This window comes from Burkholderia cepacia, assembly GCF_001718835.1.
Taxonomy (GTDB): domain Bacteria; phylum Pseudomonadota; class Gammaproteobacteria; order Burkholderiales; family Burkholderiaceae; genus Burkholderia; species Burkholderia cepacia_F.
On record NZ_CP013443.1, the window covers coordinates 2,159,477 to 2,215,724 of the forward strand.

51 protein-coding genes, 1 tRNA gene and 3 pseudogenes (2 of these 55 cut by a window edge) are annotated in these 56,248 nt (G+C 66.6%); 25 read left to right on the forward strand and 30 right to left on the reverse strand.

Annotated features, from left to right (window positions below):
* From lon to tig, 4 genes are all read right to left on the reverse strand, one after another.
* Positions 1-909 carry the start of an endopeptidase La gene (lon, locus tag WT26_RS13275; RefSeq protein ID WP_059532571.1) on the reverse strand. It extends 1,515 nt beyond the left edge of the window, so 909 of the gene's 2,424 nt are visible here — the first part of the coding sequence; it begins with the start codon at positions 907-909; its stop codon lies off the left edge, out of view.
* A gap of 196 nt (positions 910-1,105) precedes the next feature.
* Positions 1,106-2,377: an ATP-dependent Clp protease ATP-binding subunit ClpX gene (clpX, locus tag WT26_RS13280; RefSeq protein WP_006489345.1), complete on the reverse strand. Its 1,272-nt coding sequence runs from the start codon at positions 2,375-2,377 to the stop codon at positions 1,106-1,108.
* Between the two features lie 166 nt (positions 2,378-2,543).
* Positions 2,544-3,197, reverse strand: coding sequence for an ATP-dependent Clp endopeptidase proteolytic subunit ClpP (gene clpP / locus WT26_RS13285; protein WP_059532569.1), 654 nt, complete (start codon positions 3,195-3,197; stop codon positions 2,544-2,546).
* 140 nt (positions 3,198-3,337) lie between these two features.
* Positions 3,338-4,684 (reverse strand): trigger factor, encoded by a 1,347-nt coding sequence (tig, locus tag WT26_RS13290; protein WP_027787157.1) that lies wholly within the window; start codon positions 4,682-4,684, stop codon positions 3,338-3,340.
* A 364-nt stretch (positions 4,685-5,048) separates the two neighbouring features.
* On the opposite strand from tig, the pseudogene WT26_RS13295 reads away from it, so the two are divergent.
* Positions 5,049-6,194, forward strand: a pseudogene (locus WT26_RS13295) (glycerate kinase).
* 62 nt (positions 6,195-6,256) lie between these two features.
* Complete coding sequence (locus WT26_RS13300) at positions 6,257-6,706, forward strand: MarR family winged helix-turn-helix transcriptional regulator (RefSeq protein WP_069273081.1); 450 nt, start codon at positions 6,257-6,259, stop codon at positions 6,704-6,706.
* Between the two features lie 21 nt (positions 6,707-6,727).
* Here the strand turns inward: WT26_RS13300 and WT26_RS13305 are convergent, their stop codons facing one another.
* A complete protein-coding gene (locus WT26_RS13305; protein WP_069273758.1) occupies positions 6,728-7,735 on the reverse strand; it encodes a 2-dehydropantoate 2-reductase in 1,008 nt (335 codons plus the stop codon).
* A 41-nt stretch (positions 7,736-7,776) separates the two neighbouring features.
* Here WT26_RS13305 and WT26_RS37305 point away from each other — a divergent pair, with 41 nt between their 5' ends.
* Together WT26_RS37305 and WT26_RS13310 are read left to right on the forward strand one after the other, a co-directional pair.
* Complete coding sequence (locus tag WT26_RS37305) at positions 7,777-7,941, forward strand: hypothetical protein (protein WP_155123107.1); 165 nt, start codon at positions 7,777-7,779, stop codon at positions 7,939-7,941.
* Between the two features lie 36 nt (positions 7,942-7,977).
* On the forward strand, positions 7,978-8,193 hold the full coding sequence (locus WT26_RS13310; RefSeq protein ID WP_029227107.1) for a hypothetical protein: 216 nt from the start codon (positions 7,978-7,980) through the stop codon (positions 8,191-8,193).
* A gap of 31 nt (positions 8,194-8,224) precedes the next feature.
* Here the strand turns inward: WT26_RS13310 and WT26_RS13315 are convergent, their stop codons facing one another.
* The 8 genes from WT26_RS13315 to WT26_RS13350 form a co-directional block, all read right to left on the reverse strand.
* Positions 8,225-9,268, reverse strand: coding sequence for a DUF4438 domain-containing protein (locus WT26_RS13315; protein WP_060138923.1), 1,044 nt, complete (start codon positions 9,266-9,268; stop codon positions 8,225-8,227).
* Between the two features lie 71 nt (positions 9,269-9,339).
* Positions 9,340-10,188, reverse strand: coding sequence for a hypothetical protein (locus WT26_RS13320; RefSeq protein ID WP_069270252.1), 849 nt, complete (start codon positions 10,186-10,188; stop codon positions 9,340-9,342).
* Positions 10,189-10,210: 22 nt separating this feature from the next.
* A complete protein-coding gene (locus WT26_RS13325) occupies positions 10,211-11,299 on the reverse strand; it encodes a hypothetical protein (RefSeq protein ID WP_042584236.1) in 1,089 nt (362 codons plus the stop codon).
* Positions 11,300-11,464: 165 nt separating this feature from the next.
* Positions 11,465-13,405, reverse strand: a complete 1,941-nt coding sequence (locus WT26_RS13330; RefSeq protein ID WP_069270253.1) for a hypothetical protein — start codon at positions 13,403-13,405, stop codon at positions 11,465-11,467.
* 59 nt (positions 13,406-13,464) lie between these two features.
* A complete protein-coding gene (locus tag WT26_RS13335) occupies positions 13,465-14,739 on the reverse strand; it encodes a hypothetical protein (protein ID WP_059527710.1) in 1,275 nt (424 codons plus the stop codon).
* A 31-nt stretch (positions 14,740-14,770) separates the two neighbouring features.
* Complete coding sequence (locus WT26_RS13340; RefSeq protein WP_069270254.1) at positions 14,771-15,847, reverse strand: hypothetical protein; 1,077 nt, start codon at positions 15,845-15,847, stop codon at positions 14,771-14,773.
* Positions 15,848-15,872: 25 nt separating this feature from the next.
* Positions 15,873-17,072 (reverse strand): hypothetical protein, encoded by a 1,200-nt coding sequence (locus WT26_RS13345; protein ID WP_155123108.1) that lies wholly within the window; start codon positions 17,070-17,072, stop codon positions 15,873-15,875.
* 12 nt (positions 17,073-17,084) lie between these two features.
* A complete protein-coding gene (locus tag WT26_RS13350) occupies positions 17,085-17,273 on the reverse strand; it encodes a hypothetical protein (RefSeq protein ID WP_059820998.1) in 189 nt (62 codons plus the stop codon).
* Between the two features lie 292 nt (positions 17,274-17,565).
* Here WT26_RS13350 and WT26_RS13355 point away from each other — a divergent pair, with 292 nt between their 5' ends.
* The 3 genes from WT26_RS13355 to WT26_RS13365 all read left to right on the forward strand — a co-directional run bounded on the left by WT26_RS13355 (position 17,566) and on the right by WT26_RS13365 (position 20,647).
* Positions 17,566-18,105, forward strand: coding sequence for a helix-turn-helix transcriptional regulator (locus WT26_RS13355; protein ID WP_230461565.1), 540 nt, complete (start codon positions 17,566-17,568; stop codon positions 18,103-18,105).
* A 794-nt stretch (positions 18,106-18,899) separates the two neighbouring features.
* Positions 18,900-19,205, forward strand: a complete 306-nt coding sequence (locus tag WT26_RS13360; RefSeq protein WP_069270256.1) for an NIPSNAP family protein — start codon at positions 18,900-18,902, stop codon at positions 19,203-19,205.
* 239 nt (positions 19,206-19,444) lie between these two features.
* Entirely contained in the window at positions 19,445-20,647 is a 1,203-nt protein-coding gene (locus WT26_RS13365) for an IS4 family transposase (protein ID WP_069270257.1), read from the forward strand.
* Positions 20,648-20,898: 251 nt separating this feature from the next.
* Here the strand turns inward: WT26_RS13365 and WT26_RS39055 are convergent.
* From WT26_RS39055 to WT26_RS13390, 7 genes and pseudogenes are all read right to left on the reverse strand, one after another.
* Positions 20,899-21,287: pseudogene (locus tag WT26_RS39055) on the reverse strand (DUF7079 family protein).
* Between the two features lie 254 nt (positions 21,288-21,541).
* A pseudogene (locus tag WT26_RS35665) lies at positions 21,542-21,832 on the reverse strand (IS3 family transposase); the annotation flags it as partial.
* 1,005 nt (positions 21,833-22,837) lie between these two features.
* Positions 22,838-23,095, reverse strand: a complete 258-nt coding sequence (locus WT26_RS13370) for a hypothetical protein (protein ID WP_059648058.1) — start codon at positions 23,093-23,095, stop codon at positions 22,838-22,840.
* Positions 23,096-23,230: 135 nt separating this feature from the next.
* Positions 23,231-23,662, reverse strand: a complete 432-nt coding sequence (locus WT26_RS13375; protein ID WP_069273083.1) for a helix-turn-helix domain-containing protein — start codon at positions 23,660-23,662, stop codon at positions 23,231-23,233.
* Positions 23,650-23,931, reverse strand: a complete 282-nt coding sequence (locus tag WT26_RS13380; RefSeq protein WP_059648060.1) for a type II toxin-antitoxin system HigB family toxin — start codon at positions 23,929-23,931, stop codon at positions 23,650-23,652. The genes WT26_RS13375 and WT26_RS13380 overlap by 13 nt, the downstream gene beginning before the upstream one ends.
* A gap of 41 nt (positions 23,932-23,972) precedes the next feature.
* Positions 23,973-25,175, reverse strand: a complete 1,203-nt coding sequence (locus WT26_RS13385) for a tyrosine-type recombinase/integrase (RefSeq protein ID WP_069270258.1) — start codon at positions 25,173-25,175, stop codon at positions 23,973-23,975.
* A 173-nt stretch (positions 25,176-25,348) separates the two neighbouring features.
* Positions 25,349-25,435 (reverse strand) — tRNA-Leu (locus WT26_RS13390).
* Positions 25,436-25,661: 226 nt separating this feature from the next.
* Between WT26_RS13390 and hpnD the strand changes: the two genes are divergently transcribed.
* Complete coding sequence (hpnD, locus tag WT26_RS13395) at positions 25,662-26,495, forward strand: presqualene diphosphate synthase HpnD (protein ID WP_069273759.1); 834 nt, start codon at positions 25,662-25,664, stop codon at positions 26,493-26,495.
* 7 nt (positions 26,496-26,502) lie between these two features.
* Here the strand turns inward: hpnD and WT26_RS13400 are convergent, their stop codons facing one another.
* The 3 genes from WT26_RS13400 to WT26_RS13410 form a co-directional block, all read right to left on the reverse strand.
* Positions 26,503-27,717: a DUF1501 domain-containing protein gene (locus WT26_RS13400; RefSeq protein WP_069273084.1), complete on the reverse strand. Its 1,215-nt coding sequence runs from the start codon at positions 27,715-27,717 to the stop codon at positions 26,503-26,505.
* A gap of 52 nt (positions 27,718-27,769) precedes the next feature.
* Positions 27,770-29,272: a DUF1800 domain-containing protein gene (locus WT26_RS13405; protein WP_069273085.1), complete on the reverse strand. Its 1,503-nt coding sequence runs from the start codon at positions 29,270-29,272 to the stop codon at positions 27,770-27,772.
* 144 nt (positions 29,273-29,416) lie between these two features.
* Positions 29,417-29,695 (reverse strand): hypothetical protein, encoded by a 279-nt coding sequence (locus WT26_RS13410; RefSeq protein ID WP_069273086.1) that lies wholly within the window; start codon positions 29,693-29,695, stop codon positions 29,417-29,419.
* Between the two features lie 258 nt (positions 29,696-29,953).
* Here WT26_RS13410 and ompR point away from each other — a divergent pair, with 258 nt between their 5' ends.
* The 4 genes from ompR (at position 29,954) to WT26_RS13430 (ending at position 33,432) form a co-directional block, all read left to right on the forward strand.
* Positions 29,954-30,688, forward strand: coding sequence for a two-component system response regulator OmpR (ompR, locus tag WT26_RS13415; protein ID WP_006478565.1), 735 nt, complete (start codon positions 29,954-29,956; stop codon positions 30,686-30,688).
* Between the two features lie 40 nt (positions 30,689-30,728).
* Positions 30,729-32,090 carry an ATP-binding protein gene (locus WT26_RS13420; RefSeq protein ID WP_027787146.1) on the forward strand — a complete coding sequence of 454 codons (1,362 nt, stop codon included), beginning with the start codon at positions 30,729-30,731 and terminating at the stop codon, positions 32,088-32,090.
* A gap of 189 nt (positions 32,091-32,279) precedes the next feature.
* On the forward strand, positions 32,280-32,828 hold the full coding sequence (locus WT26_RS13425) for a peroxiredoxin (protein WP_006478563.1): 549 nt from the start codon (positions 32,280-32,282) through the stop codon (positions 32,826-32,828).
* 76 nt (positions 32,829-32,904) lie between these two features.
* Positions 32,905-33,432, forward strand: a complete 528-nt coding sequence (locus WT26_RS13430) for a carboxymuconolactone decarboxylase family protein (RefSeq protein ID WP_059662782.1) — start codon at positions 32,905-32,907, stop codon at positions 33,430-33,432.
* A 145-nt stretch (positions 33,433-33,577) separates the two neighbouring features.
* On the opposite strand, the gene ispF is transcribed toward WT26_RS13430, so the two are convergent.
* Positions 33,578-34,063 carry a 2-C-methyl-D-erythritol 2,4-cyclodiphosphate synthase gene (gene ispF, locus WT26_RS13435; RefSeq protein WP_059532467.1) on the reverse strand — a complete coding sequence of 162 codons (486 nt, stop codon included), beginning with the start codon at positions 34,061-34,063 and terminating at the stop codon, positions 33,578-33,580.
* A gap of 27 nt (positions 34,064-34,090) precedes the next feature.
* On the reverse strand, positions 34,091-34,801 hold the full coding sequence (gene ispD, locus WT26_RS13440; protein WP_059532464.1) for a 2-C-methyl-D-erythritol 4-phosphate cytidylyltransferase: 711 nt from the start codon (positions 34,799-34,801) through the stop codon (positions 34,091-34,093).
* Positions 34,802-34,909: 108 nt separating this feature from the next.
* On the opposite strand from ispD, the gene mfd reads away from it, so the two are divergent.
* The 4 genes from mfd to WT26_RS13460 all read left to right on the forward strand — a co-directional run bounded on the left by mfd (position 34,910) and on the right by WT26_RS13460 (position 41,722).
* A complete protein-coding gene (gene mfd, locus WT26_RS13445) occupies positions 34,910-38,386 on the forward strand; it encodes a transcription-repair coupling factor (RefSeq protein WP_069273087.1) in 3,477 nt (1,158 codons plus the stop codon).
* A gap of 123 nt (positions 38,387-38,509) precedes the next feature.
* A complete protein-coding gene (gene argE, locus WT26_RS13450) occupies positions 38,510-39,739 on the forward strand; it encodes an acetylornithine deacetylase (RefSeq protein WP_069273088.1) in 1,230 nt (409 codons plus the stop codon).
* Positions 39,740-39,799: 60 nt separating this feature from the next.
* Positions 39,800-40,819: a threonine/serine dehydratase gene (locus WT26_RS13455; protein ID WP_069273089.1), complete on the forward strand. Its 1,020-nt coding sequence runs from the start codon at positions 39,800-39,802 to the stop codon at positions 40,817-40,819.
* A 468-nt stretch (positions 40,820-41,287) separates the two neighbouring features.
* Positions 41,288-41,722, forward strand: a complete 435-nt coding sequence (locus WT26_RS13460; protein ID WP_069273090.1) for a DUF3574 domain-containing protein — start codon at positions 41,288-41,290, stop codon at positions 41,720-41,722.
* Positions 41,723-41,784: 62 nt separating this feature from the next.
* Here WT26_RS13460 and WT26_RS13465 read toward each other — a convergent pair whose 3' ends face one another.
* Positions 41,785-44,307, reverse strand: coding sequence for a penicillin-binding protein 1A (locus WT26_RS13465; protein ID WP_069273760.1), 2,523 nt, complete (start codon positions 44,305-44,307; stop codon positions 41,785-41,787).
* A gap of 449 nt (positions 44,308-44,756) precedes the next feature.
* Between WT26_RS13465 and WT26_RS13470 the strand changes: the two genes are divergently transcribed.
* The 4 genes from WT26_RS13470 to WT26_RS13485 all read left to right on the forward strand — a co-directional run bounded on the left by WT26_RS13470 (position 44,757) and on the right by WT26_RS13485 (position 48,174).
* A complete protein-coding gene (locus WT26_RS13470) occupies positions 44,757-45,437 on the forward strand; it encodes a PspA/IM30 family protein (RefSeq protein ID WP_021160377.1) in 681 nt (226 codons plus the stop codon).
* Between the two features lie 77 nt (positions 45,438-45,514).
* Positions 45,515-46,732 carry a tetratricopeptide repeat protein gene (locus tag WT26_RS13475; protein WP_069273091.1) on the forward strand — a complete coding sequence of 406 codons (1,218 nt, stop codon included), beginning with the start codon at positions 45,515-45,517 and terminating at the stop codon, positions 46,730-46,732.
* 226 nt (positions 46,733-46,958) lie between these two features.
* On the forward strand, positions 46,959-47,390 hold the full coding sequence (mscL, locus tag WT26_RS13480; RefSeq protein ID WP_006487991.1) for a large conductance mechanosensitive channel protein MscL: 432 nt from the start codon (positions 46,959-46,961) through the stop codon (positions 47,388-47,390).
* Between the two features lie 337 nt (positions 47,391-47,727).
* Positions 47,728-48,174: a hypothetical protein gene (locus WT26_RS13485; RefSeq protein WP_027784713.1), complete on the forward strand. Its 447-nt coding sequence runs from the start codon at positions 47,728-47,730 to the stop codon at positions 48,172-48,174.
* Positions 48,175-48,233: 59 nt separating this feature from the next.
* On the opposite strand, the gene WT26_RS13490 is transcribed toward WT26_RS13485, so the two are convergent.
* Entirely contained in the window at positions 48,234-49,124 is an 891-nt protein-coding gene (locus WT26_RS13490) for an NAD(P)-dependent oxidoreductase (RefSeq protein WP_069273092.1), read from the reverse strand.
* A 135-nt stretch (positions 49,125-49,259) separates the two neighbouring features.
* Between WT26_RS13490 and WT26_RS13495 the strand changes: the two genes are divergently transcribed.
* Both WT26_RS13495 and WT26_RS13500 read left to right on the forward strand, forming a co-directional pair.
* Positions 49,260-49,469 (forward strand): dodecin, encoded by a 210-nt coding sequence (locus WT26_RS13495; protein ID WP_006493215.1) that lies wholly within the window; start codon positions 49,260-49,262, stop codon positions 49,467-49,469.
* A 206-nt stretch (positions 49,470-49,675) separates the two neighbouring features.
* Positions 49,676-50,605, forward strand: a complete 930-nt coding sequence (locus WT26_RS13500) for a LysR substrate-binding domain-containing protein (protein ID WP_006762467.1) — start codon at positions 49,676-49,678, stop codon at positions 50,603-50,605.
* 71 nt (positions 50,606-50,676) lie between these two features.
* Here the strand turns inward: WT26_RS13500 and WT26_RS13505 are convergent, their stop codons facing one another.
* The gene (locus tag WT26_RS13505) at positions 50,677-52,089 is read right to left on the reverse strand and encodes an 8-oxoguanine deaminase (RefSeq protein WP_069273093.1); all 1,413 of its coding nucleotides are present in this window, start codon (positions 52,087-52,089) and stop codon (positions 50,677-50,679) included.
* Positions 52,090-52,620: 531 nt separating this feature from the next.
* Between WT26_RS13505 and uraH the strand changes: the two genes are divergently transcribed.
* Together uraH and WT26_RS13515 are read left to right on the forward strand one after the other, a co-directional pair.
* Positions 52,621-52,974 carry a hydroxyisourate hydrolase gene (uraH, locus tag WT26_RS13510; RefSeq protein WP_011657188.1) on the forward strand — a complete coding sequence of 118 codons (354 nt, stop codon included), beginning with the start codon at positions 52,621-52,623 and terminating at the stop codon, positions 52,972-52,974.
* A 52-nt stretch (positions 52,975-53,026) separates the two neighbouring features.
* Entirely contained in the window at positions 53,027-54,220 is a 1,194-nt protein-coding gene (locus WT26_RS13515) for a urate hydroxylase PuuD (protein WP_021160368.1), read from the forward strand.
* A 99-nt stretch (positions 54,221-54,319) separates the two neighbouring features.
* Here the strand turns inward: WT26_RS13515 and WT26_RS13520 are convergent, their stop codons facing one another.
* Together WT26_RS13520 and WT26_RS13525 are read right to left on the reverse strand one after the other, a co-directional pair.
* Positions 54,320-54,730 (reverse strand): ACT domain-containing protein, encoded by a 411-nt coding sequence (locus tag WT26_RS13520; RefSeq protein WP_059904497.1) that lies wholly within the window; start codon positions 54,728-54,730, stop codon positions 54,320-54,322.
* A 75-nt stretch (positions 54,731-54,805) separates the two neighbouring features.
* Complete coding sequence (locus WT26_RS13525; protein WP_069273094.1) at positions 54,806-55,723, reverse strand: LysR substrate-binding domain-containing protein; 918 nt, start codon at positions 55,721-55,723, stop codon at positions 54,806-54,808.
* 133 nt (positions 55,724-55,856) lie between these two features.
* Between WT26_RS13525 and WT26_RS13530 the strand changes: the two genes are divergently transcribed.
* Positions 55,857-56,248: the 5' portion of an aminotransferase class IV family protein gene (locus tag WT26_RS13530; RefSeq protein WP_069273095.1), read on the forward strand. It continues 424 nt past the right edge of the window; the window shows 392 of its 816 coding nt (coding positions 1-392); the start codon lies at positions 55,857-55,859; its stop codon lies off the right edge, out of view.

Sequence of the window (56,248 nt, forward strand, 5' to 3'; positions counted from 1 at the left end):
CAAGCCGATCAGCGTGTCGATGTAGTTGCGCACGACGGTGGCTTCCGCCGACATCGGCGACATCAGCTTCAGCTTCTTCAGCTCGGCGTCGGCCTTCTTCTTCGCTTCCTTCGGCATGCGCGCGGCGTTGATGCGCTTCTCGAGTTCCTCGAGATCCGCACCCTCTTCGCCTTCGCCCAGTTCCTTCTGGATCGCCTTGACCTGCTCGTTCAGGTAGTACTCGCGCTGGCTCTTTTCCATCTGGCGCTTCACGCGCCCGCGGATGCGCTTTTCGACCTGCAGGATGTCGATCTCGGCTTCGAGCTGCGCGAGCAGGTGCTCGAGGCGCTCGATGACCGGGAACATCTCGAGGATGTGCTGCTTCTGGTCGAGCTTCAGCGGCAGGCGCTCGGCGATCATGTCGGCGAGGCGGCCCGCTTCGTCGATGCCCGACAGCGACGTGAGGATCTCCGGCGGGATCTTCTTGTTCAGCTTCACGTACTGGTCGAACTGCGACACGATCGCGCGGCGCAGCGCTTCCGTTTCGGCGCTGTCGGCGTGATCGGGCTCGAGCGGCATCACTTCGCAGGAGAACTGCGTTTCCTGCTCTTCGATCGACAACGCCTTCGCGCGCTGCAGGCCCTCGACGAGCACCTTCACGGTGCCGTCCGGCAGCTTCAGCATCTGCAGGATGTTGGCGATACAACCGACCTCGTACATGTCCTTTTCGGTCGGTTCGTCCTTGGCCGCGGTTTTCTGGGCGACGAGCATGATGTGCTTGCCGCCTTCCATCGCTGCTTCGAGGGCCTTGATCGATTTCGGCCGGCCCACGAAGAGCGGAATGACCATGTGCGGGAAAACGACGACATCCCGCAGCGGCAGCAGCGGGAGCGTGATGCGTTCCGGCGGGAGAAGTTGGGTGCCTGACATTTCATTTCCCCATGAGTGGAATCAATTGTTCGGTAATTGAGGCCGCCACAACGAATTGCAACCTTCAAGTGCGGGAAATATTCGGTAAGAAAGTAACCACCGCGAGTCGAGTCAGAGTTACCCACAAGATAAACGAAAAAAAGCCGCCCACGGACTCATGAACGGCCTTTTTCGCAGAACATCGTCGGCAAGCCGGTCAGTTCGAACCCGCCACCTTCGGCGTGTCCTCGTAGATCAGCAAGGGCTTGCCGTCGCCATCGATCACGTTCTCGTCGATGATGACCTTGCTGACCCCTTTCATCGTCGGCAGCTCGTACATCACGTCGAGCAGCGCCTGTTCGATGATCGAACGCAAACCGCGCGCGCCGGTCTTGCGGCGGATCGCCTTGCGGGCCACCGCCTGCAGCGCGCCCGGCCGGATCTCCAGCTCGACGCGCTCCATCGCGAACAGCTTGTGATACTGCTTGACGAGCGCATTCTTCGGCTCGACCAGGATCTTCATCAGCGCCGCTTCATCGAGCTTGCCGAGCGTCGCGACCACCGGCAGGCGGCCGATCAATTCGGGGATCAGACCGAATTTGATCAGGTCTTCCGGCTCCGTTTCACGCAGCACTTCGCCCGCGTCACGCTCCTGCTTGCTCTTGACCGTCGCACCGAAGCCGATGCCGGTTTTCTCGGTACGGTCGGTGATCACCTTCTCGAGGCCGTCGAATGCCCCGCCGCAGATGAACAGGATGTTGGTCGTGTCGACCTGGATGAAATCCTGGTTCGGGTGCTTGCGGCCACCCTGCGGCGGCACCGACGCCATCGTGCCCTCGACGAGCTTCAGCAGTGCCTGCTGGACGCCCTCGCCCGACACGTCGCGCGTGATCGACGGGTTGTCCGACTTGCGGCTGATCTTGTCGATTTCGTCGATGTAGACGATCCCGCGCTGGGCCTTGTCGACCTCGTAGTTGCAGTTCTGCAACAGCTTCTGGATGATGTTCTCGACGTCCTCGCCGACGTAGCCGGCTTCGGTCAGCGTCGTCGCGTCGGCGATCACGAACGGCACGTTGAGCAACCGCGCCAGCGTCTGCGCGAGCAGCGTCTTGCCGGAGCCCGTCGGGCCGATCAGCAGGATGTTGCTCTTCGACAGCTCGACGTCGTCCTTCTTGTCGAGATGCTTCAGGCGCTTGTAGTGGTTGTACACGGCCACCGCGAGGATCTTCTTTGCGCGCTCCTGGCCGATCACGTACTGATCGAGGATGTCGCGAATTTCCTGCGGGCTCGGCAGATCCGACCGGGACAGGCTGGCCTCGACGCCGGCGGCAGCCGCCTCGTCGCGAATGATTTCGTTGCAGAGGTCGATACATTCATCGCAGATGAACACCGACGGGCCCGCGATGAGTTTTTTCACCTCATGCTGGCTTTTTCCGCAAAACGAGCAATACAACAGCTTCTCGCTGTTCGAACCTTTTTTGTCCGCCATGAATGTAGAGCCTCCGGACAGGTAAATGACATGATACGCCGAATGCTCCGGGCACCGCGCCTAGGGCGCGACCGGAGCCGGCCGGATGCGCTTGCCGCAGATGCTCTGGGCGTTCGCGAAGTCGCAGGAGCGCCGCCCGGAATCGGGGCGGCACCCCACTTTAAGCTTACGGGCGCTTCAGCAGCACCTGGTCGATCAGCCCGTACGCCTTCGCATCGTCGCTCGACATGAAGTTATCACGGTCGGTGTCGCGCGCGATGCGCTCGACGTCCTGGCCCGTATGCTGCGCGAGCAACTGGTTCAGCCGCTCCTTCAGGTAGAGGATTTCACGCGCCTGGATCTCGATGTCCGATGCCTGGCCGCGTGCGCCGCCGAGCGGCTGGTGAATCATCACGCGTGAGTTCGGCAGCGCGAAACGCTTGCCCTTCGCGCCCGACGCGAGCAGGAACGCGCCCATGCTGGCCGCGAGGCCCATGCACAGCGTCGACACGTCCGGCTTGATGAACTGCATCGTGTCGTAGATCGCCATGCCGGCCGACACCGACCCGCCCGGGCTGTTGATGTACAGGCTGATGTCCTTGTCGGGATTCTCGCTCTCGAGGAACAGCAGCTGCGCGACCACGAGGTTGGCGGTCTGGTCGTTCACTTCGCCGACCATGAACACCAGGCGCTCCTTCAGGAGACGCGAATAGATATCGTACGAACGCTCGCCGCGGCCGCTCGTTTCGACGACGATCGGCACCAGCCCCAGCGCTTGCGCCTCGAAACCCTGCGGCGCGTTCGAAGCAAGCATGTCCAGCAATTCAGCGCGAGTGATCATTCAATGAACCTTGTTCGAATGGAAAATTGAACGGAAGGAAGCCGCCCGCTCAATCGCCATATTAATGGCAACCGTGCGCTTGACGTAAAAACGGCGTGCGGGCCGTCGCTCCGACAGCCGGCACGCCGCTAGAGCAACACTTACGCTTGCGCCGATGCGCTCGCGAGTGCTTCGAAGCTCACTTCCTTGTCCGTCACCTTCGCCTTGCCCAGCACGAAATCGACGACGTTGCTTTCAACGACGAACGCTTCCATCTCGGCGAGGCGCTGCTGGTTCGAATAATACCAGCGGACCACTTCCTTCGGGTCTTCGTAGCTCTTCGCGAACTCGTCGACTTCCGCGCGGATCTGTTCCGGCTTCGCTTCGAGGCCGTTCGACTTCACCAGCTCGGCCAGCACGAGGCCCAGCTTCACGCGGCGCTCTGCCTGCTCGGTGAACATCTCGGCCGGGATCGGTGCGTCCTTCGCGTTCGGCACGCCGCGCTGCGCCAGATCCTGGCGAGCCATTTCGACGAGACGTTGCTGGTCCTGCTCGATCAGCGCCTTCGGCACGTCGAGTTCGGAGATCTTCAGCAGCGCGTCCATCACCTGGTTCTTGACGATCGATTGCGTGCGGCGCTTCGCTTCGCGCTCGAGGTTTTCCTTGATCTCGGCGCGCATCTTCGCGAGATCGCCGTCTTCGATGCCGAGCGACTTCGCGAATTCACCGTCGATTTCCGGCAGGTGCGGCCACTCGATCTTCTTCATCGTGACCGTGAACTGGGCCGTTTTGCCGGCCACGTCCTTGCCGTGGTAGTCGTCCGGGAACTTCAGGTCGAACGTGCGTGCTTCACCGACCTTCAGGCCCAGCGCCGCGGTTTCGAATTCCGGCAGCATGCGGCCTTCGCCGAGCACGAACGGGAAATCTTCGGCCGTGCCGCCCTGGAACGCGACGTCGTCGATCTTGCCGACGAAGTCGACCGTCACGCGGTCGCCGTTCTTCGCTGCGGTGTCCGCGCCGCCGTCGCCGTGCTCGCCGGCTTCGCCGCGTGCGTGGAAGTGCACGCGCTGCTTGCGCAGGATGTCCAGCGTGCGGTCGATTTCGGCGTCGCCGATCGACGTCGTCGAGCGCTCGACTTCAGCCGTCGCCAGATCGCCGATCTTGACTTCCGGGTAGACCTCGAACGTCGCGTCGAACGCGTATGCATCCTCAGCCTGCTCCTGCTTCGGCTCGAAGCTCGGCTGGCCGGCGACGCGCAGGTTTTCCGCGCGGCTGATCGTGAAGAACTCCTGGCCGATCTTGTCGCTCAGCACTTCCGCTTCGACCTGACCCGCGTACTGTTGCGCGACCATCTTCAGCGGCACCTTGCCCGGGCGGAAACCCGGCATGCGCACGTTCTTCGCGAGTTTCTGGATACGGGCGTCGATTTCCTTCTGCACGGTGTCTTTCGGCAGGGAAATCGTCACGCGGCGTTCAAGCTTGCCGAGGTTCTCAACAACGTTAGCCATGGCTTCAATCGTCCTAAAATTATTCGAGCGAATCGGGTTTTCCTTGCCGTGCCTGCCTGGCGGCGTCATACGCCGCGCCGGAGCGCCACGCCATCCCTGCACGCGCCGGATGGCTAGCGCAAGCGGCTCGGAGCACGGCTTTGGCCGGAAGAATCGACTATTCTAGCAAACAATTTTCCCTGCACCGCCAGAACCGGCCACGCGCGTGCGCGGCCGTTGCGCGAGGGCCGCCGATGCGCATGGATCGCCGATATGCCGCCGCGCATATCCACGCCCGCCCCCGCATCCTGTAAGCTGCTTCGAAAGCGCATGCGCCGCCGCACGGCGGCCAATCGTCCGACCAATCACGCCTTCCGGAGACACCATGCCGCAACACCCGTCCGCGCCTGTCGTCGTCATCGCGCCCGATTCGTTCAAAGGCTCGCTTTCCGCCGAGCAGGTCGCGGACGCGATCGCCACCGGCATCCGCCGTGCCCGGCCCGACGCCGTCGTGCGCTGCTGCCCGATGGCCGACGGCGGCGAAGGCACGCTCGACGCGATGCTGGCAGGCGGCGGCACGCGGCGCTGCGGGTGGCCGGTGCGTCGCTCGCGGCGCGCGACGCGGCGGTCGGCGTGATCGACGCGCGCACCGCGATCGTCGAAACGGCCGAGATCGTCGGCATCACGGATCCGGTCGGCATGAGCGTGCCGGTCGACGCGCGCAGCACACGCGGGATGGGCGAGGCGATCCGCACGCTGCTCGACGAAGGCGTGCGCCGCTTCTTCGTCGCGCTGGGCGGCAGCAGCACCAACGACGCGGGCGCCGGACTGCTCGCAGGCCTCGGCCTGCAGTGCTTCGACGCGGGCGGCCAGCCGGTCGAGCCCGTGCCGGCGCGGCTCGCCGACATCGCGCGCATCGACGCGTCGGGGCTCGACCCGCGGCTGAAGGAAAGAAACCGAATTCATCGGCATGTCCGACGTCGACAACCCGCTGACGGGCGCGCACGGCGCAACCGCCGTGTTCGGCCCGCAAAAGGGCGTGACGCCCGAGCAGGTTGCCACCCTCGACGCCGCGCTCGCCCGCTTCGCCGACCTGCTCGAAGCCGCGCTCGACCGTCGCGGCCGCGACCTGCCGGGCGCCGGTGCCGCGGGCGGCCTCGGATTCGCGCTGCACATGCTCGGTGCGCAATTCGAAGCGGGGGCCGAGGTGGTCGCGCGGCAGGTCGGGCTCGACGCGGCGCTCGCCGGCGCAAGCTGGCTGATCACCGGCGAAGGCCGCTCCGACGTACAGACGCTGCACGGCAAGGCGCCGTTCATCGCGTGCCGCCACGCGCAAGCCGCGGGCGTACCCGCGTCGCTGCTGTCCGGCGCGGTCGACCCGGCCGCGCTGCCGCGCCTGTCCGAACATTTTTCCGGCTGCTTCTCGCCGGCTCCCGGGCCGATCACGCTCGACGTCGCGATCCGCGACGCGGCCAATCTGCTCGCGAACGAAGCGGAGCAATTGACACGCCTGAAGTACGGCGCACACTGACCGTTGACCCGAGCGCGCGATACAGGAACAATCGGGCCCGCCCTTTTTCTTCAGGATTCGACATGAAAGGCCGTCAAGCCGGGCTCGATCAGTTTCTGACCTATCGCCTCCACGCGCTCACGAAGCGATCCGACCGCGGGATCGGCGAGGTGTACCGGCACAAGCTCGACATCTCGCTGCCCGAGGCGCGCGTGATCGCCGCCGTCGGCGCCTTCGGCCCGTTCTCGATCATGGATCTGGCGCGCCACACCAATCTCGACAAGAGCCAGGCGAGCCGGGCGGCCGAGGCGCTGCTGCGCCAGGGGCTGCTCGAACGCAGCGCGAGCGAGGAGGACGGCCGGATCGTGTTGATCGCGCTGACCGCCGACGGCCGCGCGCTGCATCGCAAGATCATGCCGATCGTGCGCAAGTGGAACGATGGCTTGCTCGCGTGCCTGTCCGACAGCGAACGCCAGACATTCGAGCGGCTGCTCGAGAAAGTGCTCAGCCACGCGCTCGAGCGCGACGACTGAGCCGCGGGGCGGCCGCCCCGCTCACCCCGCCTGCAGCCCGCTGTTCGTCGCGCGCTGGCGCAGCAGCCCGAGCACCGCGTCGCAATACGGGGTCGGCACGTCGAGCTTGCGCCCGAGCTCGGGAAACACGCCGAGGATCGGCCCGATCTCGAGCGCGCGGCCCGCTTCGAAATCCTGCAGCATCGACGTCTTGAACGCACCGAGCTTGCGGGTCACCGCCATGCGCTCCGGCGCGCTCACGCCGGTATCCAGGCCGAGCTTCGCGCCGATCGCGGCCGCCTCCTCCATCATCCGCAGCGCGAGACCCTGCGTGAACGGGTCGTCGAGCAGCTGCTCGGCCGTCGACCCCGTCAGCGCACTCAGCGGATTCATGTTCATGTTGCCCCACAGCTTCGTCCAGATCTCGGCCCGGATCGCCGGCGTCGACTCGACGTCGAAACCGCCCGCCGCGAGCGCCGCGGCGAAGCGCGACGCAGCCGCATCGCGCGCCGGATCGGGCGCACCGACGATCAGCCGGTTGCCACGCCCGCGACGCACGACGCCCGGCGCGTCGGTACTCGACGACAGGTGGACGACGCACCCGATCGCCTGTGCGGGCGGCAGCGCCGCCGACACCGCGCCGGCCGGGTCGACCGCGTCGAGCGGCACGCCGTCGAGCGCCCCCTCGAGCCCGTGCGTGAACCACCACGGCAGCCCGTTCATCGCCGCGACGATTACGGTGTCCGGCCCGACCAGCGGCGCGATGCGCGCGGCCAGTGCCGGCAGTGCCTGTGCCTTCAGCGCGATCACCACATAGTCCTGCACGCCGAGCGCGGCCGCATCGTCGCTGGCGTCGATCGGGACTGACGACATCGCGCCCGTTTCGTCGATCACGCGCACGCCGTGCGCGTTCAGCGCGTCGAGCGTCGCGCCGCGCGCGTACGCGCTCACGGTCATCCCGGCCCGCGACAACGCGGCCGCGAGCAATCCGCCGATCGCGCCGACCCCGACCACCGCCGCGCGCACCGACCCTGAATTCGTGTCGTCCATGATGATTTCCGTCTCCTGGGAGCTGACGAGCATAGCGCGACATGGTTGCACGCACAACCATCCCGATGCTGCACGGTCGTCGACGCGATTACCATCCGCTGCGCGCCCGCCCGATGGGCTTCTGCCTGCTCGCGAACATCGCGATCGAGGCCGCGCGCGTGATGCACCGGCCCTTGCGCGATCCGTGCGGATGCGGTTTCCTGTGAGTTTGCATGAACAAGGCCACGAGCCGCATCCTTCCGATGAAACCCACCCCGCGCGAGCATGCGCGCCGCAGGCCGTCGAACCTGACGCTGAATATCGCCGCCATCCTGGTCGGCCTCGTGACGTTCGCGATCGGCGCGAGCTGGCTGATCTACAGCTGGATCGTCGACCGCGAAGCGCAGTATTTCGCCATTCCGCTGGTGTTCTCGGTGCCGGTGATCGTCGCGGTCGCGGTGCGCAGCTTCTGGGATTAGCGTCCCGGCAAGGCACGCAAATGCCTGCGCGTCATTCGACGACGGAACGGCCCACGACGCCGAACGCCAGCCGCGCAGGCTGCTCGCGCAGCACGCGGCGGCGCCGGCAATCGATCTCGGCCAGCGTCGGCCGCTGCCGCGGCGGCACGGCGCGGCGAATGCCGAAGATCTCCGCGAGATTCGCCTGCGGCTCATGCACCGGCATCAGCACGTCGGCGGGACCGGTCAGCAGCGGCGTCACGCCGGGGCCATGGCCGCTGACCGTGCTGTCGCCGTGCACGATGACGCCGATGGTCACGCGGCCCGCGCGATAGAGCGGGCCGCGCCGCGTGTCGGCGTCGGTAATCGCGACCATGTCGCCGAAACGCAGGCTGCCCAGCCGATAGCGCTCGCGCGTGAGCCGATCGGCAAGCTGGATGTCGTAGTCGCCGCGCCACGCGGTGTTCTTCCCGAGGCCCGAGCCCATCAGGCGCGCCGGCACGAGGTGCGTGACCGGCACGTGCAGGCGACCGTCGCGCGCCACGATGCCCCAGCGGCGCAGCAGGCGCGGCGCGCAGTTCAGCACCTCGACGCGCGCGCAGTCCGGCAGGCGCAGCCCCAGGCCGTGCGCGACGATCTGCACGCGGTCGCCGATCCGCAGTTGCATCAGCACCTCGCTCGGGAAGTCCACCAGCACGTGATTGACGCCGCCGTGCTTGCCGGTGACCAGCCCGACCTTGCCGCTGCAGGGCCCGCTGATCACGCGGGCCAGATTGCCGACGCACGCGGACGTGATCAGCGCGTTGTTGGGGCCGTCGCGCGGGCCGGTCACCTCGCGGCCGTTGTTGTGCAGCGCGACGCCGGGCTCCACGTGATCGCCGGCGAGGCCGACGCACAGATCGCCGATCCGCTTGTTCAGCGCGATGCCGCCGGTGCCGGGCAATACCCGCGCCACCCCGTCGTAGCCGATGCGATACGCCGACGCCTGGCCGACCGGATGCGCGATCTGGCCGGCGACCACGGTGGCGACCAGTTGGCCGGCATTGACACGTGGCCCGTTGCGGCCATCAGGTTGCGTGGACAGGCTGCGGCTCATCACGACTCTCCGATTGTGCGCGCCGGCGCGCCGCGCGGCGATCCCGGCCCGAGGCGGCACGGCGTTGTCGCTTACAGGTAGTACCACCATGCGCGCACGTCGTCCCACGGGTTCGCGGCATCGATCCGGGGCGCCGGCGCCAGCCCCTCTTCCGCGCGAGGCGGGACATGCGCCGCCGCCGCGACCATCGCCGGCACGACGTTCACGTGCAGCGCAACGAGCGGCGGGAGCTCCTGCGCCAGACTCGCCAGCCCCGCCGCTGCCAGCGCGTCGCGCAGCAACGCGCGCTCGGCGGCGAACAGCGACGCGGACCGCTCGGCCGGCAACGGATCGAGCAGCCGCGCGGGACGTCCGAGGCGCGCGAGCGCCTGCACCGGCCAGGGCTCGCGCTGCGCGACCGACGCCGTCAGCACCAGTGCGCCTTCCAGCGCCGCCGACAACGCGAGCGCGTCGACGCTGGCCTCGCGGGGACGCCAGCGCGACGGCCAGATGCCGGACACCGGGTCCTCGCCGGGCCGCAACCGTGCGGCCAGCGCTTCGGCCAATGCTTCGTAATGCATCACGATCCCCGGGGCGGCGGCGCCATCCAGCTGCGATTCCGCGAGGTTGTCGCCGATCCAGCGCAACGGCCACGCGCTCGCATCGGTCGCGTCGCGCAGCGCGATCCACGCTTGCAGCACGTCCGCGAGCGGCCACGGCGCGTCGATATCGTCGTTTGGCGCCCCGGCCGCCAGGCCGGGCAGCAGCAGTTCGCTCGCGTCGATCACCTGCCAGAAGCTGCGCGTGAGCCACGGCTCCAGCACCCGCGACAGCCGCAACGCGAACGCCAGCCCGACGCGCGAGCCGAGCACCAGCGCGGGATCGAGCACGCAAGCAAGCTTGCGGCTTCGCACCGAGACCAGCATGTCGTCCGCGCGCATGGCCGCTCACCCGCGCACCGCGTCAGGCGCCGATCGCCTGCGGAACGCCCAGCACGCTCTTCAGCGCCGGGGTCACGCCGGGAAAGCCGCGGCCTTCCGGCGTCATCCGGTAGGCCGCGAGCCAGGCCTCGGCGTGCGCGCCCATCGGACGCACGACGTTCTGGAACAGGATCGGGTCGATCGCGGTCTTGAAGTCGTTGTCCGCGACGAACTGCAGCATCCGCCGCCCGCTCTCGGCCATCTTGGCGCGCTGCGACGGTTCGGCGACCCCGCCGAGATAGCGGTTCGACACGATCTCGACGACGTCCCACTTGGTGTTCGCGTCGAACGCCTTCTTGATGTCCGGCGAATCCAGCAGCTTGAGCACCTGGATCAGGTAATGCCCGGTCTCCATCGCCAGCGCGAAGATGTTGCCGTAGGTCGAGCGGTCCAGCGCGTAGCGCAGGTCCAGGCCGATGCGCTGGATCGTGCCGACGCTGCCGAACGGCCGCTGGTCGATCAGCTGGCCGCCGCGAATCACCTCGCCGATCAGCAGGTCGCGGAAGTACTGGCCGATGGCGACCACGAAGCCGACCATCTGCCGATGGAAATTGCGGTTGACGACCGCGCCGGCCGGCGCCTGCGCGTTGCCGTAGTTGAATGCGCGGCGATACGCGATCATCCGGTCGCTCTTCTTGTAGCGGATCGGCTGCCACTTCTCCAGCAGATACAGGCCGCGCGCGCCGGGGCCCCGCTGGATGCGCATCTTGCCGAGCCGGAACAGCCGCAGCAGGGTCTCCACCACTTCGAAGATCTTCATCCGTTCGTGCTGGTAGATGTAGTACAGCTCGGCCGCCGCGTGCAGCTGGCTGGGCACGATGGAATCGTCGAAATCCGGCTGCACGCGCGGATAGGCGATCTTGTCGAAGCCCACTTCGCCCTGGGGGCCGAGGCCCAGCAGGTCGAAGAACCCCGCATCGCCGCCGCCGTTCGGCTTGCCCAGCAGTTCGCCGAAGCGCTGTTCGAACTGGTTGGAGAAGGCTTCCCGCTGATCGGGCGGCAAGCTCGCCAGCTGTTCCTGCAGGAACGTGTCCCACAGGCGCTGGATCGTCTCGTTGGTCTGGAAGTTCATGGCCTACTCCTGTGAGCGAAGTCGATGCGCGGGACGGGTGACGGGTGGCGCATGCGGACGCCGCGGCTGCGACGACGGCTCGATGTTCCCAACGTTGCGCTGCGCGCTTGTCGGTCGACCGGCGGCACCGGCAACGCCGGCGCCGCCAGCGGCGAGCGCCTGCGATCACTCCTTCTTGTACAGCTGCAGCACCTCGGAATTGATGCGGGCGATTTCGGCAAACGAGGTCTCGACATCCTGCGGGATGCGCGGAACAGGCGGATTCAGCCGATCGACGTGCGCGCCCTTGTCCACGAGCCACAGGCCGCCGTGCTGGAAGGCCGCGAGCACGCCGAGACTGGTGGTATCGACGTGGTCTCCCGAGAGCAATTGCATCAGGTTTGGATGCGGGTTCCCCACGGTTGCCTCCATGCCGCCGAAAACCTGGCTGATCGGCACGCAGCCGGACGCCATCTGCTCGACGATCGGCCGCCAGTTCTCGTCGGTCTGCACTTGCAACGCCAGTTCATGACGGAGTCGCGCTCGCGCCCCTGGCGGCACCGAGGTCCCAGTGCTGTCCGACCAGTTGCCGGAACCGAGCTCCCAGTAAGCAGAAAACCGGTTGGCGCCGCCGCCCTGCGGGATCAGCAACGCCTGCAGGTCGTCAAGTTGCTGGTCGACCCGCAACGTTTGCTCCGCACGCGTGGCGTTATCGTCGAACGAGCCGAGGTAAGTCAGCGCCGTAGGTGATTTGGCCCAGCTCCCCGGGTTCCTCGCCGCGTAAATCAGCAGGCCGCACGCCGCAGCACGCAACTCCGGATCCCCGAAGTCCTTCTCCCCGATCGCGTAGAGATCGATTGCGCGATCGATGTCGAACAGGATCTTGTCGAGGACGATCTGCGCCCTGACCACGTCGTCGCTGCACATGCAGCGCGTCAGGCAGTCGATCGTGGACGCGAACTGGCCGCGCCGGTTGACCAGCTCGATCAGGCGGTTGTCGGCCCCGGACAACTGGGTCGAGCCGTAGAGACCGTACAGCAGCACCGTCGGCCGCGAAATGCGCAGCAGGCGGAATCCGCCGGAATGGTTGAAGCCGTCGATGAACAGCTGCAGCGCCTCCTGGAACGCGGCGAGGGCCGGCGACTGCGGACTCACCGCATGCAGCGTGATCTGCACGAAGCGCTCGAAGCGGTTGAGCGGCGCCCAGGCGGTCGCGCCGACGCGCCGCATGCCGCTCGTCGAGCCGCCGCCGGCCGCCTGCACGAGGTCGTCCATCGCCCGCGCCAGTTCGACCTCCGACAGCAGCGACCGGAGTTCGAACTGACCGCGATTCTCGAGCATGCTGTACAGCTGCCGATAGGCATCGAGGCCGCGCGGCCACGTGCTCTGGTTGAGCGACTGCTGCGCGCCGCCGGACAGGTTGCGCAACGCCACCAGCACCGCGTCGCGACGCGCCTGCAACTCGGAGAACGGCACCTGCAGCAGATAGCGTCCGCCCGCGAAGCCGTTGTTGGCCAGCGCTTCGCCCATCAGCACCAGCAGCACCGCGCAGACTTCGTCCAGGCTCTGCGCGAGATTGCGGTAGTCCTCGTTGAGCTCCGGCGTCAGCGCGCCGATCAGCCGCGCGAGGCGCCCGTACTCGCCGAGCTGGCGGCGCATCGCGAACGCCCGGTCGCGGCTGTACGCGTCGAGTCCCTGCAGCGCCGAGTTGACGCCGTCGTCGACCAGATCGTTGATCGCCTGCTGCCAGCCTTCCAGCTCGGGGCGCACGTCCTTCGCGAGATTGCTGCTCAACAGCTCGGCAAGATCCTGGTTGAGGTCGCTCCTGGCCTGGTCGAGATCGAGACCGGTCGCGGTCGGCGCGGCCGGCGCGCCGACCGGCAGCGACGGCGTATTCAGGAACGGCAGCCCGTCGGCCTCGCCGCTGATCGCCCGCGCGCGCGGGTCGCCCTGGTAACGGTCCAGCAGCGCCCGGGCGACCTGCGCCGGGTCGGCGGGATCGCCCACTTTCAATTCGCGCCGGATGAGATTGTCGAAAGCGATGCGCTGCGCGCCCGCCGTCGCCGGCGCGCTCGTCCCGTCGGACTGCGGCCAGCCGGTGTAGGCAAGATTGGCGGGGATGGACATGGCGGTACCTCGCTGGAAAAGGCTTGGCTAGTGTGGATGCTTCGTCGGCTTCCCGGCATTCAGGCGGCCAGCCGCAGCCGCGGCGGCGCGGCCGGCTGCGGCGGCAGATGGGCGGTGAGCATCGCGATCACGCATTGCGCCAGCCGCTGCGGCGCGATGCCGCCGCCCTCCAGCGCGTAATGCGCGGCGCTGACGAGATGCCGCGGCGCCAGCTCCGGGTCGCGCCCGGCGGCGAGCCGGCGGGCGCCGTCGCGGATGGCCGCCTCGTCGTCCGGGCGAAACGGAATGATGTCGACGAGCGCGCGCTGCGCCAGGTTGCGGCGCGTCTGGAACGCGATCTCGTCCACCACCTCGGGAATCAGTCGCGGCGCGCTCGCCATCAGCGGCGCCGGAATGCGATGGCCGGTGTTCGCGCGATAGAGGCCCTGCCATACGCGCAGCAGCTTGGTCGCGTCGGCGCCGAAGCCGAGGCGGCGCAGCATTTCCGCGAGCAGATAGACGCGCAGATAGGCCGTCGGATGCGCGCCGCCCGGCCGATAGGTCATGGTCCGCGGTTGCGGATGCGCGAGGAAGTCGGCCATGCCCCACGCCGCGGCCGGCCCGCCGAGCAGGATCGCCGCCAGGTCCGCGAAGATCTCCTTGTGCCAGCGGCCATAAATGCCGGCCAGGAACGGACTGTGCGCGCTGCCCATGATGCGCTTCAGCACGGCCTGGCGGTTTTCCTGCCAGATGCCGAGATCGGCCTGCAGGTTATGCGCGACTTCGTGCAGGAACACCGATTGCCAAGGCTGGTCCCGGTCCCACGGGATGCGAATGAGCGGGAACGGATTTTGCTCGCCGAGCAGACGCGACAACTGCACGCCGCGCCGCATCGTCGCGGGCGAGTAGCCGTGCTCCATGTAGCAGACCGGTTTCAGCAGCGGGCCGTCGAAGATGCGCGGCGCCGCCTGGCGGATCGCCTGGTAGCAATCCTCGGCGATCGCGTCATGGGCCGCCAGCGCGGGACCGTAGCTGGTCCCGCGCTGCGCGAAGACCTCGTAGAACATGCCGAACAGGCGCCGGGCCCGGTCGAGCTCGCGCTCGACCAGCGCGATGTCGATCAGCACCCGCTGCGGCGCGCGCCGGTCCCAGTCCCGCAGGCCGGCAAAGCGTGCGCGGATCCGCCGCTCGACCCGCGCAAGGCGTGCGTTCGCCGCTTCGAAATGACGGGCCGACGGCGCGTAGCGCATGTCCTGCGGGCGCAGGCCGACGAACGCGTTGTCGATCCGTGCCAGCCGCGACAGGCGGGCAGACAGCCCGCTGATCTTCGCTTGCAGGAAGCGGTGCAGGTTCATGGCCGGCTCCGTGTGCGTCGATGGCGGGGCGTCAACGCGCGCCGGTGATGGTGATCGTCACCGGGCCGCGCAGGCGCAAGTGCCGCACGCCGCAGTGCGGGCACCCGCCGCCGGCCGCGCCGGGCACGTACCGCCCGCCGGTGGCGGCCACGCGGCGCGCCATGGGCGCGATCGTTCGCGCGATCGTCCTGGCGCCCTGGCCGCGCGGCGTCGCGCGGCGCGCGGCCGGCACCAGCGGGCGCGCCAGCCGGCGTATCGCCTGCGGCCGGCGTGCGACCTGCTGCGCGACCCGCCGCACGATCTGCGCGGCCGCGCGCGGCGCGACGCGCTGACGCTGCGCGATGCGCCGCGTCGCGCGCACCGCGCGGGCGACCGCGCGGGCGGCCGGCGGCCCTTGCCGTCGCGTTGCCGTGCGAACCGCCCGGGCGACGCTGCGAATCGCCGCGCGCCTGACCTGCGGCGCGGCGCGCGCGATGGCCGGCAGCGCCCGGCGCACCACCATGCCGGCCAGCACCGGCGCTGCCGCGTCGATCCCGTCCTCGTCGAGGCCGTCGATCATCTCGTCGAACACTTCGAACTCGTCGGCGCCGTCGGCCAGCAGGCGGCCGGCGACGTTGGCGATGCGGCCGATCATCTGCGCCTGCGGAATCGGAATCATGCTGGCGAGCGGTCCGATCACGCGCGCCGCGCTGCCGATGCCGCGCCCGACGCTGCGCGCGACGCGCGCCAGCCGGCGAAAGAATTCGTCGCCGTCGGCCGCGTCGAGCGCGTCGGCGACGAGTTCGTCCATCGCGTCGAGCTCGTCGGCGCCATCCCATTCGCCGGCCGCGTCGAACTCGTCGCCTTCGTCCGCTTCGTCCGCGAACTCGAATCCGTCGCCTTCGTCGTATTCGTCGAAACCGGCGCCGCCGCCCGCGAGACCAGCGACGACATTGCCGATCCCGCCCAATACCCGGCTGAGGAATTCGTCATCGCCCTCGTCGCCATAGTCGCCCTCGTCGAAACCGTCTTCGTCGAACTCGTCATAGGCATGCGCCGAAGCGCGGGCCGGACCTTCTGCGGCTTCGTACATCAGGTCGTCCATTGCATCCGTTTCGAATCGGTCCATGGTGTGCTCCTTTCAGCGCCAAGCGTCAGTGAGAGGTGATCGTCAGCGTGACCGGGCCGTCGATATGGAAACTTCGGCTCCGGCCGATGCGCTCGCTCCGCAACCCGTGTCCCGTGTCCGCGGGACACACGAGCGGGCGCGGGGCGCCCCGCTGGACCGCGCTGCGGATCAGGCGCGGATTCTGTGCGAGCTGCCGGGCGGCGCGCGGCAGCTCGCGACGGACGAGCCGCACGGCTTGCTGCGGCGTCGGCAGCTGGCGTTGCGCCGCCGCGCCCGCGGAGTGCGTCAGGCGCGGCAACGCGCGCATTGCATGCGGCCAGCGCGACCTCGCCAGTTCGCGCGCCGCGGCCGCGACGCCTCGCACCAGCGCGCGGCGCGCAGCGGCCGACAGTTGTGCGGCGTTTCGAAAGCCCAGCCCGCGCACAGCGGCGCGAGCCGCCAGGCCGATCATCGCGGGTAAGGCTTCGTCGACGCCGTCGTCGACGTAGAGGTCGGCCAGCGCATCGAAGGCTTCGTCCGCGCCTGCGCTCCGGCTCAACAACTGGCTGATCTGCCCGAACAGGCCCTGAACCCCGCCCGCCGCCTGGCCGAGCGAGCCGGCCGCACGCCGGGTCTGACGCGCGGCGCGACCGACACGTCGCGCGACTTGCCCGGCATGGCCGAGCATGTCAGCCGCGGCTGGCGCCCCTGCGACGCGCGCCAGCCTCGCCAGCGCAACGGCCGCCGGCGAAACGGCGTCCGCGACGCTGCCGATCCGGCCCGCGACGTCGTCCGTGCGCCGGGCGAGCGCGCCGACCTGCCCTGCGACGCCTGCCGCCCTGCCCAGCCCGCGGCCGACCACGCCGGCCGCACGCCCGATGCCGCCCAGCAATCGTCCGATGAATTCATCGTCGTCCGCCGCGTCTAGTCCGTCGGCCAGCTCTTCTTCGAATGCGCTCCAAAGCGCCATGTCGTCGACGCCATCCACGTCGTCAGCCAGGTCCTCGCCCGCATCGCTCTCTTGCGCATCAACGGCGAAATCGCCGCTTTCGTCGAACGATTCGTCGCCGAATGACGCGTCGGCGCTCTGCTCGTCGAAACGCTCGAAGGCATCCGTCTCGTCGGTCGTGTCGGCTTCGTCCGCCACGTCGCCATCGAAGGGCTCATCCATTGCATTGCTCCGCGATCGATTCGGGACAGCAGGAAATCCGGCGTGCAGTGCAACCGGCGCATGGTCGACCGACACGTTGACCCCACTCTAGTGGAGCGCCTGCGTACGCGAATCGCCCGTTGCGGTCGATTCGATCGCATTCGTCTCGTTGCGCTGACTCGCGCGGACAAGCGTATTAAGGCGACGCCGAAGAAGTACGTACGAACGCTCGCCATTCACCGGCTTGACCCATTTGGGGTAGCGCGTTTGTGGCGCGATGCCGGCCTTGAATTTCATCTGACCTTGTGCCACAACGGAGAGGTCGCAGCCGCGGCGAACAAGTGCATCGCAACAGCGAAAACCGTCGCGCGTTCGAGGCTCCATCGACGGAAGGCCGAACGGGTCGCGCGCGACCGACCACGGATCGTTTCCGCTTGCCCGTTGCTCAGGACCGCGAATTCCGGAGACTGCGCCGCGCCTGTCGCGAGGACGCGCCGACTCGGCAGATCGGGTGACGAATGCAGTGCTTCACGGGTTGCGCAGAGTCATGCGGCGGCGGGCCCGGCAAACAACGTGGGGGAGCCATTCCGTGCCGGTATCTCAACCCGATGACGAGCGGTTGCCCGACGCGAGCAGGCTCTGGATCGACCGGCCGACAGCCGGGGCGCAACGGCCGTTCGCCGGCCGGGAGATCGGCGAAGTCGAACTCGCGGGACGCAAGTGCCGTGTGCTGCTCGCCGACGGCGCCGGGCCAGTCGATTGCGATATCGACGAGACGAACGGCACGCGCTCGGCCGGTGCGGAAGGTGAAATCGTCCGCTTCGAATTCGAGGGGCACCGCTACGTGCTGGTGGCCGAAGCACGCCGCCGCCGGGATGCCGCGCCGCCCGGCGACAATCCGTCAGGCATCGACATCGGCCGGCTGTTGAGCAGCCGTGAAATGCAGGTGGTTCAGTTGGTCTGCATGGGTTTCCTGACCAAACAGATTGCCGATCGCCTGCATATCAGCGAGTTCACCGTGCGCTCTTATCTGAAAACGATCTACGCGAAGCTGGGGGTGCGGTCACGCGCCGCATTGGTGTTTCGCTTCATGAAGACGTTCAATGCGGACGCGCCGTTCAGGGAGTGAAAATGAAAAAAACCGCGAGGCGTCGGCTGTCGCGGGTTTTTTGCATGTTCCGGGGCGGGGCGGAACTGTATGTGGTGCGTGAGGCCGGGCTCCCCCTCACCCGTCCGGAGGCAATCATGCGAGGTTATGCGTAGAAGATGCGTAGATTGCAAAAAAATTGCTGCTGTCGACTCCAAGTAACTTTGACATGCCGTGCATGATTCCCGTGACAGGAATCGAACCGGCCAATCACTTATGACGCAGCAGTACCTGCGTCTTATCTGATAAGGTCCGGCGCATAAACCTACGCCCAGACCTACGCCACACCTTTCAACGACGGGCCGTTACCGACCCGAAGGAGACGTTTGAACTTGCCTAAAGCGGTCATTTATTACGAGCTAAAATGCCGTATCGCGTCTGCTTCGAGAGTCAGATGAATAAAGGGCTTGTGCTTCTATTGATACTGAGCGTGTTGCTAATGATACTCGGGCTCAGCCAATTCCACTGGCAAGGCGTGAATTTTTGCAACGGCAAAGGCGGTGCATTCATCTGCGGTCATAGCCGGTGACTTCACGTCTGCCTTTGTCTCCTGAGGGAGTCGCATGACTGAAAGTGGCCGACCTGTGCCTGACGCGGTCGGCTCTGATCGACCCGGAGCTGACGATCGAAGAAGCGTGACGTCTTCGGCGGCTTTCAGGGTGTAGCGGTCATCGCAGCGGAATCCGGATTTGCAAGGATCAGCAAATTCAGTTCGTGTTGACGAGCTTTGGAAAAATAACGTAGCCTCGTCCCCTTCCTTTTCTTTTGCTCTTGCGATGATTACTTGCTACGTACGGTACGTTGTGGACGCCACGAAACTGGACGAATTCGAAACATACGGAAAGATGTGGATTCCCCTCGTCCAGAAATTCGGTGGTCAACATCACGGCTACTTCTTGCCAAGCGAGGGTGCGAACAACATCGCCTTGGCACTGTTTTCATTTGCCAGTCTGGCTGCGTACGAAGAATATCGGAGCCGATCCAAATCCGATCCGGACTGCATCGCGGCGTTCAAATACGCTGATGAAACTCGATGCGTCATCAGCTATGAGCGCAGCTTCTTCCGTCCAGTGCTCAGCTAAACGTCGGCTAACATCAGCACATAAGTCGCCCAAGCGACCGAGCTATCGTCACGGTCAATGACCGGAACTGGCCGGCAGCCGCCGGTCGTCATCTCCGGCAGCGGACCGAAACAAACTTCGCGCTTGCCCGTCAGGGCGACTGGTAAACTCGGACAGCCAAAGCACCTTTAGGTCCAATACTGTTCAGATAGAAATTTCGCTGCGATAATTCGATTTCATCTCCACTACGGACGGAATCGATGGCACGAACACGCAAGGCGCTGCCGGCTCGGGTTGATGTAGCGCACCTGATCAGCGCCGGGGTGTTGGCCGCGGCATGCCCGCGCCCGCTGATTGAAGCAATACTCGCCGAGACCGGCAAAGCCAGCCAGCGCGAGCGGCGGCTGCCCGCGCCTGCGGTGGTGTACTACGTGATGGCGCTGGCGCTGTGGCGCGAGGCTCCGCTGGAAGAGGTGCTGCGCGTGGTGTGCGAGGGGCTGCAATGGCTGGGTGGCGCAGATCAGACCGAGGCAGTGCAGGTCAGTAAATCCGCGATCTCGCAGGCGCGCACCCGCTTGGGGCCCGATGTGATGCGCCACCTGGCGCAGCGCGTGCTGCGCCCGCTGGCGCCAGCGGGCGCGCCAGGAGCGTGGTATCGGCAGCGGCGTGTGATGGCGTTGGACGGGAGCTGTCTGGACGTGGCCGACGAGCGCGCCAACGCCAAGTTCTTCGGCTACCCCACGGCCACGCGCGGACAAAGCGCTTTCCCGCAAGCGCGCTTGCTTGGCCTGGTCGAGTGCGGTACGCACGCCATCGTGGCGGCCGACATCGCGCCATATGCGCGCAGCGAGAAGGCGATGGCCGCCGAAGCGCTGCCCGGCTGGCTGCAGCCGGACATGCTGGTATTGGCCGACCGGGGCTTTTACAGCTTCAAGCTGTGGTGCCTGGCCGCCAACAGCGGCGCGGCGCTCGTTTGGCGCGTGAGCTCCACCCTCAAGCTATCGACCCAGCAAGTGCTGGCCGACGGCTCATACCTGAGTACGGTCTACGACAGCGCCGACCGCACCCGGCGCCACGGCCGCACGGTGCGCGTCATCGAATACGCGCTGCAGAATTCGGCCACCGCCACCGAAGCCAGCTACCGATTGATCACCACCCTGCTCGACGCCGAGCAGGCGCCGGCCTTGGAGCTGGCGGCGCTGTACCACGAGCACTGGGAAATCGAGGGCGTGTTCGACGAATTCAAGACGCACCTGCGCGGCGCCAGCACTGTGCTGCGCAGCAAGACCCCCGATCTGGTGCAGCAGGAACTGTGGGGGCTGTTGCTGGCGCACTTCGCCATCCGCCAGCTCATGGCGCAAGCGGCCTGGCGGCAAGCGCTCGATCCGGATCGCCTGAGCTTCATGCACGCCGTGCGCGTGATCAAGCGAAAACTGCCGCAAGCCGCGGCCGTTCCCCCCTGAGCGCCTGGAAAAATGGCGCGACGCGCTGCTGGCCGAAATCAGCCGCGGCCGCTGTGTGAGCAGCCGCGGGCGCTGTAACCCGCGCGGGGTCAAGCGCAAAATGAGCAACTTCCGCATCCGCCGTCGCGGCCAAGCACTGCACCGCAAACAGCAGCCCACTCCGCTTATTATCTGAACAGTATTGCCTTTAGGTCTGAGAACAACGCAAGAAAGGACGCTTGGCAGCGTCCCCATGCTCCGCTCGACTTTGGTCACCGAGTTTGTCTTGACGCGAGCAACTCTCGCTCCAGTGCCGACCATATCGACTTGAAGAACAGCCGGCACATGCCCCGCCACACACAACCGGTAGCGCGATAGTAGGCCGAAGACTGCTGCTGTGCGAGCCAGCCACTGATATCCCGCAGTACTTGGTCCCCATCAAATCCGGTCCACACTGCGGGTGCCGGCGACAATCCGTTACCGCCCAATACGGGGCCACCTCGTCGAAGTAGGTTCGCTTCAACTCCGCATCCGTCATGTTCGGACAATGCTGAACCAGTGAGTTTGCGATGCCCCTATAGTCCACCTCGTTATCGACGAACAAGTCCGACATCGTGAGCCAGCAATTCTGTCGCTCGATTGTGCCTATCGAATCTGCCATTTCATGAACTCTCGCAACTCTTCCTGATACAGCTCATTTCCCTTCTCCGCCAAGTGTGCACCTGCAAGGCTACCAGCGGCAATCAACACGAACGCACAAATCGGTGCACCGGGACCGCAAACCATCGACACAGCTGCGCCCGTGAGTGCGCCGCCAAGCAATGAGCCACCAACAATCGAGCCCTGCCGGTTGATCTCCTGAACCTTGTCATCCGATTGAGGTTCCCTCGGTCTTTCGCCTTCCAGCGGCCCGGGTTATGCAGCCGTATCCTTTGTCCGCTGAGCCGCAAGCCAGTCCTGCATAAACTGAGTTGGCGACATGAAGCCAAGCGATGAATGACGACGACTGCGGTTATAAAACACTTCAATGTATTCGAACAGGTCCGCCACGGCTTCGCGATGCGTGCGATACCTCGTGCGATGTACCCGCTCGTTCTTCAGGCTGTTGAAGAAGCTTTCCGTTGGCGCGTTATCCCAGCAACTGCCCTTGCGGCTCATCGAGCAGCGCATGCCGTACGAATTCAGCCTGCGCTGGAACTCGTGACTGCCGGCTCACTATCGAAGGTGATCAACGGCTTTCGGTCTGCCGGCCTGTCTCAGCGTGCGATGGTCGACGAGATGAACAAACTCGGCATCAAGACAGCGCGTGGTGGTGAGTGGTCGCTGATGCAATTGCAGCGGGTGATGGCTCGGCTGTGACCGAGCGGCCGATGCGTGTTTTCGGGGCGCCGACGGGGGCCGATTCGGCCACTTTCCGGTTCCATTTCATCCGCTCCCGTCTTCTCGCCTGAGCCTTTTCTTGCGCGTGCGCGCGCGCGAGACTTTCCGGCGCGAAGGATTCGATCAAGCCCCCGGAATTGCTGAGATAAGGCAAACGGCCATGAAAAATGACGGGATCAACGAGAAGAAAGCGCCAGCCAACGTTCCGCTAGCCAGCGATTCGATCCAAAGCCAGAAGCAGATTAAGAATCCGGCTATCCAACCGATTGAATGCAGTAGTTGCATAGCTGATAAGGAACGGGAAATCGACCAACGCGCACTATCTTCCCGACCAAGTTCCACCGGATGCGGTTACTCGCATCAATCAGAACATCGTCGATGCAAGCGAGGTGATCCCTTTGGCGAAATCTCCTAGCTCTCGCAACAGCATCTTCGATGTACCGCAGGAAAAGAGATCGAAGAAATCTAGATCGAAGCGGCCTGCACGTGTTCGCAGGTTAGATCCCAAGCACCCCACAGCGCCGGAAGCGCCTCGCGTCTTCACGTGCGCCATCGCAAATGATGGTCGCCTTGTACTGATGCGTGGCGGCCACATAGAGCTGTCGTTATCCGAGGTCGAAGCCGCGACGCTACAGAGCTACTTGGTGAAGCGGGCTGCTGCGAGCTTCCTCGCTAGCATGGCATAGTGCGCAGCCGGCGCCGCTCCGCCGGCACGAACGCAACATAGCCAGTGTTCCAGGAACTGCCGACACCGAGGGTACTGCTCGAAGAAGCGCTCGTCGACGAACGCTGAGTACAGGGTCAGCGACGAGACATTCGCCTCCCGCTTCTTCAGATGCTCAGCGTACCTTCGGGGAACATCGCATTCAACCGGTCCTGGTCAGCGACATATCTGTCCGCCTCGCCGATCTTCAGCGCAGTCCGATACGCAAGGGTCGACCAGAGAACGAGCGCGCCGTGTGCGAGATCACGCAGCTTCCGTTGCGCGTTCTGATCAGCAGCTACGGCATACCGTGCAAGCAATGCGCTGATGACTTGCTCAGTCTGGACCGTGAGTTCGTCGTAGCTCAGGCCCTCGTCGATAGACATTTGATGCTCTCCAAGAATCACTTCCCCCTGAGCATCTCACCCGTGGGATGTAGCCGCAACATTGCGCGCACCGCGTCGACGACCGCGGATGTGAAAAGCCCCGCTCGGGGCGGGGCTTCGTCTATAACGAGTGATTCAGTCCGGGAGGAATACGACGGGACTCACATTGAACCGCCGAGCCAATTGTGTTATCTGCCGCACATTCAGCTCTCGCTTGCCGTTCAGGACTTCCGAGACTACGCCTTGGCTGCCAATTTCCGGGAGGTCTGCCTGGCGGACGTCGTTTTCCAGCATGAGGTACTTGAGCACATCGGCGGGGGCCGCATTCGGCAATTGATGATGCGCCTGGTCATACTCGCCAATGAAGTCGCCCAAGGTATCCGCGAGTGGCGCGAGGCGATGCCCTTCGTCAGCCGCGCCAGCATCGAGCAGAGCATTTAAGGCGCGCACAGCAAAGTCATACTCGAGATCTGAATTGATTGGATGAAGCGGCACCTTCTGGGAGATGGCCTCGAAATGCGCGGCCAGTTCCTCGATGTCATTCCGCGTAAAGCTCAAGGCTTCCATTTGCTGTACTCCTTGTGCGTGAATACATGACGCACATATAACTTCTGCACATTGAAGTGCACTGCGGCAATGATCCGGAACTTATTACCGCCGATATCGAACACGTAGAACGCTCCAACCTTATCTGTCGCATTGAAAGCTTTCTTCAGGTCAGCAAAGCTACCGAACGTTCCAGCCTCAATCGTCTTCCTCCATATCTGGAGCGGCACACCAGCGTCCGGATGCTTGGTGGCGAAGTCGGTCAATGCTTTGTTGGAGATGACTCGCATGAACCGACAATATCTCAGATTGAGATTGCAACCAAGTGTTGTTACACATTAGACAGCCTGGCTTCGCTCCGAGTCATTCCTTTGTTGGAGGTAGTCCCCCACCATTGCATCATCTTCCGGCGCTCCGGCAGGTACTCGGCGTGGTTGTACGCTGCTCGGACGCCGTCGCGCTCGCTATGCGCCAACTGCCGCTCGATCCAGTCCCGGTTGAAGTTGTGCTCGTTCAGGATCGTCGACGCCAGGCCGCGGAAACCGTGCCCGGTCATGCGTGAATGGTAGCCCATCCGGTACAGCGCATACAGGATCGTGTTCTCGCTCATCGGCTTCTTGGGGCTGGACCGGCTCGGGAATAAGTACTGGCTGTTGCCGTTCACCTCCCGAAGCTTGGCGACCACTTCGAGCGCCTGCTTCGACAGCGGCACGATGTGCGGCGCCCGCATCTTCATCTTCTCGGCCGGGATACGCCACTCCTTCTTTTTCTCGTCGATCTCGCCCCACTCGGCAAACCGCAGCTCGCTCGTCCGAACGAATGTCAGCGCCATGAACTGCAGCGCCAGCCGGGTTTGGTAGTCGCCGTCGTACGCGTCGATCTTCTGCATCAGTTCGGGAAGTTCGGCCTCGCTCACGCGCTTCATGTGAACGACGGTGCGCGTCTTCAGAGCACCGCGTAGATCTGGCGCCGGGTCGCGCTCTGCCCGGCCAGTCGCAATCGCGTATCGGAAGATCTGGCTGCACGCCTGGATCGCCTTGTGCGAGAGTTCGATCGCATCGCGCGCCTCGATCTTCCGGATCACTTCCAGGAGCTCAGGTGCCGAAATCTCGTCGATCGGCCGAGCGCCCAGCGATGGAAAGATCTCGCGCTCGAGCAGCTTCATGATCCGGACGCCATGTCGCTCGGACCATGCCTCCTTCCGCTTGTCGTGCCATTCCCGGGCAACCGGTTCGAACGAATTCACCCGGCTGAGACTTCGCTGCAGCTTGGCCAGTTTCTTTTCGTGTGACGGATCGAGCCCACCGCGCAACTGCTCCTTGATCTCGTCACGTGCCTTGCGGGCAGCCAGCAGGGTCACCGCCGGATAGCCCCCAAGGGCCATCCGCTTCTCTTTACCGTCGATGCGATACTTCAGACGCCAGTATTTGGAGCCGTTCGGCATGACCTCGAGGTACATGCCCTGGCCGTCGGCCAGCTTGTAGGCCTTGTCGCGGGGCTTTGCCGCCCGGACGGCGACATCGGTAAGGGGCATTTTGGCATGGGGGCATTTCGATGCCCCTGATCAGGAAGAATTGCCCCCAACGATGTCCCTGATTTTGTGGGCGCCAATTGAAAATGATTGGCAACGCTGGTAGCAAAAAGCCCCGCAAGTCCTTGACTAACGGGGCTTTCTAGCCAACGAGGGGAAACGCTTGGGAGCAAATGTGGTGCGTGAGGCCGGACTCGAACCGGCACACCCTTGCGGGCGTCAGGACCTAAACCTGGTGCGTCTACCAATTTCGCCACTCACGCGTGTCTCTATCACCTGCCAGCGCATTGCGCACCGGCCCCGGGCCGTCGTGCCGACATGCAAAACCGGCACGCCCGATCAGGCGAGCGCGAGATTCTACCCGATCCGTGCGGCGTTGTCTGCATCGACCGGCGAGGTTCACGCGCCGGTGCTAGAATGCCGCGCTTGATGCTTCCGGCGGTGCGCAACCGCACATCCCCCGATACCGCCCCCGACCCGAATCCGCCCGTGAACTTCGACGACTACTGTCAGCAAAAGGCCGCCCCTGCGGGCTCCAGCGTCTACTACGCGCTGCGTCAGGCGCCGCTCGCCACGCAACCGCGCCTGACCGCGCTGTTCGCGCTGCGCCGCGAACTCGAGGAAACCGTCAAGGAAACCAGCGACCCGACCGTCGGACACACGAAGCTCGCGTGGTGGCACAAGGAACTCGCGGCGCTGGCCGACGGACAGCCGTCGCATCCGGTCACGAAGGCGCTCGCGCAGCATCACCCCGCGATCGCCGCCGAAGCCGACGCGTTGCGCACGCTCGTCAACGGCTACGGGATGGATCTCGAACAGGCGCGCTACCTCGATTTCGCGAATCTGCAGCGCTACATCGCGCAGGTCGGCGGCACCTTCGCGTCGCTGGTCGCGCGGGCGAGCGCCGCGCGTCCGGCCGACCCGCAGCCGTGGGCCGCGGATGCCGGCCGCGCGCTGATGCTCGCGCAGTTCGTGCAGGAACTCGGCAACGACGCGCGCCACGGCCGCATCTACCTGCCGATCGACGAACTGCAGCGCTACAACGTGACGGCGGCCGACCTGCTGAACCGTCGCTACAGCCCGGCGTTCACCGAGCTGCTGCAGTTCCAGACGGCACGGGCACGCGAAGCGCTTGCGGCCGCAGATGCGGCGATCCCCGCATCGGAGCGCCGCGCACAGCGCACGCTGCGCGCGCAGATCGCACTGGCCGGCGCGCTGCTCGACGAAATCGAGCGCGACGGCTACCAGGTGCTGCACCAGCGCATTGCACTGACACCGATCCGCAAGCTGTGGATCGCGTGGCGCGCCGCGCGCCGCCGTTGACGTTCCGCTACGCCTTCAACAACGGCAGCGTGTCGAAGCGCTGCTGCAGCACGCGCGTCGCATCGAGCCCCCACCACGGCCCGAGCACGGTCGCATAAAGCTGCCGGAAATCGACCGCGACCGGCAGGTTGCCGTTGCCGTCGAGCCGCCCGAGCGCCGGCGGGGCGCCGTACAGGCCGCCGGCCACGCGCCCGCCCATCACGAAATGCGGCGCGGCCGTGCCGTGGTCGGTGCCGTTGCTCTGGTTCTCCCGCACGCGCCGCCCGAATTCCGCATACGTCATCACGAGCGTCTGGTTCCAGCGCCCGAGTTCGAGCAATGCGCCGCGCATCGCGCTCATCCCTTCCGCGAACTGCTTGAGCAGCGCGGCCTGCTGCCCCGGCTGGTTCTGGTGCGTGTCGAAGCCGTTGAGCGTCAGGCGCAGCACCGCGATACCGTCCTGCGCGCCGGGCCCGGACGCTTCGCACGCGGCCAGCACCTGCATCGCGGTCTTCACCGACGTGCCGAACGCGCCGGCCGGAAAGGCCGTCCGGAATTCGCGCATCCCGCCGCGCGGGCGCAGCCGGTCGGCGGCCTTCACGATGTCGTTCTCGACGTCGACGATGTGTGCGAGCGCGGGGTTCTGCTCGCGTAGCGACGAGGGCTCGGCGAGGCGGGCCGCACGGATGAACTGCGCGGGATTGACGAGCGCGATCGCGCGCGCGCCGTTCGCGAGCGGCCCCATCTCGGCGCTGCCGAGCACGACGCCGTCCGCCGCGAACCCGGGCGGCACCGGCGCCTGCGCGAACGTGCGCGTGAGCCAGCCCTCGTGCAGGTACTGGTCGGAGCGTGACGCGGTATCCCAGATCTCGATCGAGCGGAAATGCGACAGGTTCGGCTGCGGATAGCCGACGCCCTGCACGATCGCGACCTGCCCGTCGCGCCACAGCGGCATCAGCGGCGCGAGCGACGGATGCAGCCCCGTGTGTGCGTCGAGTTGCAGCACCTGCTCGCGCTTGATGCCGATGCTGCGCCGGAACTGGTAATACAGCGGATCGGCATACGGCACCACCGTGTTGAGGCCATCGTTGCCGCCCTTCAGCTCGACGAGGACCAGCACGTTCGCATAGCCCGCGCGCGCCTTCGTCGCGGCAAGCGGAGCCGCCAGCGCGCCGGGCTGCCAGAGCGACACGCCCGCCGTCGCGGCAGCGCCGGTGAGCGCGAGGAAATCGCGTCGGTTCATCGTGAATCCTTTGCCGGGCGCCGCGCATGCGTGCCGCGCCGGCGACTCGTCGTCATTTCAGTTGATAGGCCGGATCCATCAGCAGCGCCTTGAGATACGCGCTGCCGGTCGAATCCGTGTCGATCGCCGCGACCGGCGAAAGCTGCAGCACCGCGTGCTGCAACTGAAGCTCGGTCGACAAGCCCGCGATCGCCTGCGGCCGCGCGCGATATTGCGCGAGCCAGCGTTCGAGGTCGAAACGCAGGCCGCCGCGCGCGGGCATCGCACGTGGGTTGCCGCCGGCCATCGCGGCCACCCCGCCGGGACTTGCCCCGGCCTTCGCCGCCATCGCGCCGGCGCTTCCACCGAGCGTCGCGGGACGCATGCCGGCCGTCTCGGTCGCGCGGAACAGTTGCTCGACGAACTGCTTGCGCGCGAGCAGCGTGGTGCTGTTGATCCACAGCGCGCCGCCCGGCCAGCCCTTCACGTTCGGCGGATAGAACAGGTTCTGCCCGAGCGTGCGCACGGTGTTCGCGAGCATCTGCGGATCGCCGTACGCAACGTCGAACAGCCGCACCGAGCCGACGACGAATTCCGCCGGCGACTTGACGAGCACGCCGCGATTGCGCGGATCCCAGAAGGCGTCGGTCGACCACAGCGCGGCGAGCGCCGCGCGAATGTCGTAGCCGCTCGCGCGAAACCGCTCGGCGACCACCTCCAGTTCGCCTGCGTCCGGCGTATCCGACACGAACTCGCGCCACAGCTTGCCGGCGATGAAGCGCGCGGTGCCGGGCCGCTTCAGCAGGATGTCGAGAAAGCCGTCGCCGTCGAACGGCCCCGTTTCGCCGAGGATCGTCTTGTCCCCGGCGTCGTGCCACTCGGTCCGCACGGCAAAGCGCAGCGTGTCGGGATCGACCGTCCAGCCCGTCATCGCGCGCGCGGCTTCGGTCACGTCGGACTGCGTGTAATGCCCTTCGCCGAGCGTGAACAGCTCCATCACCTCGCGTGCGAAGTTCTCGTTCGGGCGGCCCTTGCGATTGCTCGCGCCATCGAGATACTGAAGCATCGCCGGATCCTTCGCGACCGCGTGCAGCAGCACGCCGAAGTTGCCGAGCGCCTCGCGGCGAAACAGCGCGTTCTGCGCGGCCATCGTCTGCGGGTAAGGCACCTTGTCCTGCCCCGACGTGAAGTGCCCGTGCCAGAACAGCGTCATGCGCTCGGTCAGCGGCGACGGCGTGACGATCATCTCGTTGACCCAGGCCGCGCGCAATGCGTCGTAGCGCTGGTTGCGCATGCGCTGCTCGTCGCGCCGCATGTCGGGGGTCAGCGCCTGGCGTTGCGCGCGCGTCGGCGGCAACTCGGCGATCCAGTCCGGCCACGTCGTGACGGGCTCGCGCCGCACACTGCCGAGCGCGTCGGCCACGACCTGCGCGCGCGTCATGCCGACGATGCGCGCGACGTCGGCGGGCGCCGGCGTAAAGCCGGTGCGACTCAGGAAGAACTGCGCATCATCCGCCTCGAGGGGCGTTTGCATCGCAGGCGGCAGCGCCTGCGCAGCGGCGTTCGCTCGACTCATCGTGAAGGACTCCCGAAACGCGCAATGCGCGCATGTGCCGGTTAAACGGCATCCGGTGAGCGAAAGTTGACTGCAAAATTGCTACGGAATTTTTCCGGCGACGGGCTTCCGGCGGCGGGCGGAAACAGCGCGAAACAGCGCGATTCAGCGCTTGTACAGCTCGCGAACGGCGTCCTCGATGTGCTGGCGCAAAAGGTGGCGCTCCTCGGGCGTCATGTGCCCGTCGCGGCGGCGCTGTTCGAGATCGGGAGGCACGGCGGAACGGGCAACGGCATCGGCGCGGTCGGCCTGCTGCGCCGCCTTGCCGCGCGGCAGCTTGCGCGACGATGCCCCCTGCTCGGGGCGCTGCGCATACGCGAAGTTCGACGCATACGGACCGGCGAGCGCGATCGTCAGCATCAGTGCAATCCGGGCAGATCGCATGACCGTCCTCGCTTCTTTGGTCGATTTGTTCCCTTCGTCACGCGGCAACCGGTTACCTCTGGTACTTGAAAAACCCTGCGGAATTCGGGTGTGCAAAGATGAATGATGGAGTGCAGGGGAGTATCTACCGAATTTCGGCTTCGAGTAAAGGAATCTCTATAGCCTGCCTTTACTCGGCGCGACACTACGGGTAAATTTTGTAACCGACTGTAACGCGCGAAAATACGCGGCCGTGCGTCAATTCCCATTCGCGATAAGATGCCGATCATGGAAACGAAAAACCCCTCCAAGATTCTCGTCGTCGACGACGACCCGCGCCTGCGCGACCTGCTGCGCCGCTATCTCGGCGAGCAGGGTTTCAATGTCTACGTCGCCGAAAACGCGACCGCAATGAACAAGCTCTGGGTCCGCGAGCGTTTCGACCTGCTCGTGCTCGACCTGATGCTCCCGGGCGAAGACGGCCTGTCGATCTGTCGCCGCCTGCGCGGCAGCAACGACCGCACGCCGATCATCATGCTCACCGCGAAGGGCGAGGACGTCGATCGCATCGTCGGCCTCGAGATGGGCGCCGACGATTACCTGCCGAAGCCGTTCAACCCGCGCGAGCTCGTCGCGCGCATTCATGCGGTGCTGCGCCGCCAGGCGCCGGCCGAGCTGCCGGGCGCACCGTCGGAAACCACCGAGGTGTTCGAGTTCGGCGAGTTCTCGCTGAACCTCGCGACCCGCACACTGACGAAATCCGGCCAGGAAATTCCACTGACGACCGGCGAATTCTCGGTGCTGAAGGTATTCGCGCGCCATCCGCGCCAGCCGCTGTCGCGCGAGAAGCTGATGGAGCTCGCGCGCGGCCGCGAATACGAAGTGTTCGACCGCAGCCTCGACGTGCAGATCTCGCGCCTGCGCAAGCTGATCGAACCGGATCCGGGCAGCCCGCGTTTCATCCAGACCGTCTGGGGCCTCGGCTACGTGTTCATCCCGGACGGCGCCGCCTGATCTTTTTCCTTTCCGGTTTCGCCCGCCCACGGCCCGTCCCATGCGTATCGACCGGCGCCTCCTGCAGCTCGCGTTCGGCGGGCTGTTCTGGCGCACCTTCCTGCTGATCGCGCTGCTGATCTCGGTCAGTCTCGCCGCGTGGTTCCAGAGCTTCCGTGTGATCGAGCGCGAGCCGCGCGCGCAGCGCGTGGCTCTCCAGCTCGTCGCGGTCGTGAAGCTCACGCGCACCGCCCTGCTCTATTCCGATCCCGACCTGCGGCGCGCGCTGCTGCAGGATCTCGAGAGCAACGAGGGCGTGCGCGTGTACCCGCGCGAAAAGACCGACAAGTTCAAGCTGCAGCCCGACGAATCGCTGAACCGCCTGATCGAACACGATATCCGCAGCCGCCTCGGCGACGATACCGTGATCGCACAGTCGGTCAACGACATTCCCGGCGTGTGGATCAGCTTCAAGATCGACGACGACGATTACTGGGTCGCGCTCGACCGCGACCAGCTCGACAACGTCACGGGCCTGCAGTGGGCCGGCTGGGGGTTGTTCGCGCTCGCGCTGTCGCTGTTCGGCTCCGCGTTCATCACCAGCCTCGTGAACCGGCCGTTCTCGCGGCTCGCGCTCGTCGCGCGCCAGGTCGGTTCGGGGCAGGCGCCCGACCCGCTGCCCGAGCGCGGGATGGGCGTCGCAGCCGACACCAACCGCAGCTTCAACCAGATGGTGCGCGACCTCGAGCAGCTCGAGGCCGATCGCGCGCTGATGCTCGCGGGCATCTCGCACGACCTGCGCACGCCGCTCGCGCGGCTGCGGCTCGAGACCGAGATGAGCCCGTCCGACCAGGCGACCAAGGACGCGATGGTCGACGACATCGAGCAAATGGATCGCATCATCGCGGCGTTCATCGACTACGCGCGTCCGACCCAGCGCAAGCCGGAGCCGGTCGACCTGTCGTCGATCGCGCACGAAGTCGCCGCGCGCGTGTCGGGCGAGGACGGCGTCGAGATCCGCACGCGGCTCGCGCCGAACGCCGTGATCGAAGCCGACGAGACCGACATGCGCCGCGTGATCGGCAACCTCGTCGAAAACGCGCGCAAATACGGCCAGAGCCGCGACGACGGCGTGTCGCGCATCACGCTCGAGACGCGCGTGACGCACGCGCGCGTCGAACTGTCGGTGAGCGACGAGGGCCCCGGCATCCCCGAGGACCAGCTGCCGCTCGTGATGCGGCCGTTCTATCGCGTCGACACGGCGCGCACCAAGGCGGACGGCACGGGGCTCGGGATGGCGATCGTGCTGCGCCTCGTCGGCCGCTATCGCGGTGCGCTGCGCCTGCGCAACCGCAGCCCCGACGCGGGCCTCGAAGTCACGCTCGAGTTCCCTGGCGCCGGCAAGGCACGTGCGACGGCGTGACGCGCTCGCGTACGCCTGCCGCCCTTCACACTATCGATCCGGTTGAAAAAAACTATGGAGACTGTTAGTCAAAATCTATTGAAGCGCCTTGTTAATAGTGTTATAGTTTTGCCCATGCTGTCACACCATCGTTGCAGCACCGAGGTAGCTTGACTTAGTCTTCTTCCCAACTCATACAGGAGTATCCGCATGAAAACCGTTGGCGATAAACTCGAAGCTTTCACCGTCGTGGCCGCGAAGCCGGGCTTCAACAACCACGAAGAAAACGGCCAGTCGGCATTCGAGACCGTCACCGAAGCGTCGTTCCCGGGCAAGTGGAAGATCATCTACTTCTACCCGAAGGACTTCACGTTCGTGTGCCCGACGGAAATCGTCGAATTCGCGAAGCTCACGAAGCAGTTCGAAGAGCGCGATGCCGTCCTGCTGGGCGGCAGCTCGGACAACGAATTCGTCAAGCTCGCATGGCGCCGTGAGCACAAGGATCTCGACAAGCTGAACCACTACTCGTTCGGCGACGTCAAGGGCGAGCTGATCGACCAGCTCGGCGTGCGCGACAAGGAAGCCGGCGTGGCCCTGCGTGCAACGTTCATCGTCGATCCGGACAACACGATCCAGCACGTTTCGGTGAACAACCTGAACGTCGGCCGCAGCCCGGAAGAAGTCCTGCGGATTCTGGACGGCCTGCAAACGGACGAACTCTGCCCGTGCAACCGTGCAGTCGGCGGCGCAACGCTGTAAGCGCATCGATGCACGAAGCCCGCGGCGCACGTCCTGCCTGCGGGCTTTTTTAACGGCCAACCCATAGGAGATATCAATGGAATTCATCGACTCGATTAAGGCACGTATCCCCGACTACGCGAAGGACATTCGCCTGAATCTCGACGGCACGATCTCGCGCTCGTCGCTCGAAGGCACCGACGCGGTCGGCGTCGCGCTGGCGGCGGCGATCGCGGCGAAGAGCACGGTGCTCGTCAAGACGATCCGCGAAGCCGGCGTCCTGTCGCCCGAAGAGACGAATGCGGTGCTGACGGCGGCCGCGCTGATGGGGATGAACAACACCTGGTATCCGTATGTCGAGATGGCCGACGACGCCGACCTGAAGACGCAACGTGCCGAACTGCGGATGGGTGCGTATGCGACGCACGGCGGCGTCGACAAGCGCAAGTTCGAGATGTACGCGCTCGCCGCGTCGATCGTCGGCAAGTGCCACTTCTGCGTGAAGTCGCACTATGCGCTGCTGAAGAACGAGCAAGGGATGAGCGTCACGCAGCTGCGCGACGTCGGCCGTATCGCCTCGGTGATCAACGCCGCCGCGCAGGTGATCGCCGCCGAAGGCGAATAATCAGCGCCGCGCGAGCCGCACGGCGCGCGCAACACGCAAAAACGCCACGCGGGCCGGCCTCGCGTGGCGTTTTTCATTTCCGCAAGCGATGGCAGCGCGGGCTGCGTCGCCGCGCTGTCGCGCGAGCCAGCCCCGCCGCGGCCCGTCAACCGCCCTGCTTCACCAGCAGCGCGGCGGCCTGCGCCTCGATCCCTTCGCCGCGGCCGAGATAGCCGAGCTTTTCGTTGGTCTTCGCCTTCACGTTCACGCGATCGAGCGGCAACCCGAGATCGGCCGCGATGTTCGCGCGCATCCCGTCGATATGCGGTGCCAGCTTCGGCGCCTGGGCGATCACGGTGCTGTCGACGTTCTGGATCGTGAAGCCGGCCGCCATGATGCGGGCCGCGCACTCGCGCAGCAGCACGCGGCTGTCGGCGCCCTTGAATGCCGCGTCCGTGTCGGAGAAATGGCGGCCGATGTCGCCGAGCGCCGCCGCGCCGAACAGCGCGTCGGTGATCGCGTGCAGCAGCACGTCCGCGTCCGAGTGGCCGAGCAGGCCGCGTTCGTACGGAATCGTCACGCCGCCGATGATGAGGGGGCGCCCCTCGACGAGCTGGTGCACGTCGTAGCCTTGTCCGATTCTGAAATCCATGCGTGTTCCGATAAAGAGGGGGGAAAGTCAGGACGCGTTCGCGGGGCGCGCGAGGATCGCTTCCGCGAGCGCGAAATCTTCCGGGTACGTGACCTTGAAGTTGCGCAGGCTGCCCTGCACGACGCGCGGGGTGTGGCCGGCCCATTCGATCGCGCTCGCTTCGTCGGTCAGGTCGTGCCCTTCGCGCTGCGCTCGCAGGATCGCCTCGCGCAGCATGCCGATGCGGAACATCTGCGGCGTCTGCGCCTGCCACAGCGCGTCGCGCGACTCGGTGCGCGCGATCGCGTCGCCGCCGGCCGGCACGCGCTTGAGCGTATCGGCCACCGGCAGCGCGACGATGCCGCCGACCGGATCGTCCTTCAGCGCCGCGACGAGCGTGCGGATCAGCTCCGGCGTGATGCCCGGGCGCGCCGCGTCGTGCACCAGCACCCAGTCGTGGTCGGTCGCGCCGAACTCGGCCAGTTCGAGCAGCCCGTTCAGCACCGACGCCTGGCGCGAGCCGCCGCCGCAGCGGCGCACCGCGAAGCGCAGGCCCGCGAAGCGGCGTGCGTCGAAATGGGAATCGTCGGGCGCGAGGACGACGAGCGTCTGCGCGAATTCGCTGCACGCGTCGAACGCGGCGAGCGTGTAGTGCAGCAGCGCGCGGCCGGCCAGCGTGCGGTATTGCTTCGGCACGGCCGAGCCGGAACGGCTGCCCGTGCCGGCACAGGGAATCAGGGCGAAAAGTCGGGGAGTCACGAAGGGAAACGCCGGAAAGATGAAATCGAGAAGCGGATTTTATAATAGGTCTTTCGTCTCGACCGGCGCACCGCGATGCGCCCGTGCACGCCACCCCCTGCCGTCCCTATGCCAGATAACGCTTCCACCCCGTCCGCCTCGCCCATTGCCCGCGTCAAGTCCGGCCAGCGTTTCGCCTTCGACGGCGCGCATGGTTCCGCCGACGCGCTCGCCATCGCCCGTTATCTCGCCGACAACCGCCAGGACGTGCCGCTCCTCGCGGTGATCTGCGCGAACGCGGTCGACGCGCAGCGGCTCTCGCAGGAAATCCGCTACTTCTCGCCCGACGCCCGCGTGCGCCTGCTGCCGGACTGGGAAACGCTGCCGTACGACACGTTCTCGCCGCACCAGGACCTCGTATCGGAGCGTCTCGCGACGCTGCACGATCTCGGCGAGGGCCGCTGCGACATCCTGCTCGTGCCCGCGACCACCGCGCTGTACCGGATGCCGCCCGCGTCGTTCATGGCCGCCTACACGTTCGCGTTCGCGCAGGGCGAGCGGCTCGACGAGGCGAAGCTGAAGGCGCAGCTCACGCTGGCCGGCTACGAGCACGTGAGCCAGGTCGTGCGGCCCGGCGAATACTGCGTACGCGGCTCGCTGATCGACCTGTACCCGATGGGCTCGCCGCTGCCGTACCGGATCGACCTGTTCGACGACCAGGTCGACTCGATCCGCGCGTTCGACCCCGACACGCAGCGCAGCCTCTACCCGGTGCGCGACGTGCGCCTGCTGCCGGGCCGCGAGTTTCCGTTCGACGAAGCCGCGCGCACGGCCTTCCGCAGCCGCTGGCGCGAAACCTTCGAAGGCGACCCGAGCCGCGCGCCGATCTACAAGGACATCGGCAACGGCGTGCCGTCGGCCGGCATCGAGTACTACCTGCCGCTGTTCTTCGACGAGACGGCCACGCTGTTCCACTACCTGCCGCAGGACGCGCACCTCGTGTTCACCGGCGATCTCGAGGCGTCGATCCGCCGCTTCACGGCCGATACGAAGCAGCGTCATGCGTTCCTCGCGCACGATCGCGAGCGGCCGATCCTCGAACCGCAGCGCCTGTTCCTGTCCGACGAGGATTTCTTCGCGTTCGCGAAGCCGTTCGCACGCGTCGTGCTGCCCGCGCAGCCGGCCGGCGGCTGGGCGACGGCGCTGCCCCAGCTCTCCGTCGATCGCCATGCCGACGATCCGCTCGCGTCGCTGCGCACGTTCGTCGAATCGTCCGGCAAGCGCGTGCTGCTGACCGTCGAATCGGCCGGCCGTCGCGAGACGATCCTGCAACTGCTCGCCGAACACCATCTGCGCCCCGCGTCGAACGACCACTTCGCGGGCTGGCTCGAGAGCGACGAACGCTTCGCGCTCGGCGTCGCGCCGCTCGCGAACGGCTTTGCGGTGCCGGGCGAAGGCTACGCGGTCGTCACCGAGACCGAGCTGTACGGCGCGCTCGGCCGCCGCGCGGGCCGCCGCCGGCAGGAACAGGCCAGCAACGTCGACGCGATGGTGCGCGACCTGTCGGAGCTGAAGGTCGGCGACCCGGTCGTCCACGCGCAGCACGGCATCGGCCGCTACATGGGCCTCGTGTCGATGGACCTCGGCGAAGGCGAGACCGAATTCCTGCATCTCGAATACTCGGGCGACAGCAAGCTCTACGTGCCGGTTGCGCAATTGCACGTGATCTCGCGCTACAGCGGCGCCGATCCCGACAGCGCGCCGCTGCACGCGCTCGGCTCCGGCCAGTGGGAGCGCGCGAAACGCAAGGCCGCGCAGCAGATCCGCGATACGGCCGCCGAGCTGCTGAACCTGTACGCGCGCCGCGCGGCCCGCGAAGGCCACGCGTTCTCGCTCGATCCGCGCGACTACGTGAAGTTCGCCGAAAGCTTCGGCTTCGAGGAAACGCCCGACCAGGCGGCCGCCATCGCGGCCGTGATCGGCGACATGACGAGCGGCAAGCCGATGGACCGCCTCGTGTGCGGCGACGTCGGCTTCGGCAAGACCGAGGTCGCGCTGCGCGCCGCGTTCATCGCGGTGCTGGGCGGCAAGCAGGTCGCGCTGCTGTCGCCGACCACGCTGCTCGCCGAGCAGCACACGCAGACCTTCGCCGACCGCTTCGCGGACTGGCCGGTGCGGATCGTCGAGCTGTCGCGCTTCAAGACGGCGAAGGAAGTGAACGCGGCGATCGCGCAGATCAACGAAGGCAGCGTCGACATCGTGATCGGCACGCACAAGCTGCTGTCGTCGGACGTGCAGTTCAAGCGCCTCGGCCTCGTGATCATCGACGAGGAACACCGCTTCGGCGTGCGCCAGAAGGAAGCGCTGAAGGCGCTGCGCGCGGAAGTCGACGTGCTGACGCTCACCGCGACGCCGATTCCGCGCACGCTCGGGATGGCGCTCGAGGGGCTGCGCGACTTCTCGGTCATCGCGACCGCGCCGCAGAAGCGGCTCGCGATCAAGACCTTCGTGCGCCGCGAGGAAGAAAGCGTGATCCGCGAGGCGATGCTGCGCGAGCTGAAGCGCGGCGGCCAGGTGTACTTCCTGCACAACGAGGTCGAGACGATCGAGAACCGCAAGGCGATGCTCGAGGCGCTCGTGCCCGAGGCACGCATCGTGATCGCGCACGGCCAGATGCACGAGCGCGAGCTCGAACGGGTGATGCGCGACTTCGTCGCGCAGCGCGCGAACGTGCTGCTGTGCACGACCATCATCGAGACCGGCATCGACGTGCCGAGCGCGAACACGATCATCATGCATCGCGCGGACAAGTTCGGCCTCGCGCAGCTCCACCAGTTGCGCGGCCGCGTCGGCCGTTCGCACCACCAGGCGTACGCGTACCTGCTCGTGCACGATCCGCAGGCGCTGACCAAGCAGGCCCAGCGCCGGCTGGAAGCGATCCAGCAGATGGAGGAACTCGGTTCGGGCTTCTATCTCGCGATGCACGACCTCGAGATCCGCGGCACCGGCGAAGTGCTCGGCGACAAGCAGTCGGGCGAGATCCACGAGATCGGCTTCCAGCTCTATACCGACATGCTGAACGACGCGGTGAAGGCGTTGAAGAACGGCAAGGAGCCCGACCTCACCGCCCCGCTCGCCGCGACGACGGAAATCAACCTGCATGCGCCGGCGATCCTGCCGGCCGACTACTGCGCGGACGTGCAGGAGCGGCTGTCGCTGTACAAGCGGCTCGCGAACTGCGAGCACGGCGACGCGATCGACGGCATCCAGGAAGAACTGATCGACCGCTTCGGCAAGCTGCCGCCGCAGGCGCACGCGCTCGTCGAGACGCACCGGCTGCGGATCGCCGCGAAGCCGCTCGGCATCGTGAAGATCGACGCGAGCGAGGCTGCGATCGGGCTGCAGTTCGAGCCGAATCCGCCGATCGATCCGATGCGGATCATCGAGATGGTGCAGAAGCACCGGCACATCAAGCTCGCGGGCCAGGACAAGCTGCGTATCGAGACGCGCTCGCCCGACCTCGCGATCCGCGTGTCGACGATCAAGGAAACGCTGCGCGCGCTCGGTCATTCGAACCGGCAGGACGCGGCCGCCGCGTCGCGCTGAGCAGCCGCTTCGGCGGCCCGTCGACTCGTAAAGCGCCGCGTTGCTGCAGCGCATCGCGGCCCGCGAGAGCGGGCCGCAGCGTTTTTGAGTATGATTTTCGCATTCCTCAGACGGAGTTTTGCCATGTCCACTCTCGACGCCACGGCGCCGGCCGCCGCCGACCATGTCGACCACGACGACGCGTCGCTCGTCAGCCTGCCCTGGATCAAGCAACTGGTGTCGATGGACACGACGAGCCGCGTGCCGAACCTCGGCCTGATCGAAACGGTGCGCGACGCGCTCGCCGCGAAAGGCATCGCATCGACGATCACGCACGACCCGCGCGAAGGCTGGGCGAACCTGTTCGCGACCGTGCCCGCGGACGACGGCTCGACGAACGGCGGCATCGTGCTGTCGGGGCATACCGACGTCGTGCCGGTCGACGGCCAGCAATGGGACAGCAACCCGTTCGCGCCGGAAATCCGCGACGGCCGCCTGTACGGCCGCGGCACCTGCGACATGAAGGGCTTCATCGGCGCCGCGCTCGCGCTGCTGCCCGAGATGCAGGCGACGAAGCTCGCGAAGCCGATCCATTTCGCGCTGTCCTACGACGAGGAAATCGGCTGCGCCGGCGCGCCGCTGATGATCGCCGACCTCGTCAAGCGCGGCGTGCAACCGTCGGGCTGCATCGTCGGCGAGCCAACCAGCATGCGGCCGATCATCGCGCACAAGGGCATCAACGCCTATCGCTGCTGCGTGCGCGGCCACGCGGCGCATTCGTCGCTGACGCCGAAGGGGCTGAACGCGATCGAGTATGCGGCGCGCCTCATCTGCCACATCCGCGACATCGCCGAGCGCTTTCGCGCCGAAGGCCCGTTCGACGCGCTGTACGACGTGCCGTTCACGACCGCGCAGACGAGCACGATCCAGGGCGGCAACGCGATCAACACGGTGCCGGCCGAGTGCCGCTTCGATTTCGAATTCCGCAACCTGCCGACGCTCGATCCCGAGCAGATCTTCACGCGCATCGAAGCGTATGCACGGGAAACGCTGCTGCCGCAGATGCTTCGCGAGCATCCGAATGCCGCGATCGAGTTTTCGAAGATCGCCGCGGCGCCCGGCCTCGATGCAACCGAACAGGCCGCGATCACGCAACTCGTGCGCGCGCTGACGGCGGACCAGGACAAGCGCAAGGTCGCATACGGCACCGAGGCCGGCCTGTTCGAACGCGCGGGCATCCCGAGCGTCGTATGCGGGCCCGGCAACATCGAGCAGGCGCACAAGCCGAACGAATACGTCGAGCTTGCGCAGCTCGCCGGCTGCGAGCAGTTCCTGCGCAAGTTCATCCGCAGCATGTCGGTCGACGCGCGCTGACTGCCTTCCGCCACGCCGGCCCGCGTGTGCGGGCCGGCCCACTCCGCCACCCGCCACGTCATGTCGACTGAACAACGGGGCACGCCCCATACGACGATCGACGGCGAGCCGATCCCGACGCTCGACGAAATCGCCGCGCAGCATTTCGCGCTGTCACCCTGGGTCGCGCGCACGCCCGTGTTCGAACGCGCCGACCTGCCGTCCCTCGAGGGCACGCACGTCAACTTCAAGTTCGAGCTCCTGCAGGTGAGCGGCAGCTTCAAGGCGCGCGGTGCGTTCACGCACCTGCTCGCGCTCGACGAGGCGCGCAAGAACGCCGGCGTCACCTGCGTGTCGGCCGGCAATCACGCGGCGGCCGTCGCGTATGCGGCCATGCGGCTCGGCAGCAGCGCCAAGGTCGTGATGTTCCACACCGCGAGCCCGGCGCGCATCGCGCAGTGCAAGCAGTACCGCGCGGAAGTCGTGCTGGCCGGCAGCGCGTCGCAGGCGTTCGATCTGGTGCGCCGGATCGAGGCCGAGGAAGGCCGCTTCTTCATCCATCCGTTCAACGGCTATCACACGATCCTCGGCACCGCGACGCTCGGCTACGAATGGGCGACGCAGACCCCCGACCTCGACGCGGTGATCGTGCCGATCGGCGGCGGCGGGCTCGCGGCCGGCATGGCGACCGCGCTGCGGCTCGCGAATCCGCGCGTGCACGTGTACGGCGTCGAGCCGGAAGGCGCCGACGCGATGAGCCGCAGCTTCGCGGCAAATCACACGATCAAGATGAGCGCGATGCAGACGATCGCCGATTCGCTGATGGCGCCGCATACCGAGGAATACAGCTACCAGCTGTGCCGGCGCCACGTCGACCGCATCGTCACCGTGTCCGACGACGCGCTGCGTGCCGCGATGCTGTTCCTGTTCTCGCAACTGAAGCTGTCGGTCGAACCGGCATGCGCGGCCGCCCTCGCCGCGCTGCTCGGCCCGCTGCGCGAAACGCTGCAGGGCAAGCGCGTCGGCGTGCTGCTTTCGGGCACCAATACCGACCCGGGTACGCTCGGCATGCATCTCGCGCACGCAAAGCTGCTGCGCTGACGCCGCGCGGGGTTATCCACGGTTCGTGTTGAAGAGCCTGTTGAAAAGTTTCTGGAAACTGCGCCAACGCGTTGATCGGACTGGGCTTTCCGCGCGCGACGCGGTTTGCGGCAGCGGCCGCGCGCGGCCCGTCGCGCAGCTAAGGGTTATCCCCAGTTTTTGTTGACAGGACTGTGGAGAACTCACCGACAAGCGACCCAACGCATTGTTTTTATTGAGAAAGCAAGCATCGCCCCCGGGCACGCCGCCGATTGGGCAATGTTCGCCGTCACCGCAGGTTATCCACAATTTCTGTTGACAGGCATGTTGATAAGGGCGGGATCGGCACGCCAAGTCGTTGATGCGCAAGGGTTCGTGCGGCGCGCCCGCGACGCGGGCCGTCCTCGTCCGGATATTTCAGCCAGCTTGGAATCGGCGTTCGGCCGTGACAGACTCGCGAACATTGCACGCCCTACAAAGGACACCTGCATGCGCTCCCTGTCGACCAGCCTTGCCTTCAGCATCGCCCTGCTGTCCGGCTGCGCGGCCACGCAACCGCCGGCCGCGGGCGAACCGGCGTTCTGCGCGCAGGCTGGGGGCAACCGCCAGTTGCAGGCCGACCTGCTGTTCGGGCGCGACATCGCGGGACGCGGCTCCGTCACCGATGCCGAGCGCGCCGCCTTCCTCTCCGACGTCATCACACCGCGCTTCCCGGACGGCTTCACGTCATGGGACACCCGCGGCCAATGGCGCGACCGCACGACCGGCGGGATCACGCGCGAGGACAGCTTCGTCGTGCGCATCGTCGCCGACTACACGCGCGACACGCTCGAACGCCTGTCGGCGATCCGGCGCGCATACGTCGAGCGGTTCAAGCAGGACGCGGTCGGCGTGACGCTTGCGCCGACCTGCGCGTCGTTCTGACTCCCGCCGTCAAAAAAACGGGCGCCCGAAGGCGCCCGTCGATTCGCGAAGCCGCTACCGCATCAGGGCTTGTTGCTCTCGAACATGTCCATGATCTGCTGCTTCTCCTGCGGCGTGACGGGCGGCGGCGCCAGCCCGGCGGCACCGGCCGAACCCAGCGCGTCGTTCGCGCTGATCGCGTTCTCCGCCGGGTTGATGTCGACGTTCGCGACGAAGCCGTTGCCCGGCGTGCGATCGGCGTAGTACAGCTCGCCGTCGATCGAGGTCAGGCCGTCCGGCATCGGCATCTGCTGCTCGGGCACGCCGTTCAGCGCGGTGCGCATGTAGTTCACCCAGATCGGCAGCGCGAGCTGCGCGCCGAACTCGCGGCTGCCGAGGCTCTTCGGCTGGTCGAAGCCCATCCATGCAACCGCGACGAGCGATTGCTGGTAGCCGGCGAACCAGCCGTCCTTTGCGTCGTTCGTCGTACCGGTCTTGCCTTGCAGGTCGCTGCGGCCCAGTGCGTTGGTGCCCGCGCCCGTGCCGGCCGTCGCGACCGAATGCAGCAGGCTGTTCATCACGTAAGCGTTGCGGCCTTCGATCGTGCGCGGCGCCGTGCTGCCCGCGAGCACCGGCTGCGACTTCTGCAGCGGCTGGCCGCGCGCGTCGTCGACCTCGGCGATCAGGTACGGATCGACCTTGTAGCCGCCGTTCGCGAACACCGCGTAACCCGTCGCGAGCTGCAGCGGCGTGACGAGGCCCGCGCCGAGCGCCATCGGCAGGTAAGGCGGCGTCTTCGCTGGATCGAAGCCGAAGCGCTGCGTCACGTATTGCTGCGCATACTGCGTGCCGATCGACGCGAGGATCCGGATCGACACGAGGTTCTTCGAACGCTGCAGGCCGGTACGCATCGTCATCGGGCCGTCCGGCTGGTCGTCGTCCTTCGGCTCCCAGGCGGTGCCGCCCGGCACGCTCGGCGGGAAGTACAGCGGCGCGTCGTTGATCATCGTCGCCGGCCCCATGCCCTTGTCGAGCGACGCCGAGTAGATGAACGGCTTGAACGACGAGCCCGGCTGCCGCCATGCCTGCGTCACGTGGTTGAACTTGCTCTTGTTGAAGTCGAAGCCGCCGACGAGCGAGCGGATCGCGCCATCCTGCGGCGCGATCGCGACGAGCGCGCCTTCGACCTGCGGCAGCTGCACGACCTGCCAGCCCGTCTTGCCGTCCTTCAGCACGCGCACGACCGAGCCCGGCTTGATGCGCAGCGTGTCGTTCGCGCGGGGCCCGAGCGCGGCCGCCACGAAGCGCAGGCCGGCCGGGCCGATCGTCGTGGTCGCGCCGCCGACGAACTGCACCTCGACCGCGTTCGGCGACGCCGACAGCACGACCGCCGACTGCAGGTCGCCGTTGTCCGGGTGATCGGCAAGTGCGTCGTCGATCGCCTCGTCGCGGTCGTCGCCGGCCGCGGGCAGCTGGATCGACGCTTCCGGCCCGCGATAGCCATGGCGGCGCTCGTAGTCGAGAATGCCGCGACGCACGGCCTGGTACGCGGCTTCCTGGTCGGCGGAATTGATCGTCGTCGTGACGGTCAGCCCGCGCGTGTAGGTTTCGTCCTTGTACTGCTGGTACATCATCTGCCGCACCATCTCGGCGACGTACTCGCCGTGCACCGCATACTGGTTGCCCGGTGTGCGCACGTGGATCTCTTCCTTCACGGCTTCGTCGTACTGCGGCTGCGTGATGTAGCCGATCTCGAGCATGCGCTTCAGGATGTATTCCTGGCGCACCTTCGCGCGCTTCGGATTGACGACCGGGTTGTAGGCGGACGGCGCCTTCGGCAGCCCCGCGAGCATCGCCGCTTCGGCGAGCGTGATGTCCTTCAGGTCCTTGCCGAAATACACGCGCGCGGCGGCCGCGAAACCGTACGAGCGCTGGCCGAGATAGATCTGGTTCATGTACAGCTCGAGGATCTGGTCCTTCGTCAGGGCCTTCTCGATCTTGTATGCGAGCAGCATTTCGTAGATCTTGCGCGTGTAGGTCTTCTCGCTCGACAGGAAGAAGTTGCGCGCGACCTGCATCGTGATCGTGCTCGCGCCCTGGCGCGCGCCGCCGTGCATCAGGTCGGCGACGCCCGCGCGCAGGATGCCGAGGAAGTCGACGCCGCCGTGCTCGTAGAAGCGGTAGTCCTCGATCGCGAGCACGGCCTTCTTCATCACGTCGGGAATGTCCTGGAAGCGCACGAGGCTGCGGCGCTCCTCGCCGAACTCGCCGATCAGCACGTGATCGGCCGTGAACACGCGCAGCGGCACCTTCGGCTGGTAGTTGGTGAGCGCATCGAGCGACGGCAGTTGCGGCGCCATCACGACCAGCGCGTAGCCGACGATCAGCGCACCGACGATCGCCAGCGTCGCGAACAGGCCGGCGAACCACAGCACGACGCGCGAGCCGAACGAGCGCCGGCGCCCTCCGCCGCCGTCATGCTGCGGCTCGCGGTGCGCATCGCGATCGTCGTCATCGGGGTAATAGGCTCCGGACGGCGAACGGCGCAGCGTGTAGTGGGGTTCGTTCCTGTCGGAAGAAGAAGGCGGTCGTTTGATAATTGGCATGTCGGAATGGCGGGCGTACGTGGCGCCCTCGGACGCATGCGGAAATGCAAGCGGATGAATCGAGAGAGAGTGCATCGTGACACATTCGTCACGTCGACAGACCCCGCCGCGCGGCGATCCGTTCCCGCGACGTGACAGCGCATTTTAATGAAATCGACCGGATGCCTTCGCGATTTTTTGTAAAAATTCCCGCGCCGCGGCGCTGCGCGCGCCATTTTGCCCGCCTGCCCGGCCTATCATGAACACGAAACCCGCGCGCCCGAGCTTTCAATCATGAAAGACTCGGCGCGCGGTTTTCCGGCCCGGAATTCGCATCGCTTGAACTCGCGCGTTTAAGCCGTATTTAAGTGAACCGGTGGTGTAATATCCGCCGGCAATCGCGGGCCGGAACCGGCACCGCCGAGGGCCACGCCGCCACGACGCGGCGCCTTTCAACCACGGAGGATTTCATGTCGCTTTTCGACTCTGTTTCGCGCACGATCAAAGGCCTGCTGAACGATGCGGCCGATTCGGTACAGGATCCGTCGCGCGACGCACGGCAGATCGTGCGGGAGCTCGACGACAGCATCGGCCGTGCCGAGAATTCGCTGATCGAGATCGAGGCACAGGTCGCGACCCAGCGCAGCAAGCGCGATGCGGCCGACGACAAGGTGAAGAAGTACGAGGACGGCGCGAAGCGCGCGCTGCAGGCCGGCGACGAGGCACTCGCACGCGAGGCGCTCGGCGCGCAGTCGAACGCGGAAGCCGAGCGTGACGCGCTCGCGGCCGAGCTGTCGACGCTCGAGCCGTCGGTCGACAAGCTGAAGGGGCAGATCGCCGACATGCGTCAGCGCCGCAACGACCTGAATGCGCGCTCGAACATCCTGCAGGCCAAGCAGGAAATCGCGCAGGCGAAGGACGTCGCGGCAAGCGCGCTGGGCGGCATCGGCGGCAAGAACCTGTCCGAGGACTTCCAGAAGCTCGAGGACAAGGTCGCGCTGCAGAACGCCCGCTCGGACGCGCGCCTCAATTCCGCCGACACGTCGAGCGGCAAGGCGCTCGACGACAAGCTCGCCGCGCTGAACAAGGGCCCGTCGGTCGAGGATCGCCTCGCCGCGCTGAAGAAGCAGCTCGACACGCCCGCGCAGTAACCGGCGCGCGCCGCCCCGGGGTGCCGGCGCGGCGCGAACCGATCGTCAGGAGACGGGCGCCCGCGCCCGGTTCGACCATGAAGAAATCTCTCGCCGCACTCGGCCTCTCGCTGATGTTGCTGTCGTCCGCCGCGTTTGCGGTCCCGTCGCTGCAGCAGGTCGAGCAGTCGATCGCGCAACGCGACTGGCAGCAAGCCGACACGCAGCTGTCGCAAGTCATCGACGCCCATCCGAACAACGCGCACGCGCGCTACCTGTATGCGCAGGTGCTGGACCGCGAGGGCCGCGCGTCCGATGCGCTCGCGCAGCTGCAGCGCGCGAAGTCGCTCGATCCGCAACTGAAGTTCACCGATGCGTCGCGCTTTGCTCAGACGGAGTCGCGCATCCGCGCCGACGCCGCGCGCGTGAGCAACGCGCCGTCCATGAGCAACGCGCCGTCGGCAAGCGCCCGGAGCGGCACGCTGCAATCGTCGCTCGCGCCCGCCGCTGTGCCGGCCGAGAAACACGGCCCGTCGACCGGCATGTGGATCGGCCTCGGGCTGATCGTCGCGGTGATCGCGCTGGTGCTGCGCTGGACGCTGCGGCGCGCGCGCACGGCCGACGACGGCCGCGCCGACGACGAACGCCGCACGCAGCTCAAGCGCGCCACCGACGTGCTGAACGACATCCGCCCGCTGAAGCTCGACGCGAAGCTGTCGACGGCGCCGGGGGCCGCGGCGCTCACAGGCGAACTCGAAGCGATCGAGACAGACGCGCGCACGCTCGTCGAAACGCTGTCCAACGGCAAGAATCCGGTACCGCCCTATCGCGTCGACGAGCTCGAACAGCGCCATGCGAGCGTGAAGGCACGCGTCGAAGGGCGCCCCGACCCGGCCGCGCCGGCGAGCGCGCCGGCCGGCAGCAGCGGCTCCGTGTATGCGCAGGAAGCCGATCGCATGACCGGCGCGCAGGGCCAGCCGTATCCGCCGCAGCAGGTTCCGCCCCCCTACCCGTCGCAATACCCGCCGCAATATCCGCCGCAACAGCAGCCGCCAGTCGTGATCCAGCAAGGCGGCGGTTTCGGCGGCGGCATGGGCGGCCTGCTGACCGGCGTATTGCTCGGCGAGGCGATGTCGGGCGGCCGAGAGCGCGTGGTCGAACGCGACGTGATCGTCGACGACGAGCACCGCCGGCGCGAAGCCGATCCGGGCTTCGACCTGGGCCGCGGCGACGATACGAACTGGGACGACGGCAGCAGCGGCGGCAGCGGCGGCGTCGATCTCGGCAGCAACGACGACGGCTGGACGGACACCTGATCGTCACGACCCGGGGCGCCGCCGCATCGCGCGGCGGCGCCCCGCGCGAGCGGGCTCCGCAATGCCGGAACCCGCCCGCGGCGCCGATTTGTCAATCATTTCAAGATGGACTACCGGCAATGGGGAGCGTTCGCTATCATGCGGCCATCGGCGTGCCACCGACCCTGAATTCGACGCAACGCGTCGCGGCACGCCTTCTTTTGCCCCAACCAGGAGAAAGCCGCTCATGAGCATCATCAAGGAATTCAAGGAGTTCGCCGTCAAGGGCAACGTCATGGATCTCGCCGTCGGCGTGATCATCGGCGGTGCGTTCTCGAAGATCGTCGACTCGGTCGTCAAAGACCTCATCATGCCGGTGATCGGCGTGCTGACGGGCGGCCTGGATTTCTCGAACAAGTTCGTTCTGCTCGGCACCATCCCCCCGACGTTCAAGGGTAATCCCGATTCGTTCAAGGACCTGCAGGCCGCGGGTGTCGCCGCGTTCGGCTATGGCTCGTTCATCACCGTGGCGATCAATTTCGTCATCCTCGCGTTCATCATTTTCCTGATGGTGAAATTCATCAACAAGCTGCGCAAGCCGGAAGAAGCCGCGCCGGCCGCGACGCCGGAAGACACGGTGCTGCTGCGCGAGATCCGCGATTCGCTGAAGCAGCGCTGAGCCACCGCCCGCCGCCGTCAGCCAGGCCCGCCCCGTGCGGGCCTTTTTGTTGGTGCGCGCCATGCGGGACGCGGCGCCGGCGCCTCGCATTTTTTTGTGACGGGCGAATGCACGCGCGGGAAAAGCAGGTCTATGATGGAGACTAAACGACAGTACGGGCGCCAAGACGCTGGCTGTGTCGATCATGGCGAGCAGGTCGACGGGAGACATTGATCGTCGTACTGCACGAAGGCAGCATTTTCGTGTGCTATAAAGGATCGACATGCGGCGTACATAGCCGGGAGTGGGTCGCATGAATATGCCGCATTTCTTGCAATTGTTTTTGAGGCGAGTGTTTATGTCCTTCCCGAAAAAACGTCGGCGTGCCCAGCAGGATGGCCAGGAGTCATTCCTCGCGGTATTGCGCCACTCGAAACCGTTTGCCCAGCTCGACACCAAGATTGCCCGCGCCCGTGCGCAGGACGAACCCGTCCTGTACGCACATGTGCTGCCCGGACTCGACGTGCTCCTGTGCAGCGTGCGCGGCGCCCAGCCGCCCTATCCCGCCATCGCCGAGTTGCGCAAGCGCTGCATCGAATCGATCGCCAACGCGCTCGAGCAGCCGCTCGACGGCCTCGAGAACGGCGGATACTGGTACGAAGCGAACGGCTTCGGCTTCCTCGTGTTCGCCAGCCGTGCGCGTGCGCGCATCCTGCCCGAGTTTGGTGCAGGCACGAAAGCGAGCCTGCGCGGCGGGCTCGGCCGCCAGAACGCCGGCGACACGACACCCCGCTCCCTCGGCTGATTCAGCCGGTTTTCGATGGGCCGCCTCCGGGCGGCCCATCTGCCATTCGCGCGTCGCAGTCATGCCTCTCGGCGCCCGTTCCCCGGCCTGACGATGTCGATGAACGCGGCGAAATCCGCGCCGGCGAGCCCTTGCGCGGCGCCCAGCCGCAGCACCTGCTGCACGGTGGCCGACACCGGCATCACCGCACCCGTGTCGCGCGCCGCGTCGGCGATTGCATCGACGTCCTTCTGGAACGTGCCGAGCGCGCCGATCGGTGCATGACCGCCCGACGTCATGCGCGGCACGAACGTCTGCAGCAGCACCGAATCGGCCCAGCCGCCGGCCAGCGCTTCGGCCAGCCGGGCGGCATCGATGCCGCTCGCCTGCGCGAGACCGACGGCCTCTGCAATCGCGGTCACCGTCGCGGTGACGATCGCCTGGTTGCACAGCTTCGCCGTCTGCCCCGCGCCCGCGTCGCCCATGTGCGTGACGCGCGACGCGTACGTGTCGATCAGCGGCCGCACCGTGTCGAGATCGGCCGCGCGGCCGCCGGCCATCACCGCGAGCGTGCCGGCCTGCGCGCCGGGCACGCCGCCCGATACGGGCGCATCGATCCAGCCGACGCCGAGTGCGGCCGCGCGCGCCGCGTAGTCGCGCGTCGCGGCGGGCGGGATGCTCGAATGATCGACGATGCGTTGCAGGCGACGCGCCGCGGCGTCGCCGGACAACAGCCCGTGCTCGCCGAACACGACATCGCCCACCGCGCGACCGTCGAGCACGCACAGCAGCACCGCTTCGACCTGCTCCGCCAGCGCGCGCGGCGTGTCGACGACCCGCGCGCCGTCGGCCGCGAGCGCCTCCGATTTCGCGCGCGAGCGATTCCACACGCCGACCCGATGCCCGGCCGCCAGCAAATGCCGAATCATCGGCGCGCCCATCAATCCCGGTCCGCAAAATCCGACTTCCACGATGTTCCTCGTCTCCGATATGGGTTGAACTTGCCGCCCATCATACCTATCACTCAAGAAGCCGGACGCATTCCGCACGTGGCGGCGCTTGTGCGCTGCGCCCGCGGCGGAACCCGACACGACAGGGAGCGAATCATGAGCGACCACGTGTACAAGATGATCGAGCTGACCGGTTCGTCGCGGCAATCGAGCGACGACGCCATCCGCAACGCGATCTCGAAAGCCGGCAAGACGCTGCACAACCTGCACTGGTTCCAGGTGACCGAAACGCGCGGCCACATCGAAGGCGACCAGGTCGTTCACTGGCAGGTGACGCTGAAGGTCGGCATGCGCATCGACGACTGACGCGAGCCAGCCGCATCACGCACCATGCCACCCCGGATGCGCACCCGCGCATCCGCGCCCTTCATGCGCCCCGCGCCTGCCGCGGTCGCTGCCGTGCCGGCGGCCCCGTGCGGGTATCCATTGCTTGACGCTCTTTTTCGTTCATATTAAAAACGATATACCCCACCTACCCCTCGATCAGCCCAGACATATAAACCGGAGATACCATGAGTCAGCAACGCGAGGCGATCGACACGTACCTCTTGCGCGTCTTGCACACCTTGTTGATGGAGCGCAGCGTCACGCGCGCGGCCGTCAAACTGAACCAGTCGCAACCGGCGATCAGCGCCGCGCTGCGGCGTCTGCGCGACATCACCGGCGATCCGCTGCTGGTGCGCGGCAAGTCCGGCATGGTCCCGACCGAATACGGGCTGCGCCTGCTCGAGCCCGTGCAGAACGCGCTGCGTGAAATCGAGCGGATCAAGTTCCAGCAGCACAACTTCGACCCGGCCACGTCGATCCGCTGCTACCGGATCGGCTGCCCCGACTACCTGAACGTGCTGTTCGTGCCGACCGTCGTCGAGCGCTTCCGCCAGGCCGCGCCGAACGCGACGCTCGAGTTCCATTCGCTCGGCCCCGCATTCGACTACGAACTCGCGCTGGAAGACGGCAAGCTCGACATCGTCGTCGGCAACTGGCCCGAACCGCCCGAGCAGCTGCACCTGTCGAACCTGTTCGTCGACGAAATCGTCTGCCTGATGAGCAACACGCACCCGTTCGCGAAGCGTGGCGGGCTCACGCTCGACCAGTACCTGAACGCGCCGCATCTCGCGCCGACGCCGTACTCGGTCGGCCAGCGCGGCGCGATCGACGTACATCTCGCGCGCGAACGCCTCAAGCGCCACGTGGTCGTCACGCTGCCGTACTTCAACCTCGCGCCGTACGTGCTCGTGAAGTCCGACCTGATCTTCACGACGACGCGCCTGTTCGCCGATCACTACGCGAAGTTCCTGCCGCTGTCGGTCGTGCCGGCGCCGCTCGACTTCCCGCCGATGCAGTACTACCAGCTGTGGCACGAGCGCTGCCACTACTCCGACGAAGTGCGCTGGCTGCGCAGCCTCGTCGCCGAAGCCACCCGCACGCTGATCGAGGCGTAACGGCACGCGCGCGCTGCCGCCGGCCCGCCGCCGCGCACCATCACGGCGCGTGGCGGCGGCAAGCCGCGGCGTCAGCGCGACGCCTCCACGAGGGCCTGCGCCAGCGCGTTGTGCCGCGCGATGACTGGCGGCAGGTCGAGCGTCGCCAGCCGCCCCTCCCGCACCACCACCTTCCCGTTCACCACCGTGTACGCCGTCTGCGACGGCGCGCAGAACACGAGGGCCGCGACCGGATCGTGCAGCGCGCCCGCGAACAGCGGCTGGCGCAGGTCGAATGCGGCGAAGTCGGCGGCCATGCCGGGCTTCAGCGCGCCGATGTCGTCGCGGTTCAGCACTTTCGCGCCGCCGAGCGTCGCGATCTCGAGCGCTTCGCGCGCGGTCATCGCATCCGGCCCGAAGCCGACCCGCTGCAGCAGCAGCGCCTGCCGCACTTCCGCGACCATCTGCGCGCCGTCGTTCGACGCGGAACCGTCGACGCCGAGGCCAACCGGCACGCCCGCGAGCCGCATCTTCTTCACCGGCGCGATGCCCGACGCGAGCCGCATGTTCGAGCACGGACAGTGCGCGACGCCCGTGCCGGTGCGCGCGAACAGGCCGATACCCGCATCGTCGAGCTGCACGCAGTGCGCATGCCATACGTCGTGGCCGACCCAGCCGAGATCTTCCGCATATTCGGCCGGCGTCATCCCGAACTTCTCGCGGCTGTACGCGATGTCGTTGACGTTCTCCGCAAGGTGCGTGTGCAGCGACACGCCGTATTCGCGCGCCAGCACGGCCGCGTCGCGCATCAGCTCGCGGCTCACCGAAAACGGCGAGCACGGCGCGACGACCACGCGCAGCATCGCGTAGCGGCCTTCGTCGTGATAGGTCTCGATCAGGCGCTGCGTGTCGCGCAGGATCTCGGGCTCGCGCTCGACGACCGAATCCGGCGGCAGCCCGCCGTCGCGCTGGCCGACGCTCATCGCCCCGCGGCTCGCGTGAAAGCGCATGCCGATCCGCTGCGCGGCGCCGATGCTGTCGTCGAGGCGGCTGCCGTTCGGGTAGATGTAAAGATGGTCGCTCGACGTCGTGCAGCCCGACTGCAGCAACTCGGCCATCGCGGTGAGCGTCGACACCTCGATCATCTCCGGCGTCAGGTGCGCCCAGATCCGGTACAGGTTCGTGAGCCAGCCGAACAGTTCGGCATTCTGCGCGGCCGGCACCGCGCGCGTGAGGCTCTGGTACATGTGGTGGTGCGTGTTCACGAGCCCCGGGATCACGAGGTGACCGCGCAGATCGAGCACTTCGTCGGCCGTGTCGGGCAGCTCGGCGCTCGGGCCGACCGCGACGATCCGGTTGTCTTCGATGTAGAGCCCGGCGTCGCGCAGCTCGCGGCGCGTGTCGTCCATGGTCACGAGCACGTCGGCGTGCTTGACCAGCAGGGTTTTCGGGCGGGATGAGGAAGGGTTCGGCGCGCGTGCGCCAGCGTGCTGCTCGAGGTTCATGCGTTCTCCGCGTCGGTCTGCCCCCAGGCGCTGATCCTGGAGGCGGTCACACAGCCGTTCGAACGCTGAATCGCGGCACGCTCCGGTGCCTGCGTCCGTTCGAACGCCCTGGCCCGGTTACCCGGCGTGCTCGCCGTCTTCGGGGTACGCGCGGGCCACGGGCCGACGCGCACGGCGGGAGGATCGCCCAAGCGCGCGCCGCGCACAATGCGCGATCCGGAATACCGCGTTTCACGGTTTCGATATGGTACGCGCGCAGCCGGTGCGCGGTGGCGTCCGGCCGCGGGCGGGACGGCGTTGAAGCGGCGCTGGAATGGCGGTTTTTCGCGCCGTCGACAGCCGCTCATGCGCGGCGCATTATCTTTGCTATCGCTCGTGGTTTTGCATGGCGAACCTTTTTACAATGCCTGCACGGCGCTCGCTTCAATCTCGCCGACGGGTATGTAGCCACGTGACGTGGAGCCTCGATCCGCCGCATAGTCAATGGATCGAGTCGCCGCCGAACCTCGCATTCACACAAGGACACAACGAATGGGAAAGCTCACTACCCACGTACTCGATACGGCACACGGTCGTCCCGGCGCTGCCATCAAGGTGGACCTCTACGCGCTGGACGGCGAATCGCGCCGCGCGATCAAGACCGTGCTGACCAATAGCGACGGCCGTTGCGACGAACCCCTGCTCGAAGGCGCCGCGCTCGCCGCCGGCGAATACGAACTCGTGTTCCACGCCGGCGACTACTTCGCGTCGCTCGGCGTGAAGGTGCCCGAACCCCGTTTCGTCGACCGCGTCGTGCTGCGCTTCGGCATCGCCGACACCGCTTCGCACTACCACGTGCCGCTGCTCGTGTCGCCGTGGTCGTACAGCACCTATCGCGGCAGCTGACATCCGAATCAGCGCCCGCATCAAACAAACGATTTGAGTCTGGAGGAGTTTCATGGAAGGCTTCATCACCGACTGGCTGAACCTCGCACTGCGATGGCTGCACGTCATCGTCGCCATTGCGTGGATCGGCGAGTCGTTCTATTTCGTCGCGCTCGACAACAGCCTGAAACCGCCGACCGACCCGAACCAGCGCAAGCGCGGTGTGTTCGGCGAGCTGTGGCATGTCCACGGCGGCGGTTTCTACAACATGCAGAAGTACACGGTCGCCCCGCCGGAAATGCCGGATGACCTGCACTGGTCGAAGTGGCCGTCGTACACGACCTGGCTGTCGGGCTTCTCGCTGTTCTTCGTGCTGTACCTGCTCGCACCGAACACCTACCTGATCGACAAGAGCGTGCTCGACATGGGCCCGGTGGTCGCCGTCGCGTCCGCACTCGGCTTCCTCGCGGCCGGCTGGATCGTCTACGACTCGCTGTGCCGCATCCTCGGCACCAACGATCGCGTGCTCGGCATCTGCGTCGGCATCTACGTGGTCGCTGCCGCCTACCTCGCGTGCCATATCTTCGCGGGCCGTGCCGCCTACCTGATCGTCGGCGCGATGCTCGCGACGATCATGTCGGCGAACGTGTTCTTCGTGATCATCCCCGGCCAGCGCAAGATGGTCGACAAGATGCTCAAGGGCGAAGAGCCGAACCCGATCTACGGCAAGCGCGGCAAGCAGCGCTCGGTGCACAACACGTACTTCACGCTGCCGGTCGTGTTCGCGATGCTGTCGAACCACTACGCGATGACCTACACGAACAAGTTCAACTGGGTCGTGCTCGTGCTGATCATGCTGGCCGGCGCGCTGATCCGCCAGTTCTTCGTGATGCGTCACCGCGGCAAGCAGCTGTGGTACCTGCCGATCGGCGGCGTCGCACTGCTGTCGGGCGCGCTGGTCTGGACGATGCCGAAGCCGGTCGCGCCGGAGGCACAAGCGGCCAACGCACCGAAGATCGTGATCAACGACATCATGCCGATCCTGCAGCAGCGCTGTGTCGAGTGCCACTCGTCGAAGCCGACGCTGATGGGCAGCGCGCCCGCGGGCGTGATGTTCGACACGCCGGACGAAGTGTCGAAGAATGCGCAACGTATCTACGAGCAGGCCGTGCGCCTGAAGGCGATGCCGATCGGCAACGTCACGCACATGACCGACGACGAGCGCACCAAGCTCGCCGCCTGGTTCGAGGGTGGCGCGAACAAGTAAGCCGCCGTGCGCCGGGTGCGAGTGCCCGGTGCAATCCTCTCCGTTCTCGGGCCCGGTGACGGGCCCGTTTTTTTGCGTGTCCCGAATGGCCCTCGCGCGTCAGCCGCGCATCGCGTCGCGCTGGAGCGCGGCGAGCGCATCGAGTGCGCGCGGGCCGTCGTCGAACGGCACGAAGATGTGATCGTGGTACGCGGCCGCCATCACGTTGCAGCTGATGCCGGCCGCGCCGAGTGCCCGCGCGAACGCCGCCGTGAGGCCGACGGCCGCCAGGTCGGAATGCACGGTCAGCGTGATCCAGGCCGAGCGGAACAGCATCGGCCAGCCGCGACGTGCAGCCGTTTCCTCGTCGACCACGACCGTCAGCCCTTCCGCTTCGCGGAACGTCGCAATGACTTCGGATAACGATACGTCCGCATCGGCCGGCAGCGACACGAACGCGAACGCACCCGGATGCAGTTCGGGCTGCATCGTGCTCAGCAGGATCGCGAGGTCGTTTTCAGGTTGGCTCATCGGAAGAACACGCCCGGAACCGGGCATCGTGCGGTGGCAATGCGGGCACGATAGCACGCGCCGCCGCTGCTACCGCTACGCGCACATCGTCGCGACTTCGTCCGCGAGCCAGCCGCGCAACGCGATGATGCGCGGATCGTCCTGCATGCGTTCCGGATACACGACGTGATACGCGAGCCCCGGCGCCACCTCCACGTTCACGTCGAACAGTCGCACGACGCGCCCTTGCGCGAGATCGCGCGCGATCATGTGCGGTTCCGCAAGACCGACCGCCGTGCCGTCCGTCACGGCCTGAACGACGTGGCTCGAATCCGGAAACGACACGCACCGGCTGTCGTCGAAACCGTCGATGCCGGCCGCGGCCATCCACGCCGACCAGCGCGGCCAGGTCACGCCGTCGACTTCGCAGTCGGCGTGGCAAAGGGTGTGGCGCAGCAGGTCGCGCGGCTTGCGTAACGGCGCGGCCGACAGCAGTGCCGGGCTGCCGATCGCGACGACCGACGTGCCGAACAGGCGCTGCGTACACGCGTCGCGATAACGCCCGGTGCCGAAGCGGATTGCGACATCCACGTCGTCATCGTCGAAATCGCGCAACCGGTCGGTGATGTCGAACGTCAGCTCGAACGCCGGATGCGCGGCCCTGAAACGCGGCAGGCGCGGCAGCAGCCAGTGCGTCGCGAAACGCGCGCCGACCGACACGCGCAGTTCCGCCTGCTCGCGCGCGATGCGCCGCGCCCGTGCGGTCGCGTGCCGGAGGCCCGCCAGCGCATCCGCCGCGGCCGCAGCCAGCACCGTGCCGGCCTGCGTCAGCCGGATGCTGCGGCTCGTACGGACGAACAATTCCATGCCGAGCTGCGCCTCGATTTCCTTGATCTGATGACTGACCGCCGCCGGCGTCAGCCCGACCTCGTCGGCCGCCCGCGAGAAATTCAGGTGCCGCGCCGCCGCATCGAACGTCCTCAGCGCGCGCGTACCGGGCCACATGCGTTCCATCGATCTTCAAACCGGATTTGATGATCGTTCCAAAACTACTCGTTTTTCAGGACGCCATCAATCCGCAAACAATAGGTTTTCTTGAAGATGCTGCGAGCCGCCCAGGCCTGCGGCCGAACCCGGAGATCCACCGATGACCGCTGCCCCGTTCCCGTCCGTCGTTCAGCTCAACGGCGGTGCCGCCGCCCCGGACGCGCTCGCGCCGCTCGCATTCGCGGGCCACGCGCATTTCACCGCGATGCAGGTGCGCGACGGCCGCGTACGTGGCCTCGACCTGCATCTCGCGCGGCTGCGCGATGCGTCGAACGCACTGTTCGGCCAGGCGCTGCCCGACGACCGGATTCGCGCGCTCCTGCGCGCTGCGCTCGATCGCGCGCCGTCGGCGCTGTCGCTGACGGCGACCGTGCATGCGACGACGGGTGAATTCGTCGCGCCGCGCGACGACGAGGCGCTCGACGTGCTGGTGCGCACCGCCGCGCCGTCGTCGGGGCCGGCGGGCCCGCTCGATCTCGCGTTGTTCGACCA

Coding starts and splice junctions, on each gene's coding strand:
- WT26_RS13365 (WP_069270257.1), top strand. CDS start 19,445: ATGGCACGAACACGCAAGGCGCTGCCGGCTCGGGTTGATGTAGCGCAC.
- mscL (WP_006487991.1), top strand. CDS start 46,959: ATGAGCATCATCAAGGAATTCAAGGAGTTCGCCGTCAAGGGCAACGTC.
- WT26_RS13300 (WP_069273081.1), top strand. CDS start 6,257: ATGAAAGGCCGTCAAGCCGGGCTCGATCAGTTTCTGACCTATCGCCTC.
- WT26_RS13310 (WP_029227107.1), top strand. CDS start 7,978: ATGAAACCCACCCCGCGCGAGCATGCGCGCCGCAGGCCGTCGAACCTG.
- WT26_RS13370 (WP_059648058.1), bottom strand. CDS start 23,095: ATGTCTATCGACGAGGGCCTGAGCTACGACGAACTCACGGTCCAGACT.
- WT26_RS13525 (WP_069273094.1), bottom strand. CDS start 55,723: ATGGAACGCATGTGGCCCGGTACGCGCGCGCTGAGGACGTTCGATGCG.
- WT26_RS13475 (WP_069273091.1), top strand. CDS start 45,515: ATGAAGAAATCTCTCGCCGCACTCGGCCTCTCGCTGATGTTGCTGTCG.
- tig (WP_027787157.1), bottom strand. CDS start 4,684: ATGGCTAACGTTGTTGAGAACCTCGGCAAGCTTGAACGCCGCGTGACG.
- WT26_RS13500 (WP_006762467.1), top strand. CDS start 49,676: ATGAGTCAGCAACGCGAGGCGATCGACACGTACCTCTTGCGCGTCTTG.
- WT26_RS13420 (WP_027787146.1), top strand. CDS start 30,729: ATGCGTATCGACCGGCGCCTCCTGCAGCTCGCGTTCGGCGGGCTGTTC.
- WT26_RS13505 (WP_069273093.1), bottom strand. CDS start 52,089: ATGAACCTCGAGCAGCACGCTGGCGCACGCGCGCCGAACCCTTCCTCA.
- argE (WP_069273088.1), top strand. CDS start 38,510: ATGTCCACTCTCGACGCCACGGCGCCGGCCGCCGCCGACCATGTCGAC.
- WT26_RS13320 (WP_069270252.1), bottom strand. CDS start 10,188: ATGCGCGCGGACGACATGCTGGTCTCGGTGCGAAGCCGCAAGCTTGCT.
- WT26_RS13325 (WP_042584236.1), bottom strand. CDS start 11,299: ATGAACTTCCAGACCAACGAGACGATCCAGCGCCTGTGGGACACGTTC.
- WT26_RS13375 (WP_069273083.1), bottom strand. CDS start 23,662: ATGGAAGCCTTGAGCTTTACGCGGAATGACATCGAGGAACTGGCCGCG.
- WT26_RS13385 (WP_069270258.1), bottom strand. CDS start 25,175: ATGCCCCTTACCGATGTCGCCGTCCGGGCGGCAAAGCCCCGCGACAAG.
- WT26_RS13350 (WP_059820998.1), bottom strand. CDS start 17,273: ATGAAATTCAAGGCCGGCATCGCGCCACAAACGCGCTACCCCAAATGG.
- WT26_RS13330 (WP_069270253.1), bottom strand. CDS start 13,405: ATGTCCATCCCCGCCAATCTTGCCTACACCGGCTGGCCGCAGTCCGAC.
- WT26_RS13485 (WP_027784713.1), top strand. CDS start 47,728: ATGTCCTTCCCGAAAAAACGTCGGCGTGCCCAGCAGGATGGCCAGGAG.
- WT26_RS13495 (WP_006493215.1), top strand. CDS start 49,260: ATGAGCGACCACGTGTACAAGATGATCGAGCTGACCGGTTCGTCGCGG.
- WT26_RS37305 (WP_155123107.1), top strand. CDS start 7,777: ATGGTTGCACGCACAACCATCCCGATGCTGCACGGTCGTCGACGCGAT.
- WT26_RS13400 (WP_069273084.1), bottom strand. CDS start 27,717: ATGAACCGACGCGATTTCCTCGCGCTCACCGGCGCTGCCGCGACGGCG.
- WT26_RS13380 (WP_059648060.1), bottom strand. CDS start 23,931: ATGCGAGTCATCTCCAACAAAGCATTGACCGACTTCGCCACCAAGCAT.
- clpX (WP_006489345.1), bottom strand. CDS start 2,377: ATGGCGGACAAAAAAGGTTCGAACAGCGAGAAGCTGTTGTATTGCTCG.
- WT26_RS13410 (WP_069273086.1), bottom strand. CDS start 29,695: ATGCGATCTGCCCGGATTGCACTGATGCTGACGATCGCGCTCGCCGGT.
- mfd (WP_069273087.1), top strand. CDS start 34,910: ATGCCAGATAACGCTTCCACCCCGTCCGCCTCGCCCATTGCCCGCGTC.
- WT26_RS13360 (WP_069270256.1), top strand. CDS start 18,900: ATGATTACTTGCTACGTACGGTACGTTGTGGACGCCACGAAACTGGAC.
- WT26_RS13520 (WP_059904497.1), bottom strand. CDS start 54,730: ATGAGCCAACCTGAAAACGACCTCGCGATCCTGCTGAGCACGATGCAG.
- WT26_RS13430 (WP_059662782.1), top strand. CDS start 32,905: ATGGAATTCATCGACTCGATTAAGGCACGTATCCCCGACTACGCGAAG.
- WT26_RS13335 (WP_059527710.1), bottom strand. CDS start 14,739: ATGAACCTGCACCGCTTCCTGCAAGCGAAGATCAGCGGGCTGTCTGCC.
- WT26_RS13455 (WP_069273089.1), top strand. CDS start 39,800: ATGTCGACTGAACAACGGGGCACGCCCCATACGACGATCGACGGCGAG.
- ispF (WP_059532467.1), bottom strand. CDS start 34,063: ATGGATTTCAGAATCGGACAAGGCTACGACGTGCACCAGCTCGTCGAG.
- clpP (WP_059532569.1), bottom strand. CDS start 3,197: ATGATCACTCGCGCTGAATTGCTGGACATGCTTGCTTCGAACGCGCCG.
- WT26_RS13305 (WP_069273758.1), bottom strand. CDS start 7,735: ATGGACGACACGAATTCAGGGTCGGTGCGCGCGGCGGTGGTCGGGGTC.
- WT26_RS13340 (WP_069270254.1), bottom strand. CDS start 15,847: ATGGACCGATTCGAAACGGATGCAATGGACGACCTGATGTACGAAGCC.
- ompR (WP_006478565.1), top strand. CDS start 29,954: ATGCCGATCATGGAAACGAAAAACCCCTCCAAGATTCTCGTCGTCGAC.
- WT26_RS13315 (WP_060138923.1), bottom strand. CDS start 9,268: ATGAGCCGCAGCCTGTCCACGCAACCTGATGGCCGCAACGGGCCACGT.
- WT26_RS13515 (WP_021160368.1), top strand. CDS start 53,027: ATGGAAGGCTTCATCACCGACTGGCTGAACCTCGCACTGCGATGGCTG.
- WT26_RS13425 (WP_006478563.1), top strand. CDS start 32,280: ATGAAAACCGTTGGCGATAAACTCGAAGCTTTCACCGTCGTGGCCGCG.
- WT26_RS13460 (WP_069273090.1), top strand. CDS start 41,288: ATGCGCTCCCTGTCGACCAGCCTTGCCTTCAGCATCGCCCTGCTGTCC.
- uraH (WP_011657188.1), top strand. CDS start 52,621: ATGGGAAAGCTCACTACCCACGTACTCGATACGGCACACGGTCGTCCC.
- WT26_RS13470 (WP_021160377.1), top strand. CDS start 44,757: ATGTCGCTTTTCGACTCTGTTTCGCGCACGATCAAAGGCCTGCTGAAC.
- WT26_RS13405 (WP_069273085.1), bottom strand. CDS start 29,272: ATGAGTCGAGCGAACGCCGCTGCGCAGGCGCTGCCGCCTGCGATGCAA.
- WT26_RS13465 (WP_069273760.1), bottom strand. CDS start 44,307: ATGCCAATTATCAAACGACCGCCTTCTTCTTCCGACAGGAACGAACCC.